We start from the raw sequence: 57,671 nt of genomic DNA on the forward strand, positions 1-57,671 counted from the left end.
GGTGGCACCTTTCCGAAAAATTACATCCTCTATTTCATTTATTACTGGATAGAAAAGCCCCATTTCCATATACTGTTACAATCCAGAAGTGGATTGGAATTAATGGAAGATTCCCAAATGAAAGTCCCGAACATTTAATACACAAAAAGGAATGGAGTCTGTTGCTTATTCTTTTTTAGAAATAAAATTTTGAATTATGTCCTTTTCTTTAAAAAGGTCATCTATATATCAGGTTAGAGAAAGCCGATTTGGAAAAACCAGTGAGCAACTCAGTTAGCGCATTTATGACGAAGAAAGTATTTAGCCTTTTGGCAGTAGCATGTAGTTTGATTTTTAGCAATGCTTCACAAGCTCAGGGCTTACCATTAGCAGATGGTAAAAAGTATATAATAGGCGATATTAAAGTTACGGGAACCGTAAGTTTTAACGAGCAAACCGTAATTGCTTATACCGGTCTGAAAAAAGGAGAAGAAATTTATATTCCCGGTGATAAGATAAGTAGCGTAATTCATAAGTTATGGGATATTGATCATTTCAGTGATATCAACTTCTACATCACCCATGTTAGTGAAGATAATGTAGCTGATCTTGAGATTGAAATACAGGAAGTTCCGAAACTTAATAAGGTGCAGGTTACCGGGCTTAAAAAACGTGAAAATGAAGAGTTAATAAAAGAAAACAAACTAAGATCAGGAGCTAAAGTATCTGAAAACCTTATTACCACCACCAAAAATTATATTGAAAATAAATACCGTAAAGAAGGATATTTTAATGCTCAGGCAAAAATAGGCACCAGTAAGGTTACTGATACCACTGAAAATGTCAACCTGGTAAATATGCTTATAGATATTAACAAGGGGGATCGTGTAAAAATTGCCGATATAAATTTTATTGGGAACGAAAAATTTTCTAATGCCAGGCTTAAAAGGGCGATGAAAAACACCAAACAAAAGAATATCATCCGTTTCTGGAAAAGATCGAAATTTGTGAGAGCAGATTATCAGGAAGACAAAGAAAATTTAATAGATAAATATAAGGAAAGCGGCTACAGAGATGCACGGATAGTAACCGACTCACTGGTTGAAATTGATGAGGAAACAGTCGCTTTAAGCCTTAAGGTTGAAGAAGGCGACCAATATTACATAGGTAACATCGATTATCTTGGAAATTCGGTTTATACAGATGCTCAATTACAAAGTGTCTTAGGAATTAATAAAGGTGATGTTTATAACGGAGTACTTTTTGATGAGCGAATTGCAGATGAAACCAGACCGGACGGAGAAGATCTTTCTAACTTATATAAAAATAACGGGTACTTATTTTCTACCATCAATCTTGTAGAAACCAACGTTTACAATGACACAATAGATTTTGAAATAAGAATTGTTGAAGGAAAAGAAGCTTATTTCAATAATATAAAAGTAACAGGTAATGATAAAACAAAAGATCACGTTATTTATCGTGAATTAAGAACAAAGCCAGGCCAGAAATACAGCCAGGAAGATGTTGTAAATACAGTACGGGAACTAGGACAACTTGGTTTCTTCGATGCCGAGCAGCTCGAACCTAAATTTGTTGATCCGGATCCACAATCCGGTACTTTAGATCTGGAATATTCTGTAGTAGAAGCCGGTGCCAGCCAGATAGAACTACAAGGTGGTTATAGTGGGGATGGCTTTATAGGTACTCTGGGACTTTCTTTCAATAACTTCTCTTTATCGGGAATTTTTGATAAAGAAGCCTATAAACCAGTACCAATGGGAGACGGGCAAACCCTTTCCCTTAGAGCCCAGGCCAGTACTACTTATCAAACTTATAGCTTATCTTTTCAGGAACCCTGGTTAGGCGGTAAAAAACCGGTAAGCTTACAAACCTCTTTTTCTTATACCCGTCAATTTTTATACGATAATACAACTGGAGAAGCAGACCGGAGCCGAAGTTTTGATATTTTTGGTATTAACGTAGGCCTCGCCAAACGTTTAACGATACCAGATCCATACATGACGGTTTCACATTCGGTTGGATTACAACGTTATGATCTCAATAATTATAATACAGGCCTATTTACATTTGGAGATGGCTTTTCCAACAACATCAATTATACTTTTGGTCTTACAAGAGATAACACTTATGTAAACCCAATTTTCCCAATGGGAGGTTCTAAATTTAAACTTACGGCAAAATTCACCCCTCCATATTCTTTATGGAATGGTGTAGATTATGCTAATTTAGATGAACAAAGAGAATTTCAACTGGAAGATGAAAATGGTAATCTTGTGGATGAAAGCGGCGAAAGGGTAACTCCAGAAAATGCAGTGGGCGACCCGGAAGAAATTGACCAAAAGAAATATAACTGGTTAGAATTTTATAAAGTAAAGTTTAGTGGAGAATGGTTTACCCAAATCTACGACAAACTTGTGTTAAGGACCAATGCTGAATATGGTTTCCTGGGAGCATATAACAGCGACCGTGGTATTCCTCCTTTCGAAAGATTCTTTCTTGGTGGTGATGGCCTTGGAACATATAGTTTAGATGGTAGAGAAACCGTTCAATTAAGAGGTTATCCAAACCAATCTGTAGTGCCTGTAGATCGCCCTGCGGGAGCGAGTGATGATGGCGCTACCATCTACAACAAATATTCTTTAGAACTTAGATACCCTATTAGCTTAAAGCCTTCAGCATCTATTTATGCACTTAGCTTTTTAGAAGCTGGTGCGTCTTATGATAACTTTAGAGATTTCAATCCATTTCAACTAAATAGATCGGCCGGTGCAGGTTTAAGAATCTTTATGCCGGCCTTTGGTTTACTGGGGATAGACTTTGGATACGGTTTTGACTCCATTGGAGGGCAACCAGGCGCAAATGGTTGGGAAACTCATTTCATAATCGGGCAACAGTTTTAAACTGACCGTTGATATTTAATTAGATTTTCGATGCCATAACATTGAGGAAATTCTGCGCTGGTCTAACCTGTATTTTTTCCTATGGTCCTATGGTTTCAGAGGGATAAAAATCTGAAAATCAGCTTTACAATAATCTTGAAAAAGTAGTATTATCAAAAATTAAAATTAAGATGAAGAAAATAATCATATTAATAAGTATGGTGATTGTTTCTGCCTCCTGCAGCGAATACCAAAAGGTATTGAAAAGTACAGAAGCGGGTGAGAAATATGTCCTTGCCGAAAAGCTTTATAACGAAGCACAGAAGGAGAATAGTAAATCAAAGTACCGCAAAGCCTTACGCTTGTTTGAACAAATTGTTCCACATTATCGGGGAAAACCTCAGGGGGAAAAGCTTGGCTTTTTATTTGCTGATACTTATTATCAACTTGGTGATTATTACCTTTCTTCTTATGAGTTTGAACGTTTCCAGCAATCCTACCCTAACAGCGAGAGAGTTGAGGAAGTGGTTTATAAAAAAGCAAGAAGTTTTTATGAACTTTCTCCAGGGTATGACGTAGATCAAACCGATACCCATAAAGGAATTGCAGAGCTTCAAGCTTATTTAAATGTATATCCAGACGGGGAATATACTGATAGAGCTAATGATATGGCTTCTGAGTTACGTATTAAGCTTGAAAGAAAAGATTATGAAATTGCAAAACAATATCATTTAACAGGAGAAGCCAGGGCCGGTAACTACCAGGCCGCTATTACTTCTTTTAATAATTTTCTTGCTAACAATCCGGGATCTCCATTTAGGGAAGAAGCGCATTATTACAGGTTTGATTCTGCATATCAGTTAGCCATTAATAGCTTTAGGGAATTAATGGAAGAACGCCTTGAAGAAGCGCTGGAGTACTATCAGGATTACAAGAAATATTATTCCGAAGGTAAATATAGTGAAGCAATCGAAGCTTCCGTAGAAGATATAAAATCACACTTACAAAATTTTTAATTACGATGTTGGTGGATGTGTTTGATCCATTATTGGATTTCCATGCTTTCTAAAATGATAATTGCATCTTTTATGAAGTAGAAGATGAAATTGCCGTCTGGATAAATAACGTTAGAATTGGTCGTGTTAGCCGATATTATGTTTATCGCCCGTACATGAAGCTTCTTCCAAAATTGATACGTTTGTCAGATTTCAGCGGATTGAGCAACATTGGCGGAATTTGTTCTTAAAGCACCAATAAACAATTCAAATCCACTAATCCGACTATAAGAATTATCCTGATTTTTTTCATTAATTAATTTCAAATATTGCCTGAGGGTTTGGGGTACAACTGGGGCATTTTACCTTCGAAGCTGATAAGGACTCTAATAAATTGATTAGAATTCCGTCAATCCAACTTTCGTACAGCCCTTGTGTGTGCCCCGCATTGGTATTTCTTCTTTTACAGAAAGGTAGAAGATTTTCTAAAGGTTGAAGTCCCGAATGTGAAATCCTGAGAATAACGCCTGTGGATTCACGAACCTGTTTCTTTTCTTTTAAAGCATTAAAAACATTCATTTTCACTTGGCTCCTTGTGGGTGTGGAAATTGTAGATGTCAAGGATGACCCTTGGGCATTTCCTAATATTACCAATTAAACCTTATCATTTTAAGTCTATATTGAATTCGCTCTAAAGTGGATGATCTGTTTTATTGATGGGTCAGCACATTCCCCTGCATTCCGCGAAAAGCTACATTTCGGGTAAAGAGCTTTCCTAAAAGTCTTGGACACCATCCTCAATTTCTCCTTTATATTTCATTAACCCTTCCCGATGCTCTGGGAAGGAACACTACATTCCCAATCCGAAATCGTGAATGGAGTCCGCTCCATCGGAAATTCATTATTGCATTTACTTCGCTTCCGGTTGTTTTTCAATTTCAGTCTTTCCATTTCCTTCCCGGCCGTAGCTGTCTCTACCTTTTTTGTGATGCAAAATACCAATATTTAGAAGTTAGTCCGGACTGCATAAGCCAGTCGTCCCTCCTTTTTATAAGTCCTCCCTAATTCTAAATATTGAAAATGTATAAGCATCAAAAAAGGTAACAGCTAACGGCTCTATGGGAAGTAAATCAATAAATAGAACTAATGAAATCATCTCAAAACAACATAACCGGAAACGAAGTAAAAAAATCAAAAAAGGAAAACGCTCCGGATATAATAAGTAAATCAATGTTTAACCCGCCTGCTTAGAAGGCAGGTGTCTAAATCTTTTAATTATGAGTAATCTAAAAAATCAAGTACAGTTAATTGGAAATGTGGGAAACACTCCCGAAACAAAGAATTTTGAAAGCGGTAAAAAAGTATGCAGCTTTTCATTGGCTACCAATGAATTCTACCACAAAGACGGGGAAAAAGTGCAACAAACCGACTGGCACAATTTGGTCGCCTGGGGTAAGCAGGCGGAACTTATTGAAAATTATGTGGAAAAAGGAAAGGAAATTGCCGTGCGCGGGAAACTGACTTCCAGATCCTATGAAACCCAAACCGGGGAAAAACGATATGTTACCGAAATCCTGGTAAATGAAATCCTGTTCCTTGGAAATAAGGAAATTACTGATTAAAAATCCAAAAAGCAAAGAGGGCGATACCGTCGAAGTTTTGCCCTCTTTTTTATTAACCCTTTAAATAAGCTAATAATGAAATCTAAAGTTAATGAAATAGCGGTAAGTTACAATGGAAGCCTAAAAACAAGTTTACTTCCAAAAATAAACAGTTCCAGCTGTGCGGCAGCATTGGCATTTGATCAGTGGAATAAAAATAATATTGAACTTCAGGAAACCTTTAAAATTCTATTGCTTAATAATGCTAATAGGGTTAAAGGGATCTATGAAGTTTCTAATGGAGGTATTACCGGGACCCTGGTAGACGTTAGAATCTTATTTGCCGTAGTTTTAAAGTCCTTAACCACGGCAATAATTTTATTGCACAATCACCCCAGTGGAACCCTCAAACCAAGTGAGGCTGATAAAAACCTGACCAGCAAAATTAAAAATGCGGCATCCTTTTTTGATGTTAAAGTTCTGGATCATATTATTCTTACTCCTGATGGTAATTACTACAGTTTTGCAGATGAAGGAATGCTGTAATTTTTAAAAAGTAAATTCTAAACAGATTTTAAAACACTTCTATTTTAGAGGTGTTTTTTTTGTTTTAATCCTAGCTTATATATTGCCAGAGATAAACCAGAGTCAAAGTAGTTTTAAAGAAAAAAAATAAAAAATATTCCTTTTTAAATTATACGATCCCAAGGAAGATGTAACTCAAAACGTATTCTAAATTAAAAAAGGAAAATCCGCTGTTACCTGGACTTTCCTTTCTATCATTAATGAAACATCAAATGATTATTAAATATATAAAAAATGTTTCAATTGTGAATTCTTAGCTTTTATTTTAGAAAAAAAATGTATCTTTAATTAGCTGAAATTCAGCTTTCAAAATTAAAACAGGTTATCCATTTTTTTGACTTTCGCCGATAATCCTGGACATCGAAAATTTATATAACAGGAAATTTTTTCCTGGAATTGGCAACTGGCTTTAGCCAGGTTGTATGCAAATTTTGTCCCGCCCTGCGGGACGAAAAGGAATAGCAAGAGGGTAACGGGCAAAGCCGCGTTTCTCATTCCTTTTCCTTTCTAATTAATTGATTATCAATTAATTAGAAATAATTGGTATCCTTCAATTATTCATATTTGCGACAAATGGCCTGCCAGAGCCCATTTTTAGGGAAGAATTTGCGACAAATCGGCGAATTATGGACTCATTTATCGGCATCAGGTTTAAAAAAGAAACTGCAAAACGTTTCCAGGAATTTTCCAGGAAACACTTCAAATCGCATACGGAAGCAATGGTTACGATGCTGGATTTTTTCTTTTACAATGAAATTTCTCCCAAAGAAAAATTAGGCCCCACCGGGAGAACAATAGAACAAACTTTTAAGAAAAGGATCAGTGCGGTGATCGCTATTATGAGGGATATGGAAAAAACCCAAACCAAACCCACGGTAGCTATGATCCAGTCTTTGTTTGAAATGGAAGAACCTAAAAAGAAACCACTCCTGCTTGAAAAAAAACAGGTGGAGGAAAAACAGGTGCAGTTCCGGGAGAAGAAAAATTATAATAACCTGTAAAACCCAGCGCTATGTATATCACCATCACTGCTCAAAAAATAGGAGGGAACTACTCCAAAAGTGCTGCTGGCTTTGTAGCCTACCTGGAGAAAGAAAACCAGGAATTAGCACCGGACGAAATGGAACATTTCTTCAATCAATACGAGGACAATATCTCCGCGGATAAAGTTACCCGCGAAATTGACGGCAACACTGCTAAACTCGAAAAAACAGAACCCAGGTTTTATTCCATTACGGTGAGCCCTTCTAAATATGAACTTAAACAGTTACAGAATAACAGCGAAGACCTGAAAAAATATACCAGGGAACTGATGAAAGATTATGTAGCTTCTTTTAACCGGGAAGTAAACGGGCGCCCCATCAGTATAGATGATGTAAAATATTTTGCTAAAATCGAACATACCCGATCCTTTAAGGGGAGCGATAAACAGGTACAGGAAAACCAGGCTTTTGCTTCTGAAATCCTTAACCTTAAAAATGAAATCCGAAAAATTAACCGGGGTGAATTTCAGGGAGATGTAGCCAGTAGGGAAAAACGTATTTCCCAATTAGAGAAACAGGCTCCGCATAAGCAAAATGGTGAACGCATCGTGCAGGGAATGAAGAAGGAAGGTGCTCAAAGTCATATTCATATTATTGTTAGCCGAAAAGATGCTTCTAACCGGTTTAGTCTTTCCCCGGGCAGTAAGTATAAAGCTTCATCCGTAGAACTCAATGGTAAAGTAGTTCGCAGGGGTTTTGACCGGGATGCCTTTTTTAAAAATTCTGAAAAAACCTTTGATAAAACTTTTGGCTATCAGCGGAATTTCGTGGAAACCTATAAAGCCCGTAAATCTTTTATTAAAAATCCAAGAGGCTATTTCGATAGCCTCTTGAAACTTCCCGCTCCTGAAAAAGCCATTGCCTTTAAAATGATGAAAGAATCCGGGATACCTATGTTACCCAGTATTCCAACCAATAAAGCCCAACTGGCTTTAAAAGTTTTCAATCGGCTTCGTAAGGGCATCGATATAGCCGTAAAATCTAGTTCTATTGGGATCTAATTTTTTTGATATGGAATTAAACAGCTTTATTCATTTGTTTGGGATCATTCTCTTTATTAGCTCCCGCAATAAGGGCGAAGATTAATACCGGGTAATTCCTGTTTTCATATCAGAATTTTCCCCTAAGAAGTGACCAGCTTTAAAAAGAAATCTCACTAAAAAGATGACTCCATGGATAATGGAAATATATTCCTAATAGTATCAGAAATATCGGCTACGAAATCTTAGATTCCACCGATTTGGGCAAAAAGTGAGGTGAAGACCAACGAGAAAAAAGTTGCCAGGGAGATTGATTTTTTCATAACGGAAAGTTTTAAAATTTTGATTCGTTTTCGTTATGAGAAAAGTACAAATTACAACACCTAAAATATTGAAGATCAATATATAGTGAATAAAATATTATTTGTATACGTTTGGTTTTCAATGCTTTCAATTGGTATTAAATTTTATGGATTTTTTAAAGTCGATTGTTGATAACTGAAAACAGGGGGGAAGCGCAAAGCGTTCAAACGTCAATTTCCTTTAAAGCGAACCTGAAATATGTTGATGATGATCAAGAACTAAAAGAAGTTGCAGATGAAGTGAAAAAGTATTCGTGGAAACTTGAAGATCTTAAATGGGAAAAAAGAAAAGCTAAGAAAGTATAAAAGCAATCCTAAAGCTATCGAGAATTGAAGCCGCGTGCTCGATTGCTCGGTGTTTAGGCCTCCTGGCCATACTCTTGTCCAGGCCTTATATTATATGGGAAGTGATAATAATTTGAAAAAACAACCGACTAAACAAAATGACGGGTGTAGAATTTAATTTTTATTTAAAGCAATTTTTATCCCCATTAGAATAAATACAAATGCACTTAATTTATTTAACCATAAACCGGCATTTGGATTGTTCTTTATTTTTTGAGAAAAAACACTTGCAAATACGGTCAAAATCAAAAACCAAACAATTCCAATTAATGCATAAGCAAAACCTAATAGAACGAATGGGACAGGGTTTTCCATTTGTGTTGGGTTTATAAATTGAGGAAAAAATGCCAAAAAGAATAATGCAACTTTTGGATTTAATGTATTTGTCAGAAATCCTGACCAAAAATCATTATTCCCTTTTTTTTGAACTTGTTTTCCATCATCTGTTGGCAAAAAATCCTTTCTGTTTTTAAACTTCAAAATGCCCAAATAGATTAAATAAAAAGCGCCTACATATTTAATTATCGTAAAAGCGTATGCTGAATTGGCAATGATAACAGATAGCCCCAAGGCAGCAAACAAAGTATGAGTTAGAACACCGGCGTTTACGCCCAAAGTGGCATAGATTCCTGATTTCCTACCTTGAGCGATAGACTTGTTCAAAACAAATATCGTATCAATTCCTGGCGTCATTATGAAAAACAAAGCCGTTACCATATAAGCGAATAAATTTTCGATTCCCGTCATTTTCTTTTTCTTTTAAATTAAACCTAAAACTTTCAGCAAAGAAACTACTTGGGATTCAAATCAGAAATACATATGTTTGATTAACTAATGCGAAAATTGCATTACTTATGACTATTCAGCAAATAAAATATTTTTTAGAACTTGCTAAAGAACTTCACTTCTGGAAAACAGCAGAAAAAGTTTTTATATCTCAATCATCATTAAGCCGTCAAATTCAAGCTTTAGAAGACGAAGTGGGAATACAGCTCTTTGAACGCGATAAAAGGAATGTGAAATTAACAGATGCAGGTAAATTTCTTCAAGAACATTGGACCGAAAAAATAAATGAATTTGAGCAAATTTTAAGACAAGCTAAAAAGATTGATGCGGGTAATTCAGGAACTGTTTCCATAACGTATCCTGGTTCCATTACTTTTGAATTTTTACCTAATTTTTTAAAGATTTTAAACACTAATTTACCTGAACTTAAATTAGAGCTGACAGAACCCACAGATGAAAATCACGAAAAATTGTTACTGGATTATCGTACGGATATAGCTTTTAGTAGGGATAAAATTGAAAATGCAAATATTGATTCTTTAAAATTGTATTCAGAACCAATATGTCTGGTCGTTCCCAATAATCATTGGATAAAGGAAAAATCACTACATAGCATAGCTGAATTAAAGAATGAAAAATTTATTATTTCAGGCTTACATCAGACAACGTTTTTTGCTTCTATGCTGAGAAGTTTATTTGATAAATATGGATTTGAACCAATAACAACAGTGGAGTCTGACTTTGGCGGAATGATATTGAATCTTGTTGCCAAAGAAATAGGGATTTCCATTCTTCCTCTTTCATTTAAAACAGCCAAAGTTGAAAACTTGCGATTTATTAAATTAGATGAAAAAATAGATTTGTATGTAAATTGGAGAAAGGACGAACTTAATAAAACCATTAGAAAAGTTGTTGAATACGCTAAATTTACAGAAAGAAAATAAGAAAACTGGTGCCAATACATATGAAATGTACCCGTACCAATAGAAACGTTGCTCTACCTTAGTGAACGTTGTACAGGCCTCTAATTTTTTTCTCAAAATTAGATTTTCAGGAGCATTGGTGGTTATTTAAACTTCTTCTGCTTTTTGCATTGGAACTTCAGGTTGTAAAAAAAGGAGCCTTATAACAGCCTAAGAACCCAGTGATTCATCCATTAAAGAGGAGGAGTGTTTTTTAGGCTATTTATGCAGACCAGAATTAAGACTTAAAAAGGATGAAGGTAGTGTTCCCCAACCCATAAACCCAATGAAATGTGAAGCTGCTACCTTTGGTCTCTGAAATGAAAAACCATGGTATTCACTTTCTTTTATCCACAGATCGCTCACTGAACGCGATTAAATTAAACAATTCCCGCATTCTGCTACGCACCCGGTTTCCGTAACGTTCTTCCAGTTCCTCAGCGTTTAAATTGGTGGTGGCGTGGGTTTTAAGTTTTCCTTTTGTTTCCAGAAAAAGTTCATACCTCGATAGCAGTACCTCGCCCATAACATTTAAATCCTTGCCATAAAACCTACCGGGTGGTTCTACACCCAGGTCATCAAAACAAAAGAATTTGGTGCTCCCATAGTCTTCGATAGTTTTATATCCGAGATGATTAAAACTGAAAGTGACGTTTCGGCTGGGAATCATTTCATATGGTCGCTGGTTAGGAACCAGATGCCGCAGTAATTTCATCAAAGTAGTTTTTCCGCAACCTACAGGGCCTGATAGTAAAATCCCCTTATCGATATCAATTCCGTGCTTTTTGCAATTTTCTTTATCACGGATAAAGTAGGAGCACAGTTTTAGCAGGACCGGTTTATCTTCTTGGTAAATTTTAAATTTCTTTCCAAAAAGGAGTTTTCCCTTAGCGTTGAGATACACTATAATCTTAGGAAAATCATAGTGCACACATTTCCCGTCGAACTTACCCAGGGAATATTCCACACCACCTTCGGTTATTTTAGAGGGGTTGTCCATAATCCTTATTTTTAGTGGTTCGCAGGTTGTCCCTGAACCGGGACACCTCGTGTTTATTTAATTTCTTTTTTTGTCTCGCCAGCGATTTTTTTTCAGCCCAGTACAAAGCAAGGGCTCGCCAATCCCTGACCTCCAGGCCATCGCTGGTAAGCCAATCCCGATCTTGATAATATTCGAAGAATGTTTTTGCGTAATCTGGATCAAGATCCTTATCCTTAAAAAAATTCAAAACCACCTCCAGGCTGTTTGGTTGTTTATTATGTTTTATTAGTTTGGTATTGTTTATAGTAGATACCAATGCTAGTCCATTTAAGGGACGCTGCGAGTACATAGCTTGTTCATTATTGGGAGGGTATCGGTGCACTACTGGTTCTTGTATGGAATGGTAGCGTTCCGCAAGCTGTTCGAGTTTGGGATCGTAGTGTCCCTCATCTGGTTCATCACCTGTCCCAATAATGGTCATCTTAATTTTACTGCCTTTGTATGGATTATTTGAAGGGAAATAACTTAGGTATTTCCAGGTATCAAGATCGGTAACACACCTGTGATAGGTGGATTTTGAACCGATCTTGGCTACTTTCATTAAATCTCTGCGGTTTACAAAAAAATCGTTTGCAAACCGGCTGCTATTCCATTCCTGGAATAAGGCCATATATAAACTGATATGGGTCGGATTTAAGCGGTCATCAAAATAAAACTTCTCAAAAGCTGCGTTTAATTGCTTGATATAATTCATTTTTATAGCTCTAAATTAAGTACACGATTCTCTTCCATAACCTTTTGGATTTCCTGAGCATCGTAATAAATTATACCGCCTATCTTAGTGTAGGGGAGCGTGCCGTTTATTCGTAGGTTCTGAAGTGTTCCCGGACTAATTTGTAAATAATCCATAACCTCTGAAGATCTCAGGTATTTTTTTATTTTACCTGATTCCTGCTGGTTCAGCAGTTGTTTAATGTCTTCGAGTAACTCCATTTTGAAATCCTGAAGATCGTCGGTGGTAATAATTGATGTTGGCATAATAGAATAAATTTTATGGCTTGGAACATTTCATTTGTTTGTTCCTGACCTTGTTTGACAATTGTTCTATAAAATTGAAATTGTTTCCAGGAAATAATTCCCTAGGTTTTTCGTAGTACGAAAAAATTTAACGTTTAATAGAAAATGACGGGGATTGCTATAATTTGAGGTCCAGGTAGAAGGGAAGAAGTGCGAATTCTATGTAAAATTAATGGAGAGCTGATTTTCGTAGTACGATCTACTACGAAAAATTACTTTTCATCATCCTGGCGCATTTTTGCTTCCAGGTTGCCAGCGATTTGGTATAGGTATTTGGCTCTTGGATCTTTTCTGGCTCTCATCTCACTATAAGTTTTATGATAATTATCGAGCTTAATATTAAAAAAGTCTTCAAAGGCAGAGATAAGCGTTTTAAGGTCTGCAGTTCCGTGGTTGATATCCCCTTTAAGGTATAAACTATAGATTACTTCTACTAAAGAAGTTTTGGATCCGGACCATCGTAATAAATTTGGTTGGCGTTCCCGGAAATTCCCAATGCTTCCGGGCTGTATCAATTCTAATTTCTCTCGGATATAATGGATGTACCTGTATAAAGCCTGGACTTTAGACCAAAGCATATCGTGGCTGGTCGAAAATTCAGGATTTTGATAATAGTTAATAGTTGGGCTAAAGGAGAAATCCATTTTTCCACTGCGACTGAAAAATTGTGGATCCAGGTAATTGTGGTTTTGCTCCATATAGTTGACAAAACTGTTATTTTCAGAAAAAAATCTATTGATCTTTTTAATCTCCTTTTCCAAATAACGAACTTTATGAGAGTTACCGACTTTTGGGAGCTTTAATTCACAAGACCTGACTTCGGTAAAATAAATAAGATAGCTCATCGGTAAAGGTTTTATGTTTTTAAAAAACTCGATTTCTGCTTGAGTATTTTCAAAATCATCCTTATCTACTTGCTTTTGTAATTTAGAAAGAATTTTAATACATAAATTAATGCCATCTTCAGCTTTCTTCAAATCAGGTTTACCTGACTGAATTAGGCTTTCAACATTTTCGCTGAATATCGACATTGTTTTCTCGAACATGAGATTTGTATTTAATGAAAACAAATAATGCCTCTGCTGTGCTATTTTCAATACGGCTTTTTAAAAGGGTAAATATTAAAAAATATGCTTCAAAGGGGGGTTAATCTTTTTGTAGCCAATCTAAAGCTTCAAGACTAAAGTTGTCATCCGCCTGAACATAGGCTATTTTAGGTATTAAAGTGGCTCCCAATTTCTTTTTTTCAAAGCTGGCACTAAAGCCAAATTTAATTTTTTCGAATTTTAAAGTTCCGGCCGTTTTTATTGTCTGGTATAATAGCTGGCGATAGATATTGAATTTTTCATTATATCCATAATCCATCCCTACAAAAGCGGGTATAAAAGTTTTTCCGGATCGCGTTATAAACATCACGCCTACGATCTTATCCGAAATGTTAGGACTTTCTGCTTTAAGATATAACGTTAGAAAATCCCACTTCGGACTTTTAACCATTTTAGAAAACAGCTTTTTAGGAAATTTAAAAATGTTAATTCCTAAATTGTTACTCCAAACTTCTTCAAATAACGTATAAAATTTGTCAATTTCTTCGGGAGTAGGTGAGATTACAATCCTGGTTTGAAAATAATTCTCAAATGCCTTGATATCCTTGTTGAAATGTTTCCTGGAGCGTTTGCTGAGTGTAGAAAGATAATGTTCTTCATTTCGCCAGTTGAAATTGGCAATTTCACAGGAGTCGGGCATATCTATGGATATGAATCCTTGCTCGTGAAAGAAAGTGTTCAACGTATTTGATTTTTCAAAATCCCTTAAAATGATAAGTTTAGCCCCCATCTTAGTCTTTATTTCATCAAGTTTCTTCAGAAATAACCGCATCGAGCGAATATGTAAAGGATGATCATCGTCTAAAAACAAATGAGCTCCCTCTGAAAAAACCGAGCCTAAGGATAGAACGACATCGGTCATATAATAGGGATCCTCTTCACGCATTTCTTCGATGACTCTTGAGGTATTAGCATCAGAAAGCATATCATTTTTTAAAAGCGCACTGGTAAGAGATGCTGCCAAAACAATTTTACCATTTTTATCCTTTATCGTAATGTAATGGAATCCCCAATTATGCTCCTTTAAATTATTACTGGTAAAGACTTTCTCCAAAAAATTAAGGCCATCCCAGTCAAATATACCCTTTCCGGAAAAACAGGTATCCCATTCCGTTTTATTTATCTGTTGAATTGTTTCCGTAGATTCCAGATTTAGTTCCTCAACTTGTGTACCTATAGTATTATTTTTTTCAGTTTCCTGAATTCCAAATGATTTATAAATCCTGGTTAAATCAGTATGAGTTTCCTCCATAGCCAAGGGAAAGTAATAGCTCATAGAATCTACCAAGGCTTGGATATCCTTCAATTCATTATGCCTGGAAATCGTTATTCTAACCCCGGTATTCTTAACCGGAACGGCCGGGAATAACCCAAGGTTTACAAAAAATCCGGCATTCATCATTTTGCTTACAAAATTATACCCTGTGGCCGGTAGCCCCGTCCCAATGTAAAATACCGGAGAAGCATTTTTGTGTACCAGCGGCAAATCTGATAACTCCAGTAAATGATTGAAGTAATTTATTTTTCGCTCCAAATCTGATTGTAAATCATAGATTTCCGGGGATAAATGAATATCGGCTGAAGCAGTTGCAGCAGCAACCGAGGCAGGTTCCAACTGGGCAGAAAATGTGAGCGGCCCTCCGAAATTCTTTATCTTTTTATGTAATTTCTTATCAGGGCAAACCAGAATGGCGCCACTAGCTCCAAAAGTTTTACTCAGAGTACCAAACAATAGTATATTTTGTGGAAGATCTTTCAATACGGACATCACATAGCCAGAACCGTTTTTTCCTTTCCAGCTCATTCCATGGACATCATCAATGTAAAGATGTAATTGCGCATACTTTTTGGATAACTCCATCAGGTCATGTAACGGGGCAAAATCCCCGTACATAGAATAAACCCCGTCCGCCATATACCAAATTTTATTAGCTTTATTTCTTAAGTCTTTGATATAGTGTTCCAGCATATCCATATTGCTATGTCTGATCATTCTTACTGTTACCCCTTTTGATTTTAAAACCTCCGTGGCACTTTGTACACTCCAATGTACCTGGTGATCCAGGATTACCGCATCACCAGCTCTTACAGCAGTGGGAATTACTGCTAAATGGCCAAGCGTACTGTTTTTAGTGATGAGTATGGGGTGCTGGTACATTTGGAAAATTTTTTCTTCCAACGGCGCATAGAGCGGATGTGAAATGTATGTTTTGGATAACGGAAACTGGGTTCCGTATTTTTCAATAGCATTTATTGCTGCCAATTTTAACCTTTTATCTTGTTCAAGGCCCAGGTAACCCGTAGTACCGAAGTGATAGGAAGGTTTGCCGTTAATGGTAATACGCCGTCCGTTTAATTCCCTGCCTTCTGCATGGAGATGGATTATCCCCGCATTGGTTGCATTAGTGACTACTTCATCAACCGTATCCAGGAAATTATTGTGTTTAATCTTAGCCATAACTTTGATATGAAAATTTCCTTTTCAAGCTATGATAAATATCTATTGAAATTCTGACCATTATAATAAAAGGTCTTTTCAGAACAGTTATACGGCTTTTCGTTCAAATACCATTAAATCCTATGAGAATAACTTTATAACATAGTATATAAAATCAAGGAAGATGTTCTGGTAAGACGTATTGAAATTTTATTCTATATTAGTGATATCCAAATTATTACGGGATGGTTGTGGATGGTACTTATGCAAAAATGTGGATTTCCAATGGGATCCTCTACTTTGTCTATAAAGAAATTTATGAGATCAATAGGAGTATGGCCAAACAGATCGTAAGCCAGCGGTTACAGCTGCAGAATGAAAATTCATATCCTATATTTTGTGATCTAAGGGCCGTCACCATTGCACAAAAACAAGCCAGGGATTATTTAGCCATTGAAGGTGCATATATGACCACCGCACTAGCCCTGCTTGTAGAAGATGAGCACGCCATGGTAATCACTCAATTATTTATAAAAACAAACAGCCCGGCTTATCCTACCCGGGTATTTACAGATAAGGAAGAAGCGCTTTCGTTCTTGCAAGACTATAAAAAGTAACCCTTCAATAAAACAATAATTATGAAAAAAGAAATTAGCAATGAGGAGAAAATGAGATTCAATTCTCTGTATCAGCAAATCATCGAAATTGCCTGTGGTAATTTTATGTTTCGCCAGGAGCCATCCGGTCGTAGAGATCCATTAGATACTGTTGCAGTATTACTCAATATGATGTCCGAGGAAATTTATAATTCCTGTTTTAAACCCCAGCAACGTGGAGAACATCCGGAATTTCATTTTTCAATATTTCTGGATAAAAATTATCATATAACTTCCTATACTTACGAAACTCCCAAGATCCTGAAATGGGATGAAAAAAAAATTGATAGGCCGGTTTCAGAAATTCTTTCCAATAATTCAGTAACTATTTTAAAAGAGGAACTTGAATCAAATGGTGAAAAACCCTATCAGCGATTAATTTCTTTAGACTTTATTACTGAAAATAAAAGCCTATATAGAGCTCCCTGTACTATCCAAAAGATGACGGGCATCAATTCAGACTGTTCTTATGTAATTACCGCTTTTCGTTTCGGAAATAAAGAAGAGGAGGACGAGAAAGATAGTAATACCGCCCGGTCTTCAAAATCAGAAAAGAAGGAAAGTGCCGCTACAAAAATACTGCTAAAGCAAGTTCGTCTCTATATTCTTCGAAATCTACATACGGAACTGCCCTCCCTTAAGGAATTAGGACTTATACACCGTACGAATAAAACCAAGCTCAAAGAAGAATTCAAGAAGATGTACGGCACTACGATACCCCGATTCCATATGAAAAAAAGACTCGAAAAAGGTGCCCTTTTAATTCGAAGTACTGAATTACCTATTTCCATAATTATGCAGAAATGCGGTTTTAAGGATCATTCGCATTTTTCTAAAAATTTCAAGCTTCAATACGGTCAGACGCCTTCGCAATATAGAATCAAAAATGCCTGGTCAATTCAATAACAGAATAGTTTTTCGGCTTTAGCGACCATTTTCTTTGAGCTTATTTGATGAAATTTACTATTGTAAATGATAGTAGCCATAAGCTTATACTACTTTCAATTTTCAGTAATGCACTGGAATATTTACACCATAAAAGAAACGTTACAAATCTTTTTGCGCAGAAAGTAGGAGATGCCGAAAATCCTTCAAAGAGTAGGTGTATATTAAAACTTTTTATTATGAAATATCTAAAAGTAATTTTACCGATGTTGGCAATAATTTTTGCCATAGGATTGACCTTTGCAAGCGTTAATTCTGAGCCAAAGCCAGATGTACAAACTACTGATTTTATTTATCTGGGTAATGATAATTGGCAGTCGATACCTGAGCAGGAATGCCAGGGAACTGAGGAAAACTGTCGAGTTCAGATTGGTGCAGGAGGACCTGTCTATGATGTCTATGATGAAATGGATCTTGGTACAGTAAAGTTAAGTCCTGCAGATCAGGAGCCTACTGTAATTAATCTTGATTAAAAAGTAAGGTTTGAATATTAACCCATTGGAGCACAGCTGCAATGGGTTAATTATTGATAATTTTAAAAAAATGTTATTCCATTTTTACTTCGTGCATGTATTCTGGTTTTAAATATGTTTTAGCTGTTTGAATGATTTCCTTAAAAGTTAGGTCTTTGAGATAATTTTCTATAGCTGATGATGGTATCGGAGGTTCTTCAAATCTGTAATATCGATACAACTTCCTTGCAATATAAGAAGGCTGATTGAGTGCCTGGGGTGTGTAAATAGATCTTATTCTGTTTTTTTGATTTTCAAATACTTTTTCCGAAATATCAGCCTCTTTTAAATTCTCAATTATTTTATTTGTTTTTTCTCTTATGATAGGTAATTGTTCAGGTAGACAGCTGAAACGAAACTGTACTTCAAATCGCTGTGTCCTTCTATCAAAATAGGCACCAGCACTAATTGTATATAATGAAAGTTCCTCTTTATCCCTTAAGTCATATATTAAACTATTAAGCATTTGGCCCAGTACCCTAATCTTTAGTTCTTCTTGCCAAACTTTTTTGTCTGGAGGATTATGAACAAATCTTATTCCATAAAATGAATTTTCTGTTTCATAAAGGTCTGAGGCGCTTAGCTCATAATATTTGGGACCATCAGGTATCTCAATTGCTTTGTTTTTATCAGTACAAATTGTTTTTGAATTGGAGGGAATATTTCCTACATATTTCTGAAAAGCGGTGAGCACCGCATCACTATCAAAATCACCTGTAACAATAAAAGTGAAGTTCCCTATATTCCCAAATAGTTCTTGATAATTTCTATGTGCTACATTAAGATTTACCCTTTGAGATGCTTTTACCAAATCTGAGGCTATGGGAAGCCTTGTGGAGTCTCTCGTTACTTTCTTCAAAGCATCAATAAGGTCCTTTGAGGGGTTTATAATATATCTAGCATCCTGTAAATATCCTTTTTTCCAGTTTTCAAAAGCTGCCTGGTCTTTACGGGGTTTTGTAAAATATAAATATAAAAGCTGAAGAAATTTATCTAGTTCTTTAATAGATACTTCAGATTCAAAACCACTTTCATTACTGAAGATATAAGGATTAAAACCCAATTTTATTGATTGGGTATTTTCATAAATTTTTTTTAAATCCTTCTTTTCATAAGATCCGACTCCTGAGCTTCTTATAATTGATGTAGCAAACATTGTACTGTTGTATTCTTCTTTCGGAAAATAAGAAGCCCCAAATGGTGAAAATCCCCGAATGGTTAAAGCGTTGGAATTTGTGCTTTTCATTGGTTTTAGGATGAGTTTCGATCCATTCTTTAGTGAATAAATTTCAGTGTCTAATTTGCCTGGTTTGGCGTTCAATTTTTTACCAATTGGCAGTGAATCCATTTGGTTTTGGCTCAATAATCTTTTTATTTCAGATTTAGGTTTATATGGAAACACTTTTTCCATAGCTTTTTTCTTAATTATTTCCTGGGTCTTTTCTTTTGAGGACAAAGGAGATTCGCTGTCCTCAGGAAATATCAAGCCCATCTTATCCGGTGAAGGTTTTATTATTTCTTTTATTAGACGATTTATTTCCTCTTTGGAAAGTTTTGATAGCCAATTTATAATGATTTCCTTTTTATTAGTCGGTAGGGCTTGGCCGTTTACAAAATAATCTTCTATTTCGTTTACCCAATATCGGTTTTTTGAAGTATCATAAGATTCTAGGGTTTCTAAAATATTATCCTTGGCGTTTTTAAATTCTTCTTCTGTAATTCCATATTCTACGAATTGTCTTAAAATATATAAAGTATTCTCCAGCGCTACTTTTTCATATTGCAATTCAGTATTGATAGTAATAGTTAACATATCTCGAGGGATATTCCAAACAGGGGTATATGAACTATAGATAGTTGTTCTATCGTCTATCTTAGAACTTTCATTAAACCTCGTTTTAAGTATATCCGTAACAATTTCTCCTTGTATTTGTCTTTGTAGTCTGCCCAACCCTTCATCCTTTTTTTTGTCGACCTTATGCTTATAAAAAAGATACATGTTGACAGCTTTAAACTCATATGCAGAATTTCCATTTGAATTTCGCACAACGCTTGTGAAATTCTTTTCACTCTTTGGATTACTTTGTTCCTTTCCTTTGGGTTCTACTTTATTTTCTGAGGACTTTAATTCCTGGAAAATGGATTTAATATTTTCTTCTAGTTGTTCAGTATTTTCTATATTCCCAGCAATTATCACAGCCATTCGCTGCGGTTGATACCATGTATTATAAAATTTTTGTAAATCCTGGTGCGGAAAATTTCTATTATGTGAAGAAAAAGATTTTTTGCTATTAACTACAGAGAAGAGTGTGCTGTGCACATCATTGTACGCTGTTGTTTGAGCACGACTGGCCACACCACCTCGATATTCCTGCAGTAGTACACCTCTTTCCCTATCTATACTTTTTTTGGTAAGGTCCAGACCTGAAGCAATGTCTTTAAACCAGAGTAAACCAGTATTTATTGCCTTCTCATTTTCATAGGGAACATTATAGAAATATCGTGTAACCCCGGCGCCTGTTCTTCCGTAAATATCATACATTTTCATTCCAAACTGGCTCAATATTTTAGAATTATTTTTAAGACCATCAGGGAAATTATCGCTCGGTCTAAAGGATAGATGTTCAATATGATGAGCGAAATTTAACTCATGTTGTTGCTCATCTTGGGATCCTACTTTTACTAGAAAATTCATGGTTATTTGTTGATTAGAATTTTGCAGAGGTTTTATAAAATAAGTAAGGCCATTATCTAATACACCTGTTCTTATGCTTTTATCCAGAGTCAAACTATCCTCAGAATTATGGTAGGCAGTTTGTGCTAACACTGGTAGAATCCATAAGAATATCAAGCTCCAGACTACTAATGTTTTTAATGAATTCATAATTTAATATCCAGGATTTTGGGTTAGATTAGGGTTCTTCATTCTTTCCTCTGCAGGAATGGGATAAAGTAGGTCTGTATCTTCCCATAATGGGTCATTTTCCCACAAAATTTCATACCTGCCTGTTCTTTTAAGATCTAACCATTTATGACCCCATTCGGTAAATAATTCTTTGCTCCGTTGCTCCATTATTTCATCAAGAAGTACTTCGGTTTCGAGATTATTGGTATTAGAAAGTGGTGCCAGGCCTGCTCTGTGTCGAATGGTATTAATATCTTCTATTGCACCGGTAAAATTATCTTGCATAAGTCTAGCCTCAGCCCTTATTAAAAACTGTTCGGCTAATCGTAGCACCATAGAATACTCCGTACTTGGCTGCTCATTACTATTCCATATTTTGTATTTATAGGGGAAGTAAGCGTTAAGGCTTTCATTATAGCTGATCCAGTTTGAAAATCGAAGATCATTCTCATTAAAATATTCGATAAAATTTTCATCTAGTTGAACACTTGCCAGGAATGAAAAAACAGGATCTATAATAAAATAATTACCTTCATTGGTATGGGTCGTTGCCGCTCCTCTTCCTGCGGGAGATATTTGCCAAATAGCTTCCTGGCTGTTGGCCAGAAAAACGTCGTTCAATTCTCCTAATAAGACATAGGAGTTATTCGAAATCACCTGACTGCTCAATTCTTCAGCCATTTGCCACTGCTGGTTGTAGAGATGAACCCTGGCCAGCAAAGCCATAGCAGTATACCTATTAACTTTGGTCCGTATATCCTGGTTTTCGCTCGTTAAAACTTCAATTGCATCCTCTAAATCCAGTATGATTTGCGTATAAATTTCCTCGGAATAAGTTCGAGAAGCAAGTTCATTTTGCTCGTAGTCAGTGGTGAGTACAAGTGGAACATCCCCGTAAAGATTAACTAAATAGAAATACGTAAAGGCCCTCACGAATTTAGCCTCCCCCTCTAACTGATTTTTAACCTCCGATCCTATATTTTCGGATGATTGCAATCCTTCCAAAAAGGCATTCGTAATGTAAACCATATTATAGGCACTGGTCCAAAAGAACAAATTTGAGGTGTTTTCAGAAGTTATTTGGTGTTGATGAAATTCCATACGAGTAAGGTTGGTTTCCCTTATATTTTTTAAGAGGTTTCCCGACAAGGCACCCAAAACTGTTACACTATATGGAGAACCATTACTAAATGATGTCCTGAATAACTCGTTATAGATTCCTGTCATAGCGCTTTTAGCCGTTTCTTCACTACTAAAAACATCATCTCTTATAATTTTATAATCGGGGGCATCAACCTCCACAAAATCTTCGCAGGCAATTGAAATGGAAGCGATAAAAACTACAATTATCTGTTTTATTCTTTTTTTAATGAACATAATTTTTAATTAAAAGTTAAACTGAAGACCGGCAGTTACTGTCCGAAGGTTTCCAAATGAAGTGCTGGAATATGAAAGTTCAGGATCTAAACCTTCGTAAGGAGAAATTGTAAACAAGTTCTGCCCCGTAAGAAAAAATTTTCCATCCCTTAATCTTAATCCGGTTGATTGTAGAAGACTTTCCGGTAAATTATAGCCTAACGAAAATGTTTTTAACCGTAAGAAGGAAGCATCCTGGATAGTTAAATTTGAATTTATAGCATTGTTATAAGCTTGACTGAAGGCTGGTAACTGAGATATTCTTTGGTAATCTTCGTTGGAATTTAAAGCGTCTAAAACCACATCCCGTTGATTGGTAGGTCTACCGGCATTAAAAAAGGAAACCATACCTTCATGTTTTACATACTGTAATAAGAACTGGAGGCTAAAATTTTTAAAACTGAGGTTATTATTTATTCCGCCGTAATATTCTCTGGTTAAATCCTGGATTACCACCCGGTCTTCATAATCAAAACTTCCATCACCATTAATATCCGCAATTTGATATAATCCCGTTTCTGGATCAATTCCTTCATATCTATATAAAAGTGATATGTTTACAGGATGACCAATTCGATAAGTATTTGCATACGAAGACTGTTCAATACCGGGATAACTTACTAACCTATTTTTTGGGATACTAAAATTTAATGAAGTCTGCCAGTGAAAATTATCTGAGTTAAAATTCAAAGAAGATATTTCCACTTCCCAACCGCTATTTTCTACTGTGGCAGGAAGATTTGCCTGAACGGTATTGAACCCCGTAATAGCGGGCAAGGGATATCCTACCAATTGGTTTGAAGAACGGTTGCGGTACCAGCTTATCCCAAGGTTCAGTTTGTCTTTGAAAAAACCTAATTCCAGTGCGGCTTCCAGCTTTTTGTTAACTTCCCATGAAAATGAGGGGTTAGCCAGGGAAACGGGGTATAATCCTCCAGGGCCAGGGGTTGCCTCGTATGAATCCAGGTAACCGTAATCACCAATCTGATCATTTCCAGTACTACCATAACTACCCCTTAATTTTCCAAATGACAGAAATGACAGCGCATTTTTAATTAGCTCTTCCTCTGTAAAAATCCAGGCAGCACCTATTGCTCCGAAATTCGCAAAACGATTTTCCGGTCCGAAGCGGGAAGAGCCGTCACGTCGCCCTGTGAAATTTATAAATATTTTCCTCTTCCAGTTTGTTCCTATCCGGGCAAAGACTGCAGCATATCTGTACTGGTTTGTTTGGCTTGAAGCATTAATTACCCGTTCAGCTGCATCTAAATTGCCAATAAGTGATTCCGTTACATAACCGGCTCCCTGGTATCTAACCTGGCTATTCGTATTTTCCTGAAAGGTTCCACCTATTATAGCATCTAAATTAACATCACCGAAATTGTCATTAAAGATCAACTGAGGTTCAAGAATCCAGGATTTTCTATGGGAATTTAAATGAAAAGAATTGTTAGGTTCTCCTGCCGAAGGATTATACGACCTGCCTGGGCGTTTCATTAATTCCTGACTTTCATAATATGTATAACCGGCATTTAATCGTACCTGTAGGTTATTTAGAATTTGGTAGGATAAACCAAGGTTTGACAATAAATTGTTGGTTTCCGTTCTGCCGCGATTATAGTAACCGGCCAGAGGGTTTTCTAAATCTGCTACTGCCCATTCTTCCCAATTTAAACTACCATCTTCAGTAAAAAGATCAGGTGCATTTGGAGGCAATAAAACTGTTGACGAACTTATACTATTGCTCCAGAAAAGATCATTTATATCCACCCCGTAATTCGCAGAAAAATTGAGTTTTAGTTTTTCATCTTCAGATGAATGGTCAAGGTTAAAATTACCAGTTATTTTATTGTAAGTATTATCTCCTGGATAGACCGTGCCCTGAGAAAAATAAGAGCCACCTAATCTAAAGAAAGTTTTATCGCTCCCTCCTGAAAAGGAGAGATTGGCATTGGTGGTTTCAGCAGTTCCACCATAAAAGAAGTCTTGCCAGTCGGTGTAGCGATCCTGATCCCACGTTACCAAATCATAAGCATTTTGTGCTGTAGGTTCAACCCCGTCGTTTTCAAAAGCTGCTCTTCTTACTTCCAGATATTCTTCGGTATTTAATAGGTCCAGCCGATTGGGAACTGTGGCTACGCCGGTATAAAACCTGGCTTCCAGACCTGTTCCACGTTGTTTCCCGGTTTTAGTGGTAATCAAAACAACTCCGTTAGCTCCCCGCGACCCGTATATAGCAGTAGCATCGGCATCTTTTAATACCTCTATACTCTCTATGTTAGAAACATTTAAGTTATTTAGTGGGTCTATACCAGCTGTTCCTATTATTGAATTGGTTTCTACCGGTGTAGAATTTATTGGAACCCCGTCAATAATATATAAAGGGTAGTTTCCTTCTTCACGAAGGCTGTTTGTGCCCCTTATTCGGATAGTTGAAGCGGTGCCGGGATTACTGCCTCCCGGAGTTATTTCTACCCCGGCCATTCTCCCTTGTAAGGCTTGTATTGGGCTCACCACCGGTTGCAGTTCTATTTCCTCTGCAGTAACTCTTGAAATATTCCCTGTTTGTTCCCTTTCAGTAGTGGTATAATAACCAGCATTAATTTTTACTTCGCCAAGTGAGGCAACATCTTTTTCCAATTGAACATTTATCTCTGCATTATTTTCTACCGCGATTTCTACAGTTCTGAAACCTATATAGGAAAAAACCAAAATGCCATTGGCAGGAGCAGTGATGTTATACTCGCCATCCAGGTTAGTTACTGTTCCTCTATTGGTATTTTTAACCGTTACGGTCACGCCTGGAATAGGAAGTCCGTTTTTATCTTCTACTACACCCGAGATTTCTTTCTGCAAGGGCAGGGGAATAGTAGTTGCTGCAAATGCAGCCTTGGACAGAAAGAATAGTATCCCGCCAAGAATAATTAGCGCCACCCATTTAAGGCGCGAATAATTATTTTTCATAATTTCGTGTGGTATTTAAATGAAACATTGTTTTATTTAAGCTTAGGCCTTCCCCACTCAGACGCCAATCTTTAGTAAGGGAAGGCTTTTTAGCTTAATACCTTTAACTAAGGCTAATTCACTTTTCTTTTCATAAACAATTTCTTTTTTTTTTAAAACTTAACGACCCTATTCGTTAACACCTATTAACCCAAATTAATACTCCCAGTGCCTCAAAGAGGCCCCACCCAAAGCTGTTATTAAATAATAGGGCACATAACAGCAACCCACGGGATTGTTTATAAGATTTTCTCGTTCCCGCAAACGAGAGAATTAGTGAATACAGTAATAGCTACCGCCGGCCGCTTTGGCCTAATTATAATGTAAGGGCATAAAGCGAGACTTATAAATTGTAGAAGATTACTTTGAAAATTAAGAAGAGTTTACAATCAAAAAAGGCGTGGAGACTCAACTTAACGAACAGAGGTACTGGTATACCGCGCAACGATAAGAGAGCCCACGCCCGGGTCGTGAGCAATCTGCTTATCATCTCGTTGCTTAAAAATTACCAGTTTTCTGTCCGAGATTCAAAGCGAATGCTTCTAATATTTTACTTTAAGAAGTTTCGCAAATATATTAATATCAGGTAAATATAATAAAAAATACTAAAGGATACATATATGTATCCTAAATTTTCTCTTTAAAGATGGATTTTTATGCCAATGACGACAAAAATTTTCATAAAAGAGAAGAAAGCACTGGGGTTGAGGATTATTGAACTTCGAGAAAAGATAATAGATCCTAGAACAAACAAAGTAATTTCCCAAGAAGAATTAGGACTTCGTACAGGGCACGCAAAAAAAACAATCGGAGAAATTGAACGTGGGAATACTAATCCAACATTAGAAACCCTTTTGTTAATCGCTAAAGAATTAAATGTCACAATTAATGAACTTTTTCAATTTAATATGAAAGACTATTAAATTAAAAATGGCATTATTCCTTAGATCGTATTTTAAAATAAAGACCAATTCTGTTCATTAATTTTAATTTGTGTGAATGACTTCTTTTAAATCTAGAATTTAGATGAATAAATATCTAATTTCTCACCACTCACAAAACTCACTTTATTTACAATTTTATTATTCTTACGGTTATACTCAACTTCTACAAAGAACTTTTCTAAAGCATATAAGGCGAACCTTGAATTTGGTTCGAGTCTATAGGTTAGAAAATCACCTTTATTAAATAGCAATCTATATTGTTCTTCGTCAAGTAATAATTTGAATTCGTAAAGTGTCATAATTTTCAAATTAGGGGAAAAACCACCTTGACTGCCAAATAAATATTCCTGATTTTTAGGAAAACTAATTACAGGTGTTTAAATTAATTATTTTTCTTCTCTTTCTAGTTGCTTTAATGAGCCAAACTTTTATAAGTCCCGCCACAGCACATATCATAGAGTCTTATGAAATTAAATTTATGTAGTGAACAATAGAAATTAGTGAGGATTAAATTATAATTATTTCGCAAGGGAAGAATTATAAGGATATTCAAACACTGAATGTAGTTGAAATAGAAGAGAAGGAATTTGGAGAATTTGGTGTTTGTAAATGGTACTATTGTAACACTAAGGATATACCTGGGTCCGAAAAACTCATCATTGTTCCTATGCAGAAGAATCCTAAACAATTAAGCATTTTTGAACCTTCGAAGATGGAGCTAGTACTAAGGAGTTTAAAATAATGTTGGATTAGGTATATTTTACGGGTTACCGTAATCCACGTTTAATAATTATCGTTAGGTTTATAAACCTGCGTTTATCCCGAAATACATCTTATTAAAGAGTATATTGTATCGGGTCTAACAAGTTATGCAACATTTTTACTAACCAAATAACTATGCAATTAAACAAAATTATTATTCATGAATTGGCCAAAGAAAGTGGTTCGAATGAAACAGATTTACAAAGGTCCAAAGAATTAGTTGATATTGATGAAAATTCAATGGGCCTAATTGATGCTTTAAATAAAAGCTATAATAGAGATAAAGTGTTATATGCCATTTTTGACGATGAAGAAGGAAAGCATTTTCCCGAAAAATTTGAAGAATATGTGGCGACAGATCAAAATGATGAACAATTTATAGCATTGACAAGAAATCTTATTGGAAATTTAGAAGGATTTATTAAACCTGTGAATTTGGCAACAGGGGGCTATTTTGTTTTCGCAGATTATGAAAGTATTGATAATAATTACATAGGAATTTTCCTTATACGCGATACAGAGGGTAAAACATTAAGCAAGACGGCTAATTCTTTTTCAATAAATAGTATTGAATATGTTGATACAGGAAACTTGGCAATGGCTTGTCGAATTAATCTAGACAGATATACTGAAGATGAGGATCATTATCTATCATTAACACAATTAAGACAACAAGAAATATCGGAATACTTTAAAAACTGGATTTCGATAAAACAATTAGAAAGTAGTAGTGAATATACAAAGCAACTTTATAATATAATTACTCAAATAGAGCGCCCAATTAATCCAGAAACAGATGAAGAATATGAAATAGAAAACTTTAGAAATCTAGTATTTAATTATGTTAGTAGTAATCCGAACAAAATTGTCAATTTAAGAGATCTAAGTCAACATTTTTACGATGATCCTGATACCATAAATGATTATGCTAACGAAAATAATATTATAATAGATACAGAATTTAGATATAATACTAGACAATTAAAACGTTTTGTGAAATTGGAAGTCAACCGAGATGGTATTAGTTTTAAAATTTCCCGAGGCACTTTCGAAGATAAAGTACGTTTTTCGGATGATGATCAAAGTTTGGTTATCATAGAATCAAATTCATTTGCTAATGCTCTCAGAAATGAGTTAAATAATGCTAACAATCAAAACAAATGATTGAGATTCAGAAAAAACTTCTTGAATTTATACACGCTCTGAAATACGAGCTAAAATCTGATTACATACATTTTCCTTTTAATCAGCCACTTCAAGAATTTTTAGATGATAAAAAAATTGATAAGGAAAAAATAAGAGATAAAGAACTGAACATTCAGTATAAGGATTTAGGTTTTAAAATTTATAATTCACAAGAGGATTTCCTAACTATCGATAACGTAAAAAGAAACGAAGATGTATTAATTATTGATTATGATGGTAAAACTTTAAGTAAAATTTCTACGGAAATATTCGTTGATTTCGTATCACAGGAAAACTATTATTTTTTTAAGAATGCTCAAAGCTTTCTAGAATTCATTGAACTTATAAAATCAAAAGATAAGGAAAGTGAAGATGGTTTCCATTTCATCGATTACGTAAATGATGTTACGAGAAAAATTGTAATAACAAGTTTAAAGGAAAGAAGTCGTTTGATTTTAAATTATGATAAAAAAATTCCAAATTTTGATCCTTTATTTGATTATTCAAATGCCCTACTCCAATTTGAAAAATGTTTTGATTCAGAAAAAAATAATCTACCAAGATTTCTTAAAAGTTCTTTGATTGAACAAGCTCAAAGATATGATAGTAAAGAAAGAATGAAATTACTTTTCCAAAATTTGGATAAAGTTATTGAGGATGCTAAAATCACGTTTGAAGTTTACATAAATAATCTTTCCATAGATCAAATAAGGAAAGATTACGATGAATATAAATCTAAATATTTCAGTGAAGTTTCAGACATTTTAAAGAAGATTACTCAACAGATTATTGGATTTCCAATAGTTGTTGCATCAACATTATTTGCCTTACAAAGAATAAAGGATAATAATGATTTTTTGTATGTACTGGCTATCGTTTTATTTCTGACAACAATTTACTTAATTCTATTATTGAATATGAATTTTAGAGATTTAGATTACATAAAACATTTATCCAAGGAAGATTATAAAACTCTTGAAAAAAATAGGTTCTTTACCAAATTTCCTGAACAGATAGAAAGCTTTAAAAAAATAAAAAGCAGAGTCTCTACTAGAATTACAAATCTTGAAATTATTTGTGAATCGTATTTCTGGATTTTATCAGTTGGTCATACGTTTATAATTGGATTGATTTTAAATTATCTAGGTTTGAATTCTACGGCGTTATTTATGATATGCTTAGGAATATTATTTCTGATGGGAATTACTAAAAATAAAGTGTGGCAAGAAAAAAACGTTGCATAATGCACAATCCGGTGAAAACGGACACCCATTCCGCTGGAAAGCGGACAGTGATTCAGGACAAGACATAATACAGAACTGAGCTAAGTTCCAAGTAAACTACTCCCATTTTTAATACAAAATTTTCGCATTAAAAATTCACCATTTGTGAAAACCAAGTCTTATTGATCGTGGTCTTGTAAGAGTTTGAATTCATAAAGGTTTAAGTGAAGCATTCTGAGACTACACAAAATGTACTTAACTTTTAATCAAACCCTTAGTCGAATATCTCATCAAGTTCTGTTTCATATTCATACTCCTCCTTGAAAACCTGGTTTACTGAATAACTTACTTTAGTTTCATTCTCATTTTTTGGAAAACTGATGGCATAACCTATAATTGGTACATCTATATTTGAATCTTCCCATCCATTAGGCTTAGGATCCAAAGCATAAATTAGTAATAATCCGTTTTCAATTCCTCTATATTTTCTAACATTTTTTCCGGATGGGTATTCTGGAGGAGTTTCACTCTTATTTTTTCTTTCACTTAACTCCCAATCCTTAATTGTATCTTCAATTGCATTATTGTAAATGTTGCTATTTTCCGGTATATCGATAAATTCATGCCTAGGATCTATAATGTGGCTTTTTGCCATAATATAATAATTGCCCTCTCCTTTTTCTATATCTGAACGCATTGTGAGCCCTACAGAAATAGATTCTCCAGCTACTTCAAAATAATTTTCGTTCATATTTTTTCTCGTGGAAACTAAACATATCGTCCAATTCCTTAGAGCATATTTAGCAGCTTGCTTTTCTATATACTCTATGATCTTTTCATTTTCAATTGGATTTTCTTCACGTGTGTATCCTTTTAGAAAATTAATCACCAGATTGTAGTTATTTACTGATTGCCAGACAAAAGGCTGCCAAGAATTATACACGGTAGGTCCCAAACTATTAATAAAGTCAACCGTATGATTAAAATTATTTTCAATAATGCTTTTGTTTCTAATGAAACGAGATGTTTCCCGTAACTTATCAGAAAAACTTAACACCATATCATGACTGTAGCGGAACTTGTTAGTTGCAGTAACTTGTAGTACGTCCGGATGTTGTCTAACTTTTAGACCGAATTCCCTAGGTGATTTTCGCAAATTATTCATCTCTTCAAAGTCTTCCCTTAATTCATCTGAAGCAATTGTAATAAATCGATACCATTGTTTTAATTCTTTACTAGTAAAAATTCTGCACAAGTCTAAATAACCAGGTCGATATCCAAACCAGCGTCCCATTTGCATTAATGTATCATACATTTTCGAAGCACGTAGGTAATAACTTATCGTCAATCCTTCTAGGGTAAGTCCTCTTGACAACTTATTCCCTCCAACAGCGATTACAGAAAGTCCATGCTTTTTATTGTCATAATAATCAAGTGGAGTTATATTCTTATGCTTAAGTTCTGTTTCATTTTTGTTACCATGAACCGCCCTAACTTCAATTTTTGAAGTTGCTTTGTGTAATTGTGATTCAATCTCATACCATTCATGTTTTTTAATAAATGGATCATCATATCGATCATCATCAATAATTGAATCTGTAACTGAAGTATATTCATTTTCCCATATCTCTTTTAACTCAGATAATATATTTCCTTCTTTATATTCTATTTGTCTCTTAAAGGATTTTAATTCCTCATTTATAAGGTATGCTATTTTATCCTGCCACCTTACAAATCTTGTAACATGAACTAGCATAGAATTATGTTTCGTAAAATGTCCTCTGGTTCGTCTTATAGCGCATGAGAGTATAAAACATTTGATAGCATAATCTAGACTGGAAGGAAGACTACCAGGAAGATCACCCCAATGTTTATGTTTATCTGGTATGTAATCCTGATAGTCATTTATCTCTTTTACAATGGGAAGTGCTTTGTACTCTTCATCTAAATCTCCAACAAGAGTAGAATCTATTCCAAAAACCTGTTTTGGTCCAATGTAGTTGGAAGGAGGGGAAATATTAATAATAAAATCTCTTGGAAATAAGTCTTCTCCTGATTGTCTAAAAAATTCAGGGCGATTGACGTTAACTCCAGGTTCAATGGCTTGGAACTGGTCTGGAACCGGAATGAATATATTGGCAAATGGTGTGGCTGTATATCCAACATATCCACTCTTTTGAAATAGTGATAAAAGGGATCGAATTAAACCATTTATCGTAGAAACACTATCCTTGCTAACATTGATAGATGCATTATCTGCTTCATCATCTATAATTAATGCTGCATGTTTTATTACTTTTTTATTATCACCAATGGATTCTCCTGAAGAGGCTAATTGTCTAATCAATCTTTCCATTACAGATTTGTTTTTTTTGATAACAAAAATAAAAGGACCTGAACCATCAACAGGTATTGGACTTCTTTGGAAATCTCCATCAAGATCACTTGACGTGAGCGGAGTTGGTACTAGAGTAGAGTCATAATTACCTACACCCCATTTGTTAGAAGCAACTAATCTCCGTTCAACTTGAGTATCAAATCCAAGAAAACCTTTGTCAATTCTAAATTGAGTTTGTGCACGTAAGTCATTGTACATTCCCGTAAGCACAACTATTATTTTATATCCTGTATCTGCTGCTTTATTTATTAAGGCCAGATAGTTACTTGTTTTTCCCGATTGAACATGGCCTACGACCATCCCTCTTTTGTCCCAGGAACCTTCTTCTGCAGGGTTCTTCAAATGATCCAGAACATCATCTGTTATATCATCAATTTTGTCTATTGTATCGGGTGCATATTGCTCTTCCTTCTGTAAAAATTGTTTGTATCTATTCCAATATTTCCAGTTTTGTTTAATCGATTTGTCTATCCATGGTGAATACCCATCGTCCAAAATGGTATATGGATCAGATTCAATCGTATATTGCTGTTCAATATATTGTCTAATATGAGACTCATTTATTTCGGATTTTGAGAAAGCTAGCAGTGCCTGTTTAAAAACTCCATCTAAATCTTCTTCATTAATAGGAATCTTTTTACCTTTCAATAAGGTAATGACAAATTCAGTAAACTGTTCATTTTTTAGCCGGATGGTATCAATTTCAACTTTTAGTTCCCTTAGTTCACTTATTATTTCAGTTGGAGGATTTCCTTCTAGTGCATACTCATATAACTTTTGAGCTTCTACATAATCTGCGTTATCGAGTGCGAGGTATCCCGCACTTCTAAATAGTACTGAACGTGTAGGTTCAACCTGTTCACTAAAGAGTTCAATAGCTGCTTGTTTTTCGTATTCTAAAGCATCTTTAGAGTAATAGTCAAACTTTTCCAAGTCTCCTTTTCGTTTTGATAAAATTGCCATTTCAGCATTATCCATGGCGAGCCTATGAAGTTTTTTTATAAATTCTTTTTTCATCTTTCTGCAGTTAATATCATAGGATGAGAAAATCCTACAATTACTATTATAGCGGGCAATTTTGTTGCGTCAGATTGTTTGGTTTGCTCAATCTTAGTTTGCAACCGTTTGTTTAATTCTTTTTCATCTCCATTTAAGGAGCCCGAAACTTCCAGTCTTGCCTTACGCTGAAAAAGAAAACCATCTTTATCCCCTAACCAGTAATCTATTCCTGTTCCTTTTTTTGAACGTTCAATTACCTGATATTTTGATTCTTTAGCTACCTGAACCAACGCCACTCCGCAAGCCCCTTCTTCGGTTGCCTCCTGCATATCATTCCATGTTCTGCTTATTTCATTCGTGACTTCACACCTCTTTAATGTATAATTCCTTGTATATGCTCCTTTTCCAATTGAGGAGACATTAAGGGCATGACCTCGATCATTGATACATACTGCAGCAGCATGTGAAAGACTTACTCCCATAGCAGGGGTTAAATTATGGTGCTTTCCAAGTTCGAGTTCTGTGAGGTCTAAAATCATTTTGTTTTATTAAAATGTCTATGCTTAATATTATCATATCTAGCTAGAATTCTCTCCATTTCATATACTGAGAACTCCTGAGTTTCTATTCGTTTTCGTGAAGAAATGGCATCCAATTTATCAAATAGTGTCGCATCAATAACAACTGAAGTCATGATCCCATATCCTTGAGCTCCATACTGATCTATGGTATCAGAAATGTCAATGACTCTTGTAGCAGTAAGTGAACTTCCTGGCTTTAAATATTTACATTGAAAAATATATTTTTCCGGCAGATAACCAGGTCGAGAATGTGTATGCACTACAATATCCCTCCCACCATCTCTTGATTTGGATTTCCCCATTTTTCGAATCGTGTTGTTGTCAAATTTTGGATTATGATAGATTATGTCGTAACAGAGTTCCTCAAATTTTTCATCATCTAACTTTTCCCAAGGGCATTTTATCTCAATATGAATACCAGCGAGGTTGGCTGTGGTTCGAAAAAGAATAGAAAGTCTGTTACTAAGAGAAAAAAGCTCACTATGAGTAAGTTTGTCAGTTCCAAAAAACAGGTAAGAACATTTTTCATCTTTTACAAGAATATGATCTCCATATTCCGATAGGTAAAAGCAGACTACTGAAGGTGGTCGAAAAAATCCCTCATTTCTGGTTACTAAATTAATTAGCTCTTCACTTCTATCGTCAGGATAACCTTTATAGTTTTCCTGTGGGGACAATTTGGCGAAACTTCTATCAAAGGTTATGAATCTGTGCATCCAAATTTCATCTCGATTGAAGATATCGTTTTCTATATGCCAATTATCAAATATATTGCTGTAGCAATGTTTTGCCTGTAATAATGAGGCGAATGGGAAATGAGTTATTAATCCATCAGACATCAAATAACTAATATTTCCTAAAGCGAAAAAATCAGCTTTTATAAAATTAATTTTATCTATTCCAGAATACTCTTTTAATATTTTGGGTAAATCGGAAGTATTAGGTATAATCCATGAATCCAAAGAAACAAAGAAATCTTCTCCAATCATATCTGAAAATGCACACTTCCAGAAACCAAACCTTCTTTCTGGAAATGATTTGAATTCAGATTCAAAAAAGTTAGCATTCTCAACCGGGGAATATTCATAATACTCTCCATTAATGTAATTGGCATAATAGTCATCAACAAGCTCCGGAAAAGTATGCAGTTGTTGTTCCAGAGTTTCTCTATATTCATAATAGCCTTCCATAAAGGTCTCTGATTCTTCCTCATGCTTCCCAGAATATACTTTTCCATAGAAATGGATTAGGTTGCCCAGCTTTTCTATTTCTGTTGCAATTGGTCGTAACCCAAGTTGTGCTATCGGATGATACTCTAAGCTCCTATTTAGGTTATAACTTATTTTTTCAGAATGTTGAGATAAGTTTTGACCAATATATGCTGCTTCAAGATAATATTGAGCTAAGTCTGAATAATGTCGTGCTCGTTCAATGATAATTTGAAAAACAAACCCATTAGAGTTTTTTTTCAAAAACCCAACAATTTCCTTTTCAGAGGTAAACTGATCATGTATTTTTTCAAAATTAATTACCTTCATTACTAAGGTGTACTGATAGTTCTGGATAATGGTTAAATGGTTCTGTGTTTAAAATTTCTTCAATAGCGTCATCTTTACTCTTACCATCATTTATCAATTCTTCATATAATTGAATCACCATTTTTACCATATCTGAACTGGCTTTCCCTTCGAATGGTGTTGTTTGGAAATCATTATTTTCGGTTTCGTTGGTAACGATTAAAGGAAGTGGTACGGTTTCCTCGATTAACCTAAGAAGACGGTTCAACTTGGCTTTACTATCAGGGTATTTTGAAAGAAAGTTCCTAATAATAGGGTGTAAGCGATTGATTTGATAAAATCTTCTACCCTTGCTTTTTTTGTCTGCCCAAACCAGAATGTTGTTTTTCTGTGAATTTCCTTGACGTGTCCTACCAATTTGTCTATATACTTCTACAGCTTCTTTCCTTGCTTTATCTGCAATTTCTTTTAGACGCCTCCTAACCTCCGGTGGAGGTGTAGCTACTGATTTTTTTATGTCCAGTTGCCATGCATTATCAATATCTACTGAATTTGGTATATTGACATATATCCTGGCTAACTTATAATGCTCTTCCTGTTTGTACAACCCTAACCAGTCTCCAGCGAGCAAAAGCCTATTGTTTCTATAGATATAAAAGCCTTGGTGAGAGTTCCATCCTTTATTCCCTGAAGCATTTTCAAAAACCTGTCTATCTATCTTAGAATGTAACGGTAATACATAAGGTACTACTTCAATGTTATCATTAATCAATGTTTTTTCTAAAACCGTTGTTGCTTCCTCTGTTTTTAGGTAAGGATCCCAAGGAGTGATTTTTCTGTCTTTAATCCAAATAGTCAATTTTTGATTTTCCAAATATTGGTGAAAAACCATCCTTATATGTTTTTTCAAAAATTCAATATTTTCCAGAAATTGATTCATAGTTTCTTTAGAATTCTCAAGATTACTAGAAATCACCCTGTCTAAATCCTGCCATATTATAGAAGTTCCAGTGCTCAGATGGTTTAATTTTGAAATAAAGTTTTCATCTGCTAGATACTTTAAAACTTTCCAATTATTTACTTCGGCAACATAATCAAGATTCCAGCATCTATATATAACCTTAAGTGCATTTTTGGATTTCGTTGCCACGGTTAAATTTCTACACTGAGAAAACGAAGCGGTCTTCAATCCCAGTCCAAATCTACCCAAATCCTCATTACTTCTATCTGCTAAAGGGTTCTTAGAACCAGGTCTCATAGCTTCTATCAGATCTAGTTCTTGCATTCCCATCCCATCATCCGTAATTATCAAATAAGTTTTTTCTTCTTTCCATTCAAAATCTATCCATACATTCTTAGCTTTTGCAGCTATACTATTATCTATTATATCAGCAATAGCTGTTGCCAAGCTGTAACCGATAGAGCGAAAGCTCTCTATCATTGCCCCTGCATATGGAGAAGCATCTTCCCCTTCAAACTTTTTTAAATCTGTTAAATCCACTTATTAATTCATTGATCTTGAAATTGTTGAAAAATATTGTAAACAATCACGGCCAGTTTATTTGCTAGAAAAGGAGGCACTGCATTTCCTACCTGATGATATTGGTGCGTTCTACTCCCACAAAAATAGTAGTTATCCGGGAAAGTTTGAATTCTAGCTGCTTCTCTTACAGTCAAACTTCGACATTGGGAACTATCATAATGTATAAAATAATGCCCATCTTTTGAAATGTGACTTGTAACGGTAGTAGCTGCAACATCCGGTTTTTGAGTTCTAAACCTATCTACAAATTTATCGCCATCTCTTGCATTTTTATGCTCTGGCAGTAACCAGTCAGGATAATCTTTCAATCTGGGAAATTCTCCATTAGCTTTTAAATATAATGAAGAAAATAAATATCTACCTAAATCTTCTTTGAGATGGGTACGACTTTCATGATTTAAAACTCCAGAAAGGTTTTTATCGTAATACCAGGGTTTAAATAGAGAGTTATTCTCTTCTTCTAATTCAATTTTAAAATAACTTGCCCCCTGGTAATCTATATCCAATAATTCTTCAAATTCATTTTTAATTGGCTCATCAAATTTATTAAGGTATTCATGAATTATACCTTTCCAATTATCCAAACTATTTTTTATTTTAGAATATATATTTTTTTCTTTTTCATTAAGGCCGACAATTTCTCGACTAACACCACTTCTTATTTTAGGTAATGAACCAATGACCTGATCCAAGGTAATCTCTTCTGATTCCTGTAATATTTGTAATTCTTCCGGTATTAAATCTTTTTGTATTCCAAGTAATATAACTCTATGTCTTTTCTGAGGAATACCAAAATTTTCACTTCTTATCAAATAATCTAAGTCAGCATTATAAACTGGGAAACCATTTTCATCTGTAGAATCAGGCTTTTTCACAAATGAATAAACGCAATATTCCGGGCTTTCAATACCTTCAAAAATAGTATTAAGATATCGAAGATCCTTCTTAATCAAATCAAATACTTTCTTGCCATCAATCGCTGCCGAAAGTAATCCTTTAACATTTTCCATAACAAATACGGCAGGATGGTGTTTCGCTATAATTCTTAGATACTCTTTATACAAATGTACCCGATGATCTCCGTCAGAAATACCTTGATTACGTGATCTGCCGACAAGGGAATATGCCTGACAAGGGGGCCCCCCAATCAGCAAAAATTTTTCATTTTCAGAAAGAGCATCAGAAATTCTAATATCTATCTTTTCGTGTCTATCCTTAATTTCTTTTTCTGTATATCCGCCCTTTTTATTTCCTTTTTCATCAAACTCTTCGGGGTACGGAAGTTCAAAATTCCATGCTTCATCTTCCGCCATCTTCCATTCTTCCTCATAATTTTTCCTGAGAGAAGCTAAAATATCTTGCTGCTTTTTCCGATTATTTTCTTTTATGTAATCGTAATATAAATCTGGTATTTTACCTAGAGGAAACTTTCTATAAAAACTTCTTAATAATAGTGTTTGATGAGCATGTTCGTTCTTTTCAATCGAAAGTTTAATATCAAAAACTCTTTCGCCATTCTCAAAAATAGAGGAAAAGCCTTCACCAAGCCCACCGGGACCTGCAAAAATATCAATTACTGGTATACTCAATTTTTTAAAGCTTCTTTAATTTGTTTCAAGATTAATTTTCTTTTTTCGGAATTTTTTTTTCTCGGCTCTAATTCACAATCTGACCATACAACAATAATAGTCCAACCCATCTCCTGCCATTTTATAAAATTTGACTGGTCTCTGTCTACAGCAGAGTTTCTTCGAGATGTTATAACTTCCGATGACGTTTTAACCGTTTTACCATATTTGCAATTCTCGTGTTTATGCCAAAAGCAGCCCCTTATATCAATAATAGTCTTATGTTTAGGTAGAACGATATCCGGTTTACCGGGTAATTTATTAACATGTAGCCTAAACCGAAAACCCTGTGAATGAAGATATTTTCTGACAATCATTTCAGGGCTGGTGTTCTTACCTTTAATCCGACTCATATTATAACTACGAGTAGATTTGTTATGAACATCAGCCATTATTTATTTCTAAGTTTATTCTTTATCAACAAATATGAAACTAATTAAATGATAAATCAAGAAAGTCGTATTCGAATAATTAAATAAATTTCGGTATTAAAAAAGATGTAAATCGAGACAATTGGGAAGGAGGTCAGTCATTCAAAAAGATACTCTTATAAAAATTGATTCTTTTGAAAGTTTTATTGATGGGACTTGTAAAAAGAAATAAATAAGTACTAAAAAACCTCAAAATGCTGGCATTTCTGTAAGTACCTGAAAAATTAATTGAAACATTTCGAGAAAGTGTTTCAGCATCATTAAAGGAAGTAGATAAATTGAAAATTAAATTTTTGATTAAAAAATAAGCTGCTTTCAATCTTCCTAGAGATGAAAAAATTCTAATATTTTTTTTCCAGAATATGAAGATATTCCGTGGTCTTATCAAACTTATGATTCCTGTTTTCAGTTTTGTCGGCTTTGAATCTTTGGTAACTTTTAGAAGCAAGTTGGTAGTGACCGAATTTCTGCATAATATTTTCAATATTCTTTTGAGGCATAAGTCCCTCATTATTATAACTTAAAAAAATATACCTGAAATTGGATTTTTCAATTAAATCTTCGAAAGCCTCTTCTACCTTAACTTTACTACAGTAATCTGATTTTATATATTCTCTTAAACCTGTTTTTCCTTTAGGAATAAAGCTGTCATACCGCGCAATGGTATTCAGTAAATGATAATTAGCTCCATACTGCCTTGCATTATAGGGCGGATCTAGATAGAGTAGATCTCCTTCAATTTGCGAAATTAAATTATTACTGTCTTCATTATAAACCTCGTGTTCATTGCCATTTAATTGGAAACTAGCCGGAAGTAATACCATTTCTTTCTGAGCCGACTTTTTTAGTTTTTTCAAGTAGGCACCATACACAGAAGCAGTATTAGCAACTTTATCTGCACTTTCCAACAAACTGGCTAATAAGAAGAAATATGTTGATTCATCAATTTGCTCTTTATCCCTCCAGGTTTCTATCTGCATCCTAATTGCATCAATCTTCTTTCCATTTATATCAGAAAAATACTGTCGTTCTGCTTTATCACCTGAACAGTAGTTTTTATAAATAAAGCCCTCCTGCGGAGATATGTCATTTAATTTTTTAAGCCAATCACCTTCTTCAGGTATTAACAAATGATTACCTATATAGTTACGGTTAAGCACATAGCTATAGTATTCCAAATCGTTACTGATTACCTTTTTTACAAGTGGCTTAAAATTTCGTCCTACTATTCCAGTACCAGCAAATAAATCACAGAAAGTTAGCTTGGAAAGATCGGAACCAACAATATTCTGAACATTTTCCGTGATGAAGGGAATTAATTTATTTTTAGAGCCGATGTAATTCATTAAAGGTGATTTTGAAGAATGCAAATATATAATTTATTAGTACGGCTATGCATAAGAATACTATCTTAGACTATTTTGTAAGACATTTTTATTTATTTGTAAGTAATGTATAATGCAAGGATACTTGATCTAATTTAAAAGCTCCTTAATTATAGTTTGATTAAATCTTTTTCAATGAACAATGAAACTTTCGGAATTACATTTCAATACGCCATTTGTAAAAAATACAAATTATCCCATCAAATATCTTCCAAAAGGATTTCTGAGGATATTTTAAGAAAAATAGAAAATTCAGGCATCATTGAAAAGCTTTTTGAGAAAATTAAGCCAGTAGAATTTCTTACTTTTTCTAAAAAATATACTTCAGGATTTGTAAAAAAATGCCCACATAACTTTCTACTGTCAGATGGACAAACATTCTCGATTAGGACTTTCGGGAAAAAGAATAAAAAGTTCGCACCAAAAGTAGTAGGGCAAGCCGGAGATAATACATTTAACCACTTTTTTGGCGATCTAGCAGGAGAAACAATAGATAGAGAAAATTTTAAAACATTCTGTTTATCAAAAGTGCACGAAATTCTCCCTATTCTTATTGATTACGCCCTAATTAGTGATGAAACAGCCTGGATATACATAGATGAAAATGAAAACCTGACCTTTAAAATTATTCCCAGAGAGGATTTGCCAGAGCTGACTTTTGAAAGAAAAGATTTCTCCTTTACTAAAGATACGGTCGCTACCTGGAATGAAACAACTACTGCGAAGTATAAGGGTAAAACCATTATTGAATTTCAATTGCATACTAACAGAAGTGGTTATAAAATTAGGCTAGATCGAGAGAACTTCCCATCTCTTCTGATGATAGAAAAGGTTTTAAATAATTCCGTTATTGGAGATTCGGCAGAAATGGCGATTTGTGAACATTTCTTATTGGATCCTGGAGTTGATAATGACAGATTAAAGAATAACTCCAATTCGCTGGTGGTTAGTTTATTCAAAAAGCACTATCAAATGAATGAAGAAGAACTCTTTCCATATAAGCCAGTGAAGTATGGTGGAACAGCGGCCAGAATAAGAGGAGGTAACAGTAAAAGTGGTATCGATTTTATTCTTGAAGACGGAAAATCTCTTTCCTTAAAAACCAATAAAAACAAAAATGCAAAAGTTTGTCCACCAGAAGTAGGCCAGCCCTCCCCTAACACATTTGATTATTATTTCTCTGGTAAAAGGTGGTATGAAGGTAAAATGAATGGCAGTAAGTTTAGGAAAATCGTTCTGGATAGGGTAATACTCGCAGAATTATTATCGGAGTATTTAAAACATTTAAATGAATGTGATTATCTGTTATGGTCAATTTACAATGATGGAAGTAAAATAGCTTCGAAATTAGTAAAGAAGAAATTCTTTAAGGATTGGTATTTTACTCCTGATGAACTTGAATATTCTAATGATTTCCAAGATAAAAACAGTGTTACCATTCGTTATGGCAAAATTAGTCTTGGTGAATTTCAGATTCATTCTGCTCGAAATTCCTTAAAGTTTAGATTTCATTTTGGGAACTTAGTTTCTATAATAGACCCGGAAAGAAATTAAAAAAAAGTCGCATTTCAGGCTTATAAAATAAGTCTTATACCATCACCAGGGAAATACCATCCGAGGCTGAAAATAAGACCTAAAGTTTCAATTGCTGCTCAAAAAAGAATATAATAAAAGAGACCAGTTTCTCTGGCTTAACCTTCGAAATGAGATCGTAATGGTGCGATCAGCGGTGTTTATATTGGATGAAGACCTGGAAGTTCTCGATTATAGTTATAGGCATCCCGATAATGAGGAAGTTGAATCCTCGAAAATAATAGGTAAAGCATTTCAGGAATTATTGATAGTAAAATTCCAAGGGCAATGGCAGGAAAAAATAGCGGATTTTTTAGATAATAACGCTCAATCTTTTAATCTAAACCTCGAATATCAATTTGATGAATATTTAAAAATCAGTTTACCATCAGTGGTCTCCAGGTTAAAGGGAAGGGGTAAGGGGAAGTTTACTGTCACCTCTTATCACCTGGATACTTCAAAGGATTTTTTTTCTGAGCTACCTAAGGATTCTGGAATTAAGTCCTATTCGAAATGGGACCAGAAACTATTTCATGAAATCCATATTTATATTATGCATCACCTGGAAGAAACTTTAAAACCTTTGGATCAACTTGCGGAGCTATTTAACACTAATGAGCATAAGATTAAAACCGTTTTTAAAGAGATTTTTGGCTGCACTCCGTTTCAATACCACGCCAGGGAAAGAATTAAACGGTGTAAATTTCTTATTGAAACCACAGATCTAGATCTAGCCAAAATTTCTGATAAGATGGGGTTTGGATCATATCCGCATTTTTCAAAAAGCTTTAAAGAAAAAACCAAGGTTACACCCAAGCATTATCAGAAGATTATCCGAAATTCATAAGTAATGAAGCTGTGATTTTTAAATAAGAGGCAATTTTGTGTCCCACTTTTTAAAAGCGTGCTCATACTTCGCTACAAGGAAAAACGTGCAATTTAAATTGTAGGGAAAGAGTTGTTAATCTCCTAAGATTATGATATTTGATTATTTAGAAGCTTGGGGTATATAAAAATGCTAGATAAATTTTTAGAATGGAAATTTCCCATTTTATTTACACCTTACCCGAATAATCTCATCAATTCTGCTGGTATAACGATTTGAAAGACGTTCCTGTTTCATCTTCCAGGTACGACCAAGATCCATACCTGCAAATTTCACTTTTCCGTTTTCTGTTTGGTTCAGGCGATCTATGGTTTTCATAAGCATCTGATGCCGGGGATCCTCCTTAGAAAATAAGGAAAGTTGCCGTTCAGAAGCGGGCGTAATTCCCATAATAATTACTCCCGCTTTTTTGTATTGGTAATCGGATTTGAAAATCTTTTTAAGACCATATAAAGCAGCTTTTGTTAATACCATAGTGGAATTGGTTGGTGTGGAAAGTTTCACCACCATATTGGCTCGATACTGCTTAAGGTCGGTTCTAAAAGGATTAGTAATCAGAAATACATAGAGCAGCGTGCAATTTGAATCCTGTTTGCGAAGTTTTGTTGCGGCTTTTGCTGCATAGGTAGCTACCCGCTCCCGCAGATCGTCGAATTCACTATACATTTTCTCGAAGCTTCGGGTAACTGCAATGTTCTTTTTATTCTTTACTTCCTCAAAATCCAATGTACTTTCACCTGAGAGATCTCGTTTTAATCTTAAACCTACCACGCTCATTTTTTTCAGTACATATTCATTAGGTAACTGAACAAAGTCCCAGGCACTCTTAACGTTAATGCTTAATAATCTTTTTTCGTGCTGTCTGCCAATTCCCCAGACATCAGCAATTTTCGTCCAGCGCAATGCTTTTTCTTTCTTCTCTTCCGAATCAATGGCGTAAACACTCCCGGTGCGGTCTGCAAATTTCTTGGCGATCTTATTGGCAATTTTTGCCAGGGCCTTGGTAGGAGCCAGGCCAACACTTATAGGAATACCCGTTTGCCTGGCCACCCTTTCCACCATCTCCTTACCAATTCGCTCCAGGTCGTATAATTCAAAACCGTTAAACTTAAGAAAGGATTCATCAATGGAGTAGATCTCAATATCCGGGGTAAATTGGGAGAGTATGTTCATTACGCGTCCGCTCATATCCCCGTACAGCGAATAATTACTGGAGAAAACGGAAATTCCTTTAGCTTCAAAATCCTTTTCAAATTGAAAAGCAGGGGCTCCCATAGGAATGCCCATTGCTTTAGCTTCATTACTTCGCGCAATAACACAACCATCATTATTGCTAAGTACTACCACTGGTTTATTTCGAAGGGAAGGATCAAAAACCCGTTCACAACTCGCATAGAAATTATTGCAATCTACCAGGGCAAACATATTATAAATCCTTTATGCAGTGAGTAACGACTCCCCATATGACAAAATCATTTTCGCTAGTGACTTTAATTGGTTTATATTTTTCATTCTCGGCTACAAGCCAGATCATATCCTTTTCAATTTTAATACGCTTTACAGTAAATTCCCCGTCTAAGAAACATACAGCGATATTATCATTTTTGGGTCTTAGGCTTTTATCGATTACTAAAAGATCACCGTTACCAATCCCGGCACCAATCATACTATCTCCTTCAGCGCGGCCAAAGAATGTGGCTTCTTTATTTTTGATTAGTTGATGGTTAAGATCAATAATATCTTCTAAATGGTCATCTGCCGGAGAAGGAAAACCGGCAGAGATGCCATTACTAGAAAGCGGCATTATAAGATGATGTAAAGAATATTTTTTGTAAATTTTCATAAGCAAACATTGGAAAACAAAATTAGGTAAAAATCCATATAATTGGATATAATCCAAAATTATAATTATGTGTTACGAAACCAGCCTGTCCAAGAAATTAAAATCAATTGAGAAACATACCGGTGCGGTTATGCGATACCCAGAAGTTTATGAACCCTGGTATCATTTGTCGGGGTTTACTCATCCTAATATGTTTTGTATTCCTATGGACGAACCGGATATTATTTTGCCGATGGAGTGGGGGCTGCTTGCGCCGTGGGCAGACGACATTTCGACATTTCGAAAAAAATATAATACGCTTAATGCCAAAGCAGAAACACTTTTAACCAGTAATATGTATAAAGAAGCTTCCAGAGAACGTCGCTGTTTAATACTTGCAGATGGTTTTTTTGAACCTCACTATGAAAAAATGAGTGGTCCGGCTACGCCATATTATTGCTATTTGGAAGGTCGTAAGCTCTTTAGTTTTGCAGGAATCTATAATACTTATGATGAAGATTATTGGACAGTAAGTTTAATTACTAGGGAGGCGAATGATTTCTTTGCTGAAATCCATAATAAGAAGAAAAGAATGCCATTGGCCGTAGATCGTAATTTTGAAGGAGAGTGGCTTGATCCCGATTTAAACGATAATGGAATTGAGGAAGTGCTGGCTACTAGTTTTATGCGAGAGCCTTTTAAAGCACATCCAGTAACCAGGGATTTATATAAACGAGGTGTAAATACTAATACTCCTGAAATATTGGAAAAAGTAGAGGAAAACCCTAATCATTTTTAATGAGTGATTTTTTTGACATTAATAAACCAAAACACTAGTAAAAACCACCGATTAGTTTCATATTCTGATGGGTTTTCTATACTCTATAATTTTTTCTTGCCTTTATTCTATTTCAAAAGTACCCTATTTACTTTCTTATTATTAATTGGGTAAGGCTACAACCTACTCATTGAATTAATTTTTAAAAAGATTTACTTATTATATCCAGAGCATTTTCCTTTTTTTGAATTTTAACTCCAGAATCGATCAAAACTTTTTAAGGTTTTGAACAGAGGCTACCTTCCTTGTAGATTTACTTCCTATAGCGGCTTCACATTACCTTTTTTCGATGCATTTATTTTACAATATCCTGGCCTGGTAAAGCGTATAAAAAGAGAAGGCGAAGCCAAAACGGCTTTATGCCGCTGTCCAGAAAAGGATGTTGTTCTTTGCACCTTAAAAAGGAGAGGGGGCTTAAGGATGACGTTTGCATATGGATCAGGAAATACCACCATTTTCTTGAGAAAGAAGGACTATGATGGGAAGTTCAACCAAGCGGACTTCATTGAAAAATTTCGAACTGGAGTGGAGCGTTCCGATTTTTCATCGGGTTAGCGTAATGGAAGTCGCAATTTCTTCGATGGTGTTCAAGACCTTTAAAGAGAAGCGTTATTCCCGGAATGTATTGGGAATGGGCTGAACGGGTATACTTCGATTAATAGTTCCTGATGAAAATCTATTTAAGTAATAGTTTCCTTTCTCATGTTGAATCAAAAAATAGAAGAGCAAAATACAACCTTAACCACTTAAACGAAATTGCAGTAATACTTGAATGCTCTTTAAAGATTTTTGGCCAGATAAACCACTGTAGATACGTATATTTCCAATTTTTTCCTCCTAACCAATCTCTATCCTCTTTCCTTTATGGTTTTCCGTTTTTTCTTTTCTTTTATTGTTTTATATTTAGCGAAACCTGCGTTTATCCCGTTATATCTATTATTAAAAAGATAAATCATGTGAGATATAACGAGTTGTGTGTAATTGCATAGAAAATTATGAGATTAAATAAGGATCATAAAAAGAGTCATATAATTGGTAAGCTTAAAGTTCCTTATTCTCTAAATGAACCATTCTTTAGAAGAAAAAAATGGGTTGATGAACATGACACGAAAAAATTAGAAGAATATGCTACTGGTTTTTTCGTAATGTTTCTTCGAAATATAGAAAGGCGCAAAGTGTTATATTCTTCACCTAATCCAGATGATGATCACAAAAATCCAGATACTTATGTGCATTTAGATGGAAAATTGGATGGAATACAGATTGTTCAATTGACATTAAATAACCATTTGACAAATTTTAATCAGACAAAAAGGCTATGCGAAGATATTTCTAGATTTATCACAAATGAATATAAGCCACCAATCAAAATTAATATTCAGATTTATCCACCGTGGGAAACAGAACGGCCTCCAAAATTTTCAACAAAAATGCGCAAAAAAGTAGCTAAGGAAATAGCAGCTACAATGGAGAAGAATATTCAAATATTAAAAGAGAAAAAAGAATATTTAAATTTTGAATTAGATAGAAAGATCTTCGGAAAAGTGGCAGACAGTTTTAATTTATATCCCATACCTTCTAGTTATCATTCAACCTTTTTCGGAGATAATAATGTCTATATTGATTATGAATTTGATGCTATTCAAATTTCAGAAGAAGATATTATTTCAGCTTGTAATAAGATCTACTCAGACAAGAATGGTGGAAACTCGGAAATATTGTTAATCTGGGGAGACAAAAATCATTTTATGGGTACGGAAAGTCTAATTATAGATAACCTAAAGCAGAGATTTCAAACAACCACTTTCAAATCCGTCTATTTCTTAGCTTTTCATAATTTATTAGATGTACAAGAAAGAATCTATAATTGCGAGAAAATTATTTGAATACTGTAACTACACACAACAATAGTAACCGTTCACAAGCCTCTAATTTTCTTCTCAGAATGAGATTTTAAGGACCATTTGCGGCTTTTTAAACAAGTCTTGGTTTTTCGCTGAGATTTCAGGTTGAGAAAAAAGGAGTCTTGACATAGTCTGAAAAGTCAAAAAACGGGTACTTATAATAAAAGAGGAACTGCTTTGAAAGTTTTGCAGGGCAACTGCCCCGGATTTAACCTTCTTTGTTCTAAACTTTAAGTACTTCTTAAGGTTATAAGCGATTGCAGCGAGATGCATACATTTATTGACCTGGGGAATTCTAATGGTGTTTATTTTCCGAAGCCCCAGAAATTCTCTGAGTGCCAAAAACAGGTTCCACAGTGCTTTGTCGTTTGCCTTTCATATAGCGGCCGCGCCGGCATTTTTACCCTTTCAATGTTTCTTTCGTATTCCTCGTGATAAGCGGTAATGTTGATTCTTTTTTCGTGGCTTTTCCCGATGCAGGCCTTCCTGATAGGGCAGTCTTTACAGTCGGCTCTCTTAGTAAAATAATTGTCTTTTAAATTTCCGTTTTCCATTTTCTGTTTCCGAAAGGTCACCTTCTTGCCTTGGGGGCAAAGCAAGTAATTACCGGCTTATTGTATTGGAAACCTTCAGGTCCACCTTTGTAGGTCCCGTGTGGAGGAATGTTGTAAGCCCTTTATTTTCGAAATATTCATAATTCTCCCCGCTACTGTAACCAGAATCTGCCAGTACATTTTCCCAGATCAGGCCTTCCCTGCGGAAACGCCTGTTTAATCTCCTTGGCGGTGTCTTAAAGGTATTTAGTATCCTTTTTATCTGCGTGGTAAGCCCGAACATCAGTGATCACGTGGGCTGCGATATCTACAGCTATATTGCACAGATAATTCAGTTTTCTGGCTTTACCGGGTTCGACACTGATCCTTGCATCAGGATCGGTTGGACTGTAATGGGTTTTATTGCTAGTGTATTTACTGCCTTTGTTTTTTGCTGTTTTTTAGGAGCTTTATTTCCTTTGGCTTTGCGGTCCCTACTGCTTTGCACACACAGCTTTGAGAGATGCTATTCAAGATCCTCTGCTGGGACTTTAAGCTCTAGGCTGTCCATAGAAGTATTGGCTTTTACGGGAGCAGAATCTCTAGCCTGTTATGCCCACTAACCAAACCTGCTTCGATACACAGCCTTAAAACTCTAGTGAATACTTCTTCAAAAATATCATCCGGGAAAAGTTGCCGGGTTCGGCTAATGGTACTGTGCCAGGGAATTTCTTCGTCTACATCATATCCCAAGAAAGAAAGAACGTCCAGACGCATACCACAATGGTCCATCACACCTCGATCTGTAGTAATATTTTCAAGATACCCAACCAGGCAGATATTGAAGAATACCACTGGATCAATGCTTTTCTGGCCGCTTCGCCCATAGAAATTCAGTGTGAGCGGATACAGAAAATCCAGATCCAGAGTTTCCTTTAAACGTCGATAAAAATTTCCTTTTGGAATGCGGTCAATTAATCTAAAAGAAGTGAAGAGTTTTTCCTGATAATCCTTTTTTCCTTGCATACATGAAATTAACTAATTTCTGTAACTTGTGCAACAGGCACAATATATAAAAACAATGCTAAAATCAGTATCTAATCGAAATTCCGTGCTCCCTTACTTAGCGGATTGTCCTGAGGACAATCACGCTCGCCAGCTCGCACAGTTTTTATAGGATGGGTCGTTGTAGTTAATTTTAAGAAGAATCAAATGAAGAAAAAAAATAGACTTTCAAAATGGAAAAAGCAGGAAAAATTTTCTATCGTTTTTGAAAGTCCGATGGATTCTGATTTTGAAAAATTTCTCAAAATATGGAATGATAAAAACCCCTCAAATGAGAAAAATCTATTTGGTTCCGATTATGATTTAATGAAAATGACTAGAGAATTAGTTTTTGATATTAAAAAAGGAGTTCCTGTTTTTCATTACATCTGTCCAATGCTAGATACAAAGAAATTAGAAATATCTTACCACCATCTTATTGATAGTGTATTTGAAGGAGATGAAACTGATATTGAAAAAGAGGTCATTAATACATTAGGAATTGCTACCGCTCTGGAAGTCCCTATTTATCCTAATAACGAAATAGTTGAGAAGGATTTGTCAAACTATTATCAAAAACTGATTCAAAATGGGTTTACTGCACCAGATGAAAAAGGGAATGATGTAAAATTAGTCCCTGTTAATTCAAAGAAAATGGAGGACTTTAAAATCGATAAATTTTCAAAAATTGATTTAACAAAATTTTGGTCGCCAACAGATTTATTAATGCTAAAACAAGTTGTTAAAGAGGAATTCCTAAAATTAAATAATGCTCACAGAACTTTAACAATGTTAGAATTGGCGATCCAACAATTAGAGAACCTTTTAGATACATCAAAGAGGAATGAAAATAATTTACAAAAATGTATTACCGAAAATCCAATACTTTTAGGGCTTGACTACGCTAAAATCATCCCTAAACACAAATTAGGTTCTGAATTTGAAGTAGATTATGCTCTAGAAAAATTCAACGGACTAACTGATTTAATGGAAATTGAATCGAGCAACTTAAATATTTTCACCAAGCAAGGAAATCCTTCGAGTTATTTAGTACACGCAGAACAACAAGTAATTGATTGGCTAGATTGGATTGAGAAAAACAATGCCTATGCTAGAAATGGATTAGAAGGTCTTATATCACCTAAAGGTTTTATAATAATCGGTAGGAGCTCTAGTCTAACTGAAAAGACAAAAGCAAGTCTAATTAGAAGAAACAAGGCATTTAATGGAAACATAACCATTCTGACATATGATGATGTTTTAATAAAAGCTAAAAGCTTGAGAGATATTTTAAAAAACGAAAAAACTAGCTACAACATCGGTTCATCGCAAATAAAGAGGGGTTGAGTCGAAAAAGAGTAATTTTAGAAACCAAGAATGAAATCGTTTAAGCCGATAAGTCCGCTTCCTTACTCGCGCAACTTGTGCTTATCGCAAACCGTTATGCGCAATAAAAAGAAACTATGAATAGCCCATATATATCACGAATTAGGATAGAGAATTTTAGAAACTTCAAAGAAATTGATGTAAACCTAAACCATAAACAAGTAATCATCGGAGAAAACAATGTTGGAAAAACAAATTTTTTAAGAGCAGTTCAGTTAATTCTTGATCGTGATTTCTCAGATATGGATCGTGAGTTAAGTTTAAGTGATTTTCATGATAGTATAGAAGATCCTAAAGGGAATGGGGAGGAAATTAAAATAGTAATAGAAATACGGAATTATGAACATAACAGACAGTTATTAGCTCAATTTCAAGATGCAGTGGTTTCAACAAAACCTCCCACATTAAGATTCACATACAAATACTTTCCCTTGATAGATGAAAATGGTGAAATCCTGAGTTATAAATATCAGATATTTAAAGGTATAACAGAGGATAAATTTTTTAGAAGTGAAGATCGAAATTTCTTGAATATTAAAGTTATTAGTGCGCTTAGAGATGTTGAGCGAGAATTAAATGCGAATAAGCGCTCACCTCTTTACAAACTTGTCAAACAATATGATATTGATAAGGAAGTGTTGGATGAAATTTCTGAAGCTATGCAGGACGCAGCAGAAGACATTCTTACATTGGATGAAATCAAGGATGTAAAAAAGATCATAGGGGATAGGTTTGAAACACTAGCAGGTTTACAACATGATAATGAAATAAACTTACGACCCTATGATATAGATACAGAAAGGTTGTTATACACCATACAAGTTTATATGGGACTAAAGGGTAGACCAGTTTCAGAATTGAGTCTCGGTTTGGGCAATATACTTTATGTCACATTGATGATGCTTTTATTGAGAGATAAAACAGTGCCTCGAATCATTAAAAAAGAAACTTATGATGATTTGATAGCTAAGGAAAAAAGTACATTAATCTCCGAAAATTATGTAGTTAATGCGAAAGGAAATAATTATATTCAAAATGATAATATTGAAGCGGAAGTTAGAAACCAATTGTATGAGTTCTTCGATCAACATAATCATCAATTACATTCAGTAACCATTTTAGCCGTTGAAGAACCGGAAGCACATTTGCATCCAGTTTTACAAAGGTTGATTTATAGAGAAGTTCTGCAAAAAAGTGAAACATCTGTCATTTTTACTACACACTCTCCCTATATAACTGCCGTAGCTCCTTTGGAATCAATTGTTCACTGTAGGCATGAAAAAGGAGAATCTAAAGTCTTCTCTACTGCGAACCTTATGATTGATTCTAAGGATAAAACTGATATTGAACGATACCTAGATTCCAAAAGAGGGGAAATGTATTTTGGAAAAGGGGTTCTACTTGTGGAGGGAATAACCGAGGAATATATTGTTCCGAGAACCGCTGAATTAATGGGAACCTATTTAGATGACTTAGGAATTTTGATTTGTAACGTACATTCAACAAATTTCAAACCTTATGTTCAGATACTTGAAGCACTAGATATTCCATGGTGTTTGATAACCGATGGCGATTTTTACGACTTGGAAATTAAAACAGAAGGAGATAAAGAAAAACGGATTCGTCATTATCATCGAATGTGGCAAGAAAAAGAATCACAGCAATATAGAGGATTAGAACTGATGAATAAAATGAACGTAGACTTAGGAATTATATCCGAGGCAGAAATTCAAACTGATAATATTCAAGGTCAATTTGATTTGCTGGAAGCCAAAGGTTGTTTTGTAGGGTTCTATACTCTTGAAATTGATGTAATGATAAAAGGAGGTGATGAGGGGAAGGAAATTTTAAAAAAAGTTTATTCAGAAGTTCGACCAGGAGGGGAAAGGCAACAAAGGAACTTTAATAAAGAACTGGATAAAGATAATTTTTGGGCAGCATTATCCAAAATTGAAAGTAATGTGAGTAAGGGTAGATTTGCTCAACGTTTTACTTCACACATGACATTAAATTCTGTACCGGACTATATTAAATCTGCGATTAATGAAATAATAAAGAAAGTAACAACCGCTCATGAATGATAAATTTTATATTGACCTAAAACTCATTCAATCTGATAAAAGCCAATGGAATGCTTATAATTCGAAAGGGGACACTGTTGTAATAGCCGGACCAGGCAGCGGAAAAACTCGTATTTTGACTTTGAAAGCGATTAAATTATTAAAGTCCAATATTCATTATCCATCGGGTTTGGCTTGCATTAGTTACAGCAGGGAAACAGTTAGAGAACTTAAGAAGAGGCTCAAGGAATATGGTTACCGTCCGAATGGAAATGATTTCATTGGTACAATGCATGGATTTTGTTTGATTAATATCTTACAGCCATTTACTCATCTTTTCCCACAATACAATGTTCCTCTTCCATTGAAAATTGCTTCTGATGAATTGTCCAATTCAATTTTTCGTGGTGTATTGTCTTCAATGGGTATTAAAACAGATGAAATTACTACAAAGCAATTTATAGGGTACAAAATGAATATTAATCGACAGAGAAGTTTATCTGCGATAGGCTTAAGCCAAGTAAATGTTCAAATTGATGCATTCGAAGCAGCAGCAGCAAAGGAATACGAAAAGCGATTGGAAAATGCTGGACATGTGGACTTTGTTGGAATGATTAATAGTGCCACTTTGATGATTCGTGAGCAAGATTTTATCAAAACATCATTAGAAGCTAAATTTCCCTGGATGCTTATTGATGAATATCAAGATCTAGGGAAAGCCTTACATGAAATGGTATTAGAACTCCAGGCTGTTACTTCTATTAAAATTTTTGCAGTTGGAGACATGAATCAATCAATTTATGGATTCAATGGAGCCTATCCAGACTTTTTGGAGGAACTAGATGGTATTGATGATTTTGAATCTATTCCTTTAACTTCAAATTATAGGAGTAATCAAGATATAATCGAAGGATCCCTTGATATGCTGACAGTAGCCCCCCCAAGGCCAGAGTATTCGGCTAAGAAAAGAATAGATGAAGAGGCAGAATTCACATTCATTGTTTGTGAGTCGGAAATGAGACCTCAATATGAAGTTGTAGCCCAAAAAGTTATTCCTAAGTTGAAAGAGAAGGGAATTTCATACAATGAAATAGGAATATTGGTTGCATCTTCAAATGATGTTGTTAAAATGGCAACTAAACTTAATGAGAATAATATCCCATTTTATATTGTCAAATGGGATTTTGTTAATAGTGATATTGTGTTCTGGTTGCAGGAATGTGCACAATGGTGTTTAGATAACAAAATTCAATCTTTTGACGAACTATTTAGTTTTTGGCAATTACAACTCCATGTTCATGAAAGTGAACGAGCGATGTGGGAAGTAATTCGTCAACGTGTCTTTTTCCATAAAGTATTAATGGAGAGTAAAGCAAAAACCATAGTATTTGAATGGTTGCAGTTTATTCTTTCAGAATTAGATTTAAAAGATCTACTGAGTAATTCAGATCGTTATCCAGAAGAGAACGATAATTTGAATGCATTGTTAGATGAGGCACAAAATAAAAACTTAAAAGATGCCCCCTTAAGAAGATTTGCATTCTTAGGTGAGCCAGAAGACGAGATTACTATTACAACTCGACATAGTGCAAAGGGGCTTGAATTTGAGGCAGTAATAATGTTAGGTATGGAGGAAGAAAGGTTTCCATATACTTATATGATTGAAGAGGGATCAAGGCAAATGCAAGAGGCCCATCGTTTATGCTATGTAAGTGTAAGCCGAGCGAAACGAGAATGTATTTTAATACGTTCTAAAAAACACACTCTACAAACACGAAGAGGCCCATGGTTAAAAAAATATCAGCCATCTCGTTTTTGGGATACACTATACGATAGATTCGGTAGTGACAAAAATATTTATAAATCAAGAGGATATTAAAAAGCGCATAACAACACCTAAGAAAACATAAGCGGAAAGTGGTTTGTGTAAGGTTCGTTCTTCGTGCCTAATGTTAACACATTTATACAAGCAAATACTTCGAAAATTCTAAAGGTTTTTTCTCGAAACTTATGATGCTGAAGTAAATATCATCCAAAAGAAAATTTTAGAGATTTTATGATCTTTTAGATGGAGGGAAAATGAAATTTAGAAAAGCACCGGCTCCACAATTGCAGAGTGTGTCTATTGCGTCTAAATTTTGTATGTAATCCAAATTTGCGTGATTTGGCCATTTTTTTTAGAATTATATTGACTCTTAATACTGTAGATGCATTCAGGGTTCTAACGCAGCAGCGAGGCGTTTTTAAATAAATGGCTCTGAGTTACTTTTTTTAATCCTAAAATATAAATGCAGGAAATTAATTTGTAAACTTCCCCTAACAGTTCTTGAATTCAAAAATTGATTACACTGTCCAATGCATCATCTGCATCTCTATGAATAAAGTTAGCCTGGTAATTTAGTGTGGTTTTTAGATCACTATGCCGGTAAAGCTTTTGTAACATTAAGGGGTGTATTTTATCTCCGGCTATATTTCCAAAAGTATGACGGGCTATGTGGTTTGAGAGGTTTTTGTCTATTTCACACTCGTCAGCTATTCGTTTCAAGAATTTATTTAAAACCTTAGTAGCGTTCCTCATTTTAAGGAATAGGCTTTTTGGATCCTGTTGATCAGCATCTTTTAAAAATGGAAAAATATAGCCATTGTTTTCCGTCTTATCCATCAGATAGAGATTAAAGATGGTTTTGGCTTTGTCCGGTACTTTAAAGCTCAATGGTTTTTCATTCTTATTCATCACATAGTACAGGCGGCCATCTTTTATATCTGTCCACTTCAAGGCTACAACATCTGAAATTCTTATACCTGCAAAGTAGAAGGAAACAAGCCAGACATTCCTGGTGTGCCATATCGAAGAATGACTTTCCACTGCAAGATTTTCTATTTTGGTAACTTCCTCAGCAGTCAATCCAATTTTATTTCCTGAGCCAATTCTGATTTTTTCTTTTTCGCCCGCGAAAGGATAATACTTTTGAGAAACAATCCCGTCTTTTATAGCAACATTAAAGAGGGTTCTGATAAAAATAAGTTGGTTTGTGATGGTTCGGGTCTTGTGTCCCATGTGAGTGGAGCAGAAGGCTTTGTACTTATTTAGAAATGATTCATTCATTTCCCGAAACTCCAGTCGGGTATTTCTCTTAAAATAGGTAATAGCCTCTCCAAAAGAATATTCACCTTTTCTGGTCTTACTCACTCGTATTCGCCTTCGCTCTTTTATTGATTTTATAACCTCCTCTTTCTTTTGATTGGTTTTGAGGTTCAGAAACTCTTCCAGGTTATATAGAATAGATAGCTCAGATTTCGCGACAGAAAAAGTTCCTTTATCATATTTCTGTTTTACACGTTCAGCCGCTACTGCAAAGAAAGATTGAGAACCTCCCGGCCCTTTTAGTTTGTTTTTAATCTGTCTGGGCGTCAAATCATCTTCTGAATGAAAATACAAATCTTGTGCTTCGGTAATCTTCTTGTTGAGAAAATAGTTTAGTTTTTTGTGGTTTGGATGGGTCTTTTTTACTTTTTTCAACGTTTCATCCCAATCTTTCTCTAAAATCGAATGGCCCAAAAAATAATAATTGGTCTTGTAATTTTCGCTTATTCTTAAGGCAAGAGGAATAGTGCCATTTTTCTTCATTTTGTTGGGACGCAAGACTACTTGAATATTTGTCATAACCATCTAATTTTTAATGTTTTAAATATAGGGTTATTTTTTAAAAAAGGGTACAGAATAGGTACAGAATAATTCCATTTTACCTGGTATTTTTTGATATCAATAAAAATGTAAAGTCCTGGAAAACATAGTATTTATGGGGGTTTGGTAGATTTTACTGTCCCTCTAATTCCAGCTCATAACCCGAAGGTCACTGGTTCGAGTCCAGTTCCCGCTACTAGCAAAGACAAGGCTTCACAGAAATGTGAAGCCTTTCTATTTTACACCTAGTACAGAATAAGTACAGAATCCAGGTGGAATTCATATCAAGTATCTGGTTTGGTAGTAATCTATGAGGAATTTTATGGATCAAGCCTAATTTTATCCCAAAAGTTCCTGATATTTTTCCCTATTTTTACTCCTGAAGCCCCAACCTATAATGGATGTGAAAAATATTGATAATGAATTTGACCTAGAACCTTTCTTTTCGCGCTCTCACGATTACTTATGTATTGCTGGATTTGATGGATACTTTCGGAAAATAAATCCGGCTTTCATAAAATTAATGGGCTATACCCGGGAAGAATTATTTGCCAGTCCTATAAGCCATTTTGTCTATCCCCAGGATAAAAAGAAAACGGCCGAAACAAGAGCAAAGATTTTAGAAGGATTACCCTTGTTACATTTTCAAAATAGGTATATCACCAAATCAGGGGAAATTGTTTGGCTTACCTGGACCTCTATTCCTGTTCCTGAAAAAGAATTGATCTACGCCATTTCGAAAAATATCACCCATATAAAAAAGTTGGAAGAAGATCGTCACTTTCGAATAAGAGACCTTACTTCAAAAAATTCAGGACTTACGCAACTGAGCTATACCACTGCTCACGATTTAAGATCTCCGGTAAATAACCTGATTTCACTCGTTAATTTATTAGACCGCTCTAAAATCCAGGATGAAGAAACATTATCATGTCTTGAATTATTAGAAATTTCAGTTTATAAATTAAAAGACACTTTAAATGATCAGGTAGACCATCTTAAAGAAAATAATTTGCTAAAACCCAGTGTGCAGCCGGTAAATTTGAAAGAACTTATTTATACTATCTTAAGTTCCCTTCGTTCTTTGATTGAAGAGACCGGGACCTGCGTTGAAATTGATTTTTCGGAAATTGAATTCCTTAAGGTCAATCAATTTTATTTACACAGCATTTTCCTAAACCTAATCACAAATTCAATAAAATATGCTAAACCTGGATTTCCACCGAGAATATCTATTAGTTCTAAAAGAAATGAAGGGGGTTCTCAGATTCGATTTTCAGATACCGGAATTGGTTTCGATATGGAAAAAAATAAAAATAAAATATTTGGATTGCACCAGGTTTTCACTGCAAATAAAGACAGCAAGGGTATTGGGTTATATTTGGTAAAAAGTTATATGGATAGCTTGGGAGGTGAAATTGATGTTATGAGCGAGACCGGAGTTGGCACTACTTTTACATTAAGTTTCAAAGATTAAGAAAAGACTTATTCCAAATTCTGTAAAACCTGCCCAAAGATTCCGAATCGTTTAATTAACCATTTCCAAACGCTGTTCCAGCCTAACTCAGTTTCTCTTCATTTTTGTTCTTAAAATCTCTAGGATCAATCCGAAGAGACAGATACCACTATTGTCGATAAGTTAAAACTATGACAAATAATATTATTATGGCATAAAACTATTTATATTTGCATCGTGTGCGATATAGTTTTGCACGATATAAATAAAAATAATGAAGAGAGCATCTGAAACATCACGAGCACAAAA

General features: G+C 34.9%; 46 protein-coding genes and 1 pseudogene (2 of these 47 running past the window's edge). 24 read left to right on the forward strand and 23 right to left on the reverse strand.

From position 1 onward, the window contains the following. The 7 genes from B5X53_RS05405 to mobB form a co-directional block, all read left to right on the forward strand. A protein-coding gene (locus B5X53_RS05405) for a hypothetical protein (RefSeq protein ID WP_079712224.1) crosses the window boundary here: on the forward strand, nucleotides 1–179 show its 3' portion. 67 nt of this gene lie to the left of the window's left edge; the window shows 179 of its 246 coding nt (coding positions 68–246); its start codon lies off the left edge, out of view; the stop codon is at nucleotides 177–179. A gap of 105 nt (nucleotides 180–284) precedes the next feature. Then, nucleotides 285–2,903 carry an outer membrane protein assembly factor BamA gene (gene bamA / locus B5X53_RS05410; RefSeq protein ID WP_079712225.1) on the forward strand — a complete coding sequence of 873 codons (2,619 nt, stop codon included), beginning with the start codon at nucleotides 285–287 and terminating at the stop codon, nucleotides 2,901–2,903. A gap of 170 nt (nucleotides 2,904–3,073) precedes the next feature. Continuing rightward, a complete protein-coding gene (locus B5X53_RS05415) occupies nucleotides 3,074–3,898 on the forward strand; it encodes an outer membrane protein assembly factor BamD (RefSeq protein WP_079712226.1) in 825 nt (274 codons plus the stop codon). A gap of 1,256 nt (nucleotides 3,899–5,154) precedes the next feature. Beyond that, nucleotides 5,155–5,499 carry a single-stranded DNA-binding protein gene (locus tag B5X53_RS05425; protein ID WP_079712228.1) on the forward strand — a complete coding sequence of 115 codons (345 nt, stop codon included), beginning with the start codon at nucleotides 5,155–5,157 and terminating at the stop codon, nucleotides 5,497–5,499. 75 nt (nucleotides 5,500–5,574) lie between these two features. After that, nucleotides 5,575–6,024, forward strand: a complete 450-nt coding sequence (locus tag B5X53_RS05430) for a JAB domain-containing protein (RefSeq protein WP_079712229.1) — start codon at nucleotides 5,575–5,577, stop codon at nucleotides 6,022–6,024. A 665-nt stretch (nucleotides 6,025–6,689) separates the two neighbouring features. Continuing rightward, complete coding sequence (locus tag B5X53_RS05435; RefSeq protein ID WP_079712230.1) at nucleotides 6,690–7,064, forward strand: BfmA/BtgA family mobilization protein; 375 nt, start codon at nucleotides 6,690–6,692, stop codon at nucleotides 7,062–7,064. Between the two features lie 11 nt (nucleotides 7,065–7,075). Next, nucleotides 7,076–8,107 (forward strand): MobB family relaxase, encoded by a 1,032-nt coding sequence (gene mobB, locus B5X53_RS05440; RefSeq protein WP_079712231.1) that lies wholly within the window; start codon nucleotides 7,076–7,078, stop codon nucleotides 8,105–8,107. Nucleotides 8,108–8,123: 16 nt separating this feature from the next. Here the strand turns inward: mobB and B5X53_RS19290 are convergent. Then, a pseudogene (locus tag B5X53_RS19290) lies at nucleotides 8,124–8,409 on the reverse strand (hypothetical protein). A gap of 168 nt (nucleotides 8,410–8,577) precedes the next feature. Between B5X53_RS19290 and B5X53_RS19020 the strand changes: the two are divergent. Beyond that, complete coding sequence (locus tag B5X53_RS19020; protein ID WP_157822118.1) at nucleotides 8,578–8,754, forward strand: hypothetical protein; 177 nt, start codon at nucleotides 8,578–8,580, stop codon at nucleotides 8,752–8,754. Nucleotides 8,755–8,907: 153 nt separating this feature from the next. On the opposite strand, the gene B5X53_RS05450 is transcribed toward B5X53_RS19020, so the two are convergent. After that, nucleotides 8,908–9,540, reverse strand: coding sequence for a LysE family translocator (locus B5X53_RS05450; protein ID WP_079712232.1), 633 nt, complete (start codon nucleotides 9,538–9,540; stop codon nucleotides 8,908–8,910). 107 nt (nucleotides 9,541–9,647) lie between these two features. Between B5X53_RS05450 and B5X53_RS05455 the strand changes: the two genes are divergently transcribed. Next, entirely contained in the window at nucleotides 9,648–10,523 is an 876-nt protein-coding gene (locus tag B5X53_RS05455; RefSeq protein WP_079712233.1) for a LysR family transcriptional regulator, read from the forward strand. A gap of 355 nt (nucleotides 10,524–10,878) precedes the next feature. Here B5X53_RS05455 and B5X53_RS05460 read toward each other — a convergent pair whose 3' ends face one another. The 5 genes from B5X53_RS05460 to B5X53_RS05480 all read right to left on the reverse strand — a co-directional run bounded on the left by B5X53_RS05460 (nucleotide 10,879) and on the right by B5X53_RS05480 (nucleotide 16,164). Then, the gene (locus B5X53_RS05460) at nucleotides 10,879–11,541 is read right to left on the reverse strand and encodes a P-loop NTPase family protein (RefSeq protein WP_079712234.1); all 663 of its coding nucleotides are present in this window, start codon (nucleotides 11,539–11,541) and stop codon (nucleotides 10,879–10,881) included. Beyond that, nucleotides 11,525–12,277, reverse strand: coding sequence for a hypothetical protein (locus B5X53_RS05465; protein WP_079712235.1), 753 nt, complete (start codon nucleotides 12,275–12,277; stop codon nucleotides 11,525–11,527). The genes B5X53_RS05460 and B5X53_RS05465 overlap by 17 nt, the downstream gene beginning before the upstream one ends. A 2-nt stretch (nucleotides 12,278–12,279) precedes the next feature. Next, nucleotides 12,280–12,561, reverse strand: coding sequence for a helix-turn-helix domain-containing protein (locus tag B5X53_RS05470; RefSeq protein WP_079712236.1), 282 nt, complete (start codon nucleotides 12,559–12,561; stop codon nucleotides 12,280–12,282). A gap of 251 nt (nucleotides 12,562–12,812) precedes the next feature. Continuing rightward, nucleotides 12,813–13,646, reverse strand: coding sequence for an RteC domain-containing protein (locus B5X53_RS05475; RefSeq protein ID WP_079712237.1), 834 nt, complete (start codon nucleotides 13,644–13,646; stop codon nucleotides 12,813–12,815). A 100-nt stretch (nucleotides 13,647–13,746) separates the two neighbouring features. After that, entirely contained in the window at nucleotides 13,747–16,164 is a 2,418-nt protein-coding gene (locus B5X53_RS05480) for an aminotransferase class I/II-fold pyridoxal phosphate-dependent enzyme (protein WP_079712238.1), read from the reverse strand. 224 nt (nucleotides 16,165–16,388) lie between these two features. On the opposite strand from B5X53_RS05480, the gene B5X53_RS05485 reads away from it, so the two are divergent. From B5X53_RS05485 to B5X53_RS19295, 3 genes are read left to right on the forward strand one after another with little or no spacing between them, the layout of a single operon-like run. Continuing rightward, nucleotides 16,389–16,760 (forward strand): DUF7793 family protein, encoded by a 372-nt coding sequence (locus tag B5X53_RS05485; RefSeq protein ID WP_079712239.1) that lies wholly within the window; start codon nucleotides 16,389–16,391, stop codon nucleotides 16,758–16,760. Between the two features lie 21 nt (nucleotides 16,761–16,781). Continuing rightward, nucleotides 16,782–17,705 (forward strand): helix-turn-helix domain-containing protein, encoded by a 924-nt coding sequence (locus B5X53_RS05490; protein WP_079712240.1) that lies wholly within the window; start codon nucleotides 16,782–16,784, stop codon nucleotides 17,703–17,705. A gap of 47 nt (nucleotides 17,706–17,752) precedes the next feature. After that, nucleotides 17,753–18,217: a DUF6520 family protein gene (locus B5X53_RS19295; RefSeq protein WP_232764128.1), complete on the forward strand. Its 465-nt coding sequence runs from the start codon at nucleotides 17,753–17,755 to the stop codon at nucleotides 18,215–18,217. Between the two features lie 73 nt (nucleotides 18,218–18,290). Here the strand turns inward: B5X53_RS19295 and B5X53_RS05500 are convergent, their stop codons facing one another. From B5X53_RS05500 to B5X53_RS05510, 3 genes are read right to left on the reverse strand one after another with little or no spacing between them, the layout of a single operon-like run. Continuing rightward, on the reverse strand, nucleotides 18,291–21,140 hold the full coding sequence (locus tag B5X53_RS05500) for a M16 family metallopeptidase (RefSeq protein ID WP_079712241.1): 2,850 nt from the start codon (nucleotides 21,138–21,140) through the stop codon (nucleotides 18,291–18,293). 3 nt (nucleotides 21,141–21,143) lie between these two features. Further along, a complete protein-coding gene (locus tag B5X53_RS05505) occupies nucleotides 21,144–22,538 on the reverse strand; it encodes a RagB/SusD family nutrient uptake outer membrane protein (protein ID WP_079712242.1) in 1,395 nt (464 codons plus the stop codon). 9 nt (nucleotides 22,539–22,547) lie between these two features. Further along, nucleotides 22,548–25,541 carry a SusC/RagA family TonB-linked outer membrane protein gene (locus tag B5X53_RS05510; protein ID WP_079712243.1) on the reverse strand — a complete coding sequence of 998 codons (2,994 nt, stop codon included), beginning with the start codon at nucleotides 25,539–25,541 and terminating at the stop codon, nucleotides 22,548–22,550. A gap of 695 nt (nucleotides 25,542–26,236) precedes the next feature. On the opposite strand from B5X53_RS05510, the gene B5X53_RS05515 reads away from it, so the two are divergent. Beyond that, nucleotides 26,237–26,503: a helix-turn-helix domain-containing protein gene (locus B5X53_RS05515; protein ID WP_234999242.1), complete on the forward strand. Its 267-nt coding sequence runs from the start codon at nucleotides 26,237–26,239 to the stop codon at nucleotides 26,501–26,503. A 92-nt stretch (nucleotides 26,504–26,595) separates the two neighbouring features. Here B5X53_RS05515 and B5X53_RS05520 read toward each other — a convergent pair whose 3' ends face one another. Continuing rightward, nucleotides 26,596–26,823 carry a hypothetical protein gene (locus B5X53_RS05520; RefSeq protein WP_232764129.1) on the reverse strand — a complete coding sequence of 76 codons (228 nt, stop codon included), beginning with the start codon at nucleotides 26,821–26,823 and terminating at the stop codon, nucleotides 26,596–26,598. Nucleotides 26,824–27,421: 598 nt separating this feature from the next. Here B5X53_RS05520 and B5X53_RS05525 point away from each other — a divergent pair. Further along, a complete protein-coding gene (locus B5X53_RS05525; protein ID WP_079712245.1) occupies nucleotides 27,422–28,450 on the forward strand; it encodes a nucleoid-associated protein in 1,029 nt (342 codons plus the stop codon). Next, nucleotides 28,447–29,715 (forward strand): hypothetical protein, encoded by a 1,269-nt coding sequence (locus tag B5X53_RS05530; RefSeq protein ID WP_079712246.1) that lies wholly within the window; start codon nucleotides 28,447–28,449, stop codon nucleotides 29,713–29,715. Before B5X53_RS05525 ends, B5X53_RS05530 begins: the two co-directional genes overlap by 4 nt. A 253-nt stretch (nucleotides 29,716–29,968) precedes the next feature. Here the strand turns inward: B5X53_RS05530 and B5X53_RS05535 are convergent, their stop codons facing one another. The 7 genes from B5X53_RS05535 to B5X53_RS05570 all read right to left on the reverse strand — a co-directional run bounded on the left by B5X53_RS05535 (nucleotide 29,969) and on the right by B5X53_RS05570 (nucleotide 40,137). After that, entirely contained in the window at nucleotides 29,969–33,109 is a 3,141-nt protein-coding gene (locus B5X53_RS05535) for a Z1 domain-containing protein (RefSeq protein ID WP_079712247.1), read from the reverse strand. Next, nucleotides 33,106–33,630, reverse strand: a complete 525-nt coding sequence (locus B5X53_RS05540) for a hypothetical protein (protein WP_079712248.1) — start codon at nucleotides 33,628–33,630, stop codon at nucleotides 33,106–33,108. Before B5X53_RS05540 ends, B5X53_RS05535 begins: the two co-directional genes overlap by 4 nt. After that, entirely contained in the window at nucleotides 33,627–35,210 is a 1,584-nt protein-coding gene (locus tag B5X53_RS05545; RefSeq protein ID WP_079712249.1) for a hypothetical protein, read from the reverse strand. Before B5X53_RS05545 ends, B5X53_RS05540 begins: the two co-directional genes overlap by 4 nt. Beyond that, nucleotides 35,197–36,690, reverse strand: coding sequence for an ATP-binding protein (locus tag B5X53_RS05550; protein ID WP_079712250.1), 1,494 nt, complete (start codon nucleotides 36,688–36,690; stop codon nucleotides 35,197–35,199). The genes B5X53_RS05545 and B5X53_RS05550 overlap by 14 nt, the downstream gene beginning before the upstream one ends. Before the next feature lie 8 nt (nucleotides 36,691–36,698). Next, the gene (locus B5X53_RS05555; protein WP_079712251.1) at nucleotides 36,699–38,321 is read right to left on the reverse strand and encodes a DNA cytosine methyltransferase; all 1,623 of its coding nucleotides are present in this window, start codon (nucleotides 38,319–38,321) and stop codon (nucleotides 36,699–36,701) included. Continuing rightward, nucleotides 38,318–38,752, reverse strand: a complete 435-nt coding sequence (locus B5X53_RS05560) for a very short patch repair endonuclease (protein ID WP_079712252.1) — start codon at nucleotides 38,750–38,752, stop codon at nucleotides 38,318–38,320. Before B5X53_RS05560 ends, B5X53_RS05555 begins: the two co-directional genes overlap by 4 nt. 380 nt (nucleotides 38,753–39,132) lie before the next feature. Next, a complete protein-coding gene (locus B5X53_RS05570; RefSeq protein ID WP_079712254.1) occupies nucleotides 39,133–40,137 on the reverse strand; it encodes a DNA adenine methylase in 1,005 nt (334 codons plus the stop codon). Nucleotides 40,138–40,311: 174 nt separating this feature from the next. On the opposite strand from B5X53_RS05570, the gene B5X53_RS05575 reads away from it, so the two are divergent. Together B5X53_RS05575 and B5X53_RS05580 are read left to right on the forward strand one after the other, a co-directional pair. Next, complete coding sequence (locus tag B5X53_RS05575) at nucleotides 40,312–41,730, forward strand: hypothetical protein (protein ID WP_079712255.1); 1,419 nt, start codon at nucleotides 40,312–40,314, stop codon at nucleotides 41,728–41,730. A 91-nt stretch (nucleotides 41,731–41,821) separates the two neighbouring features. Next, nucleotides 41,822–42,595 carry a helix-turn-helix domain-containing protein gene (locus B5X53_RS05580; protein WP_079712256.1) on the forward strand — a complete coding sequence of 258 codons (774 nt, stop codon included), beginning with the start codon at nucleotides 41,822–41,824 and terminating at the stop codon, nucleotides 42,593–42,595. A 204-nt stretch (nucleotides 42,596–42,799) separates the two neighbouring features. On the opposite strand, the gene B5X53_RS05585 is transcribed toward B5X53_RS05580, so the two are convergent. Together B5X53_RS05585 and B5X53_RS05590 are read right to left on the reverse strand one after the other, a co-directional pair. Next, nucleotides 42,800–44,059: a Y-family DNA polymerase gene (locus B5X53_RS05585; RefSeq protein WP_079712257.1), complete on the reverse strand. Its 1,260-nt coding sequence runs from the start codon at nucleotides 44,057–44,059 to the stop codon at nucleotides 42,800–42,802. 1 nt (nucleotide 44,060) lies between these two features. Further along, complete coding sequence (locus tag B5X53_RS05590) at nucleotides 44,061–44,477, reverse strand: LexA family protein (protein WP_079712258.1); 417 nt, start codon at nucleotides 44,475–44,477, stop codon at nucleotides 44,061–44,063. Between the two features lie 67 nt (nucleotides 44,478–44,544). Between B5X53_RS05590 and B5X53_RS05595 the strand changes: the two genes are divergently transcribed. Together B5X53_RS05595 and B5X53_RS05605 are read left to right on the forward strand one after the other, a co-directional pair. Continuing rightward, nucleotides 44,545–45,255: an SOS response-associated peptidase gene (locus B5X53_RS05595; protein ID WP_079712259.1), complete on the forward strand. Its 711-nt coding sequence runs from the start codon at nucleotides 44,545–44,547 to the stop codon at nucleotides 45,253–45,255. Nucleotides 45,256–46,289: 1,034 nt separating this feature from the next. Further along, nucleotides 46,290–47,180, forward strand: a complete 891-nt coding sequence (locus B5X53_RS05605) for a hypothetical protein (RefSeq protein ID WP_079712261.1) — start codon at nucleotides 46,290–46,292, stop codon at nucleotides 47,178–47,180. Nucleotides 47,181–47,503: 323 nt separating this feature from the next. Here B5X53_RS05605 and B5X53_RS19300 read toward each other — a convergent pair whose 3' ends face one another. Both B5X53_RS19300 and B5X53_RS19305 read right to left on the reverse strand, forming a co-directional pair. Further along, on the reverse strand, nucleotides 47,504–47,752 hold the full coding sequence (locus B5X53_RS19300; protein ID WP_232764130.1) for a hypothetical protein: 249 nt from the start codon (nucleotides 47,750–47,752) through the stop codon (nucleotides 47,504–47,506). A gap of 564 nt (nucleotides 47,753–48,316) precedes the next feature. Beyond that, the gene (locus tag B5X53_RS19305; RefSeq protein WP_232764131.1) at nucleotides 48,317–48,757 is read right to left on the reverse strand and encodes a transposase; all 441 of its coding nucleotides are present in this window, start codon (nucleotides 48,755–48,757) and stop codon (nucleotides 48,317–48,319) included. 186 nt (nucleotides 48,758–48,943) lie between these two features. Here B5X53_RS19305 and B5X53_RS05615 point away from each other — a divergent pair, with 186 nt between their 5' ends. The 3 genes from B5X53_RS05615 to B5X53_RS05625 all read left to right on the forward strand — a co-directional run bounded on the left by B5X53_RS05615 (nucleotide 48,944) and on the right by B5X53_RS05625 (nucleotide 54,100). After that, nucleotides 48,944–50,122 (forward strand): Shedu anti-phage system protein SduA domain-containing protein, encoded by a 1,179-nt coding sequence (locus B5X53_RS05615; RefSeq protein ID WP_079712262.1) that lies wholly within the window; start codon nucleotides 48,944–48,946, stop codon nucleotides 50,120–50,122. Between the two features lie 116 nt (nucleotides 50,123–50,238). After that, nucleotides 50,239–52,242 (forward strand): ATP-dependent nuclease, encoded by a 2,004-nt coding sequence (locus tag B5X53_RS05620; protein WP_079712263.1) that lies wholly within the window; start codon nucleotides 50,239–50,241, stop codon nucleotides 52,240–52,242. Next, nucleotides 52,235–54,100, forward strand: coding sequence for a UvrD-helicase domain-containing protein (locus B5X53_RS05625; protein ID WP_079712264.1), 1,866 nt, complete (start codon nucleotides 52,235–52,237; stop codon nucleotides 54,098–54,100). Before B5X53_RS05620 ends, B5X53_RS05625 begins: the two co-directional genes overlap by 8 nt. Nucleotides 54,101–54,553: 453 nt before the next feature. On the opposite strand, the gene B5X53_RS05630 is transcribed toward B5X53_RS05625, so the two are convergent. Then, on the reverse strand, nucleotides 54,554–55,885 hold the full coding sequence (locus B5X53_RS05630; protein WP_079712265.1) for a phage integrase SAM-like domain-containing protein: 1,332 nt from the start codon (nucleotides 55,883–55,885) through the stop codon (nucleotides 54,554–54,556). A 424-nt stretch (nucleotides 55,886–56,309) separates the two neighbouring features. On the opposite strand from B5X53_RS05630, the gene B5X53_RS05635 reads away from it, so the two are divergent. Beyond that, the gene (locus B5X53_RS05635; RefSeq protein ID WP_232764132.1) at nucleotides 56,310–57,383 is read left to right on the forward strand and encodes a PAS domain-containing sensor histidine kinase; all 1,074 of its coding nucleotides are present in this window, start codon (nucleotides 56,310–56,312) and stop codon (nucleotides 57,381–57,383) included. A 253-nt stretch (nucleotides 57,384–57,636) separates the two neighbouring features. Next, nucleotides 57,637–57,671, forward strand: partial view of a DoxX family protein gene (locus B5X53_RS05640; RefSeq protein WP_079712267.1) — the beginning only. 391 nt of this gene lie beyond the right edge of the window; only the first 35 of its 426 coding nucleotides appear in the window; its start codon is at nucleotides 57,637–57,639; the stop codon falls past the right edge of the window.

Origin of the sequence: Salegentibacter salinarum, from assembly GCF_900168115.1 — a bacterium.
Classification (GTDB): Bacteria; Bacteroidota; Bacteroidia; order Flavobacteriales; family Flavobacteriaceae; genus Salegentibacter; species Salegentibacter salinarum.

What these genes read in the sequence shown, in the direction of transcription:
- bamA (WP_079712225.1), top strand. Translation starts at nt 285, where the DNA reads ATGACGAAGAAAGTATTTAGCCTTTTGGCAGTAGCATGTAGTTTGATT.
- B5X53_RS05415 (WP_079712226.1), top strand. Translation starts at nt 3,074, where the DNA reads ATGAAGAAAATAATCATATTAATAAGTATGGTGATTGTTTCTGCCTCC.
- B5X53_RS05425 (WP_079712228.1), top strand. Translation starts at nt 5,155, where the DNA reads ATGAGTAATCTAAAAAATCAAGTACAGTTAATTGGAAATGTGGGAAAC.
- B5X53_RS05430 (WP_079712229.1), top strand. Translation starts at nt 5,575, where the DNA reads ATGAAATCTAAAGTTAATGAAATAGCGGTAAGTTACAATGGAAGCCTA.
- B5X53_RS05435 (WP_079712230.1), top strand. Translation starts at nt 6,690, where the DNA reads ATGGACTCATTTATCGGCATCAGGTTTAAAAAAGAAACTGCAAAACGT.
- mobB (WP_079712231.1), top strand. Translation starts at nt 7,076, where the DNA reads ATGTATATCACCATCACTGCTCAAAAAATAGGAGGGAACTACTCCAAA.
- B5X53_RS05450 (WP_079712232.1), bottom strand. Translation starts at nt 9,540, where the DNA reads ATGACGGGAATCGAAAATTTATTCGCTTATATGGTAACGGCTTTGTTT.
- B5X53_RS05455 (WP_079712233.1), top strand. Translation starts at nt 9,648, where the DNA reads ATGACTATTCAGCAAATAAAATATTTTTTAGAACTTGCTAAAGAACTT.
- B5X53_RS05460 (WP_079712234.1), bottom strand. Translation starts at nt 11,541, where the DNA reads ATGGACAACCCCTCTAAAATAACCGAAGGTGGTGTGGAATATTCCCTG.
- B5X53_RS05465 (WP_079712235.1), bottom strand. Translation starts at nt 12,277, where the DNA reads ATGAATTATATCAAGCAATTAAACGCAGCTTTTGAGAAGTTTTATTTT.
- B5X53_RS05470 (WP_079712236.1), bottom strand. Translation starts at nt 12,561, where the DNA reads ATGCCAACATCAATTATTACCACCGACGATCTTCAGGATTTCAAAATG.
- B5X53_RS05475 (WP_079712237.1), bottom strand. Translation starts at nt 13,646, where the DNA reads ATGTTCGAGAAAACAATGTCGATATTCAGCGAAAATGTTGAAAGCCTA.
- B5X53_RS05480 (WP_079712238.1), bottom strand. Translation starts at nt 16,164, where the DNA reads ATGGCTAAGATTAAACACAATAATTTCCTGGATACGGTTGATGAAGTA.
- B5X53_RS05485 (WP_079712239.1), top strand. Translation starts at nt 16,389, where the DNA reads ATGGTTGTGGATGGTACTTATGCAAAAATGTGGATTTCCAATGGGATC.
- B5X53_RS05490 (WP_079712240.1), top strand. Translation starts at nt 16,782, where the DNA reads ATGAAAAAAGAAATTAGCAATGAGGAGAAAATGAGATTCAATTCTCTG.
- B5X53_RS19295 (WP_232764128.1), top strand. Translation starts at nt 17,753, where the DNA reads ATGAAATTTACTATTGTAAATGATAGTAGCCATAAGCTTATACTACTT.
- B5X53_RS05500 (WP_079712241.1), bottom strand. Translation starts at nt 21,140, where the DNA reads ATGAATTCATTAAAAACATTAGTAGTCTGGAGCTTGATATTCTTATGG.
- B5X53_RS05505 (WP_079712242.1), bottom strand. Translation starts at nt 22,538, where the DNA reads ATGTTCATTAAAAAAAGAATAAAACAGATAATTGTAGTTTTTATCGCT.
- B5X53_RS05510 (WP_079712243.1), bottom strand. Translation starts at nt 25,541, where the DNA reads ATGAAAAATAATTATTCGCGCCTTAAATGGGTGGCGCTAATTATTCTT.
- B5X53_RS05515 (WP_234999242.1), top strand. Translation starts at nt 26,237, where the DNA reads ATGCCAATGACGACAAAAATTTTCATAAAAGAGAAGAAAGCACTGGGG.
- B5X53_RS05520 (WP_232764129.1), bottom strand. Translation starts at nt 26,823, where the DNA reads ATGACACTTTACGAATTCAAATTATTACTTGACGAAGAACAATATAGA.
- B5X53_RS05525 (WP_079712245.1), top strand. Translation starts at nt 27,422, where the DNA reads ATGCAATTAAACAAAATTATTATTCATGAATTGGCCAAAGAAAGTGGT.
- B5X53_RS05530 (WP_079712246.1), top strand. Translation starts at nt 28,447, where the DNA reads ATGATTGAGATTCAGAAAAAACTTCTTGAATTTATACACGCTCTGAAA.
- B5X53_RS05535 (WP_079712247.1), bottom strand. Translation starts at nt 33,109, where the DNA reads ATGAAAAAAGAATTTATAAAAAAACTTCATAGGCTCGCCATGGATAAT.
- B5X53_RS05540 (WP_079712248.1), bottom strand. Translation starts at nt 33,630, where the DNA reads ATGATTTTAGACCTCACAGAACTCGAACTTGGAAAGCACCATAATTTA.
- B5X53_RS05545 (WP_079712249.1), bottom strand. Translation starts at nt 35,210, where the DNA reads ATGAAGGTAATTAATTTTGAAAAAATACATGATCAGTTTACCTCTGAA.
- B5X53_RS05560 (WP_079712252.1), bottom strand. Translation starts at nt 38,752, where the DNA reads ATGGCTGATGTTCATAACAAATCTACTCGTAGTTATAATATGAGTCGG.
- B5X53_RS05570 (WP_079712254.1), bottom strand. Translation starts at nt 40,137, where the DNA reads ATGAATTACATCGGCTCTAAAAATAAATTAATTCCCTTCATCACGGAA.
- B5X53_RS05575 (WP_079712255.1), top strand. Translation starts at nt 40,312, where the DNA reads ATGAACAATGAAACTTTCGGAATTACATTTCAATACGCCATTTGTAAA.
- B5X53_RS05585 (WP_079712257.1), bottom strand. Translation starts at nt 44,059, where the DNA reads ATGTTTGCCCTGGTAGATTGCAATAATTTCTATGCGAGTTGTGAACGG.
- B5X53_RS05590 (WP_079712258.1), bottom strand. Translation starts at nt 44,477, where the DNA reads ATGAAAATTTACAAAAAATATTCTTTACATCATCTTATAATGCCGCTT.
- B5X53_RS05595 (WP_079712259.1), top strand. Translation starts at nt 44,545, where the DNA reads ATGTGTTACGAAACCAGCCTGTCCAAGAAATTAAAATCAATTGAGAAA.
- B5X53_RS05605 (WP_079712261.1), top strand. Translation starts at nt 46,290, where the DNA reads ATGAGATTAAATAAGGATCATAAAAAGAGTCATATAATTGGTAAGCTT.
- B5X53_RS19300 (WP_232764130.1), bottom strand. Translation starts at nt 47,752, where the DNA reads ATGGAAAACGGAAATTTAAAAGACAATTATTTTACTAAGAGAGCCGAC.
- B5X53_RS19305 (WP_232764131.1), bottom strand. Translation starts at nt 48,757, where the DNA reads ATGCAAGGAAAAAAGGATTATCAGGAAAAACTCTTCACTTCTTTTAGA.
- B5X53_RS05615 (WP_079712262.1), top strand. Translation starts at nt 48,944, where the DNA reads ATGAAGAAAAAAAATAGACTTTCAAAATGGAAAAAGCAGGAAAAATTT.
- B5X53_RS05620 (WP_079712263.1), top strand. Translation starts at nt 50,239, where the DNA reads ATGAATAGCCCATATATATCACGAATTAGGATAGAGAATTTTAGAAAC.
- B5X53_RS05625 (WP_079712264.1), top strand. Translation starts at nt 52,235, where the DNA reads ATGAATGATAAATTTTATATTGACCTAAAACTCATTCAATCTGATAAA.
- B5X53_RS05630 (WP_079712265.1), bottom strand. Translation starts at nt 55,885, where the DNA reads ATGACAAATATTCAAGTAGTCTTGCGTCCCAACAAAATGAAGAAAAAT.